Consider the following 57,671-nt stretch of genomic DNA (forward strand, 5'->3'; position numbering starts at 1 on the left):
TGGCCCTAGATAGGCAACACAGGGATCTCCTTGGTATTTGGCAGCAACGGCCTCAAAAACAGGTTTTACATATTGATAGGCTTCTTTAGAACCACCAGGCATAATACTAGGTCCTCTTCTGGCTCCTTTGGCACCACCAGAAACTCCGGCACCAAAAAAGTAAAAGCCCTTTTCTTTGAGGTAGGCTTCTCTGCGATCTGTATCTGTATAAAAAGAATTACCGCCATCAATCAAGATATCTCCTTCATCTAAATGCGGAATAAGTCCTTCAATCACTTTGTCTACAATCTTTCCGGCAGGTACTAATAGCATGATCTTTCGGGGGATTGAGAGCGCTTTTACAAAAGCAGCAACGTCTGCACTGGCATTTACTTTTTGAAGATCGCCTCCTTCTTTTTGCAATGCTTGTACTTTCTCTTCATCAAGGTCGTTCCCAAAGGCACTAAAACCATTATCTGCTACATTGAGTATAAAATTACGACCCATAACACCGAGTCCTATCAATCCAAAATCGTATTTCTTATTCATAATATCTTTGATTCTTCCTTAATCTCAAAAATAAATGAAAATATCTGTTTTTCACTTGATTTGCATGATAAACTCCTGTAGATTTGAAAATATCATTTGGTAATTCACACAAACAAAACGTATGGCTCAAACAGATCCTCAAATGCTCATTATATTTGGTGCTTCCGGCGACCTTACCGCCCGGAAACTCGCACCAGCTCTTTACAATTTGTATAAAAGCGGATATTTACCTGAGCATTTTGTAGTGCTAGGAGCTAGTAGATCTGATTTATCTGATACCGATTTTAGAAAACGAGTGGTGTTAGAAAGCACTTATTTGCAAGAAAAAACAAAAGATGAAACGGCAGAAGGGATTCAGAAATTTGCAGATCAAATCTTTTATCTGGATCTGGGAAAAAAATATGACACCAACTATTCACATCTGGCAAAACGGATTGCTGAACTCAACCAGCAATACCAAACGGGGGAGAATTATATTTTCTATTTGTCTACACCACCTAGTTTGTATGAGGCTATTGCCAAAAATATTCATGATCAAGGTTTAGCTTCCAATGAAAAAGGCTGGAAACGGCTCATTGTAGAAAAGCCTTTTGGATATAGTTTAGCAAGTGCGCAGCAGTTAAACAAGGGGCTACATCAATATTTTAAGGAATCTCAAATTTATAGAATTGACCATTATTTAGGAAAAGAAACGGTTCAGAATTTACTAGTGACCCGTTTCGCGAATAGTATTTTTGAGCCTTTGTGGAATCGTAACTATATTCACCATGTAGAGATTACCAATGCAGAGAGCGGAGGGGTTGAAAAACGAGGGGGTTATTATGAGAGATCTGGAGCCTTACGAGATATGTTTCAGAATCATTTGCTACAGATTGTTTCTTTGGTGGTGATGGAACCGCCTATTTCAAATGGAGCAGAAGAAATACGTAATGAAAAAGTAAAAGCGTTAAAGTCTTTACGAATTATGAAAGACCCAAGAGTACTTAGAGATCATACCATACGTGGTCAATATATCTCCTCGGTAGTAGATGGAAAAACGCTTCATGGGTATAGGGAAGAAGAAGGGGTAGATCCTTTATCTACCACAGAAACCTATGCGGCGGTGAAGTTTTTTGTAGATAATTGGCGCTGGGCAGATGTCCCCTTTTATGTGCGGACGGCAAAACGAATGCCTACGAAAGTAACAGAGGTAGTGATTCATTTTAAATCACCACATCACCATATTTTTAAAGATTCTGGCTTAGGCAGCAAGGAGAACAAACTTATTATTCGCATTCAACCAGATGAAGGTATTCTTATAAAGTTTGGTGTGAAAGTGCCTGGACAAGGTTTTGTAGTGGAACGTGCTAATATGGATTTTTACTATGCGAATTTGGCAGAAACCAAAGTAATGGAAGCTTATGAGCGTTTGCTGCTAGATGCTATGCAAGGAGATGCTACCCTTTACGCAAGAGCAGATGAGGTAGAAGCTGCATGGGAATTTGTAGACCCTATTTTGAACTACTGGCAGCAAGATGAAGAAGCCAAATTGTATGGATATTCAGCTGGAGTATGGGGTCCTGCGAACGCAGATGAGTTGATTGATGGAATAGGAATGTGGCGAAACCCTAGTGAAAATCTAGCAGATGATCCTGGGTTTTGTGTGCTTTGTTAACAGGCGGTGTAAGAACTGGTTTGAGACGCCCTTATTTTGATCGTTTTATTTTAAAAATCACTATTTTTAAATTACCTCTATACAAAACACCTTTCTTACCACATAAAGAGCCTCAACTCTTGTTAGATTGCTATTAAATGCCTCCTGCGGCTGGTTCATCTAAAAACCAATGTATTTCACCATGGGTAGGATCTACTAGGCTTGCAGGATATTGCTCTGAGCCTTCCTCTTTCTTTAAAATAGCTTTTACTTTATTGGCTTTATGGAATCCAGTCGCCAGAAAAGCAACTGCTTTGGCATTGTTGATGACTTGCCCAGTAATCGTAATTCGTTTTTGTCCACTTTTTGGATGACTAGCTACATCACAATATTCATACGAGTCCCATATATTGATTTCATGTGGAAAAATAGAAGCCGTATGGCCATCTTCTCCAATTCCTAAAATGATCAGATCAAATTGAGGAATGCCATTGGCGTTCGGAAGCTTTTCCTGTAGTAATTCTCCATACCTATATGCTTCCATTTGCGGTATATTCTCTCCTTCAATACGATGGATATTTTCTTCAGGAATATCAATTTTAGATAACAAATGATTTACGGTCATTTTATAATTACTATCTTCATCTGTGGGAGGTACACATCGCTCATCACCCCAATACAAATGCACTTTTTTCCAATTAATTTTGTCAGCAAAATCAGATGCAAGTACATCAAATATTACTTTAGGAGTGCTTCCACCAGACAAGGCTATATGTGTGTCTTTATCACCAAAGGTAAGTTCATATAAAAAAAAAGAAAACTGTTTGGCTACTTCTTCTAAGGTATGAGAAATGTGTTTGTGTATCATAAGTAATTAAATATTGATAATTTATTATAAGTACGTTTACTTACTTAGTTTAGGTTTTTTGAAAACTAAACTTTTTGGCACTCTTTATGTTATTTTATCTGACGTATCATTTTATTTATTATCCATTGATAGCTCTTCAAAATAGGTCTCTATTGATAGTTTATAGGATGTTATTTTTTTAAACTCCCTAGCCCGAGAAATAGCAAAAACTTCATACATCTAATCGAATTTACGGATATTTATTGATAAATCAATTCAAATATACGATTCTCACTTTTCTTTCAATAACGCTATTATAATGACTTTAATAATTCTTCTGCTTCCTTATAACCATACTTTTTTTGATCTAAAACCAACTGTAAATACTTTTTTGCATTTTCAGTATCCTGTAATTTTAAATAAGACATAGCCAGGTACCAAGGTGTTTTTTCTTTAAGGGGATCATTGGTTTTCAGATGTTTTTTAAGCAAAGGAATTGCTTGGTTTATTTCATTATTGGCAATTAATGCATTTGCCTGATAAAAAAGATAATAAGGTTCTTTGGTTTGGTTATACAAGGCTGTAAAACGAGTAGCAGCTTCCTCATAGTCTCTATTATCATACGTGCTAAATGCTTTGGTTTTTTGATCTAATACCTGTGCTCCCCTTGCTATGGGGTGTACTACATTTTTATAAGGGGTAAAACTATCAGCAAAAAGATTTTCAGAACTAACGGGTTGCATAATGGTAAAGAAATATGCCATTGCAAGCAACACCAATATAGATGCAGCAACATACCACAAGACCTTACTAGATTTTTTATAAGGTTGATGTATAGCTTCAAATTCATTTAGCATGCTGCGAAGATTTGCTTCGGCCTGTACTTCTGCTATTTTGTAAAAGTCTTCCAAAAAAGCGACCTCTTTTTTAAAATCGGCATTGCTTGCCAGCAAAGCATCAAAGGTGCTTTGCTCTTGCTCATTCAGCTTCTTTTTAAGGTGTTTTTGAATCAGCAAATCATATTCATGATCTTCCGGTTTTATGAGTTGCCTAAGTGATTGAAGGCAGTTGGCTTTTTGCACGCTTACAGTTTCTGTATTTTTATAACCATTGTGTTCCACAATTTCTTCAATTGTGAGACCTCTGTAATAAAATAACACTAACAGTTGTTGGCATTCTGTTGCTGATTTTTTGAAAAAGGAGTGAAGTAATTTTTGTTCTTCGGTAAGAGAAGCCATGCCGGAAGATTTCTCTTGGGTAGTATCTCCATCTAGTAATAGAGATTCTAAAGACCGCTGGCGGCTATTTTTTTTAAGGGTATCATAGATCATAAACTTCCCAATCCCAAAAAGATAGGTTTGCATACTGTTGCTGATGTTGTCAAGCTTTCCGTTGATGCCTTTCTTGTATAGGGCAATAAATGCTTCTTGATACACATCACTTAAGGCATGCTCATTTAATGCGTACTTACTGCCAAAATTAATAAAGGGAGTTCTGTACTTGTCGTAAAGAGTTTTTAGCCTGAGGCGATCATCCGAAATAAGATCTGCTAGCTCCTGTCTATCCATTCAGAAAAAAAATTATCTGGATTGTATTAATTTATTTTCATTTTCACTCCAATAAAGATAAACGTAATAATACAAATGACAATAAAAACAGAATACATTGCTTTTATAGAGGCTTTCTAAAGCCTGCTTGTAGTAGGAATAAAAGGTACAGATGTGTTTTCTTTGGGAAAGAGCAGTTTAATTAGGATGAAGAAACACTAAAATGGTTAACGGAGTCTGTACGTTTTGAGGAATAATTAATGTACAAGATTATGTAGAGATTTAGCTAACTAAAAAGCCATTCATAGAATAGAGAATGGCTTTTGGATTATGAATATACTTACCTGTTAATAATTACACGCGCATGACCAATTTCCGCAAGTCATAGTCTCATCTGGACCGGTAGTACACCCATTATCTGACATGCATCCTGGTCCATCAATTTCAGATGCTGCAGCAATCAATTGTCGTCCACCTAGAATTGACTTCGCTTGAAGATTTGAAATAAACTCTTTGTTTAAGGATAATTTTAGACTTTTCTTTTTCATTTTAAATAATATTTAAGGCTTACTCAAAAGTATTTAAGATGAATGGAAACCGCGGGTGGGTTTACCACCATATTTATGCGGGCTGCTCACTTTCTTTTATTTAAATGATTTTCACCCAGAACTTACTGTGCAATAAGCACCACATATAGTTTGTGTATTATTACAAACTGTTCCCAGCGCAGTAGCACACTCTCCAGAAGCACAGGTTCCTTCACAAGAGCCAATATGGTCTGTATTATGCATTATATTGCTTGTTGGACCCCCTCCCCTAATATCTAAATAGGAGATAGATTTCTTATTTAACCTTAGTGTTTTGATACTTTTCTTTTTCATAAGTAGAGGTTTTAAATTCATTAGTTTATAATCACGCCTGACAGATATCACATTGGGTAGCACCACAGGTTTGCCAACTAGGGCAAGTAATGTTAGTTACACAAAAGAGGCAAATAGTGCGTTGCAAGGTAAGTTCCTGAATGTCTGTTTCTGAATTACCCCCGTTAATATTTAAATTAGCTACTGATTTCTTATTTAGTTGAAGCGATTTGATACTTTTCTTTTTCATGAAAAAAATCTTTAATTTAAAGATACGAGATCACTTTCTAAATTGCTTGTGGGTTAACCACCAAATTTTTATGGCTTGCTTTTTGATTTTTTATTAGGTAAGCGGAATAAGCCTATAGCTTGTAATAGAGGTTATGGGTATGTTTTTGAAGTACTTCTATTGTTTCAAATTCTTAAAACGGTTGCTTCTCTATACATTTGAAGCTATCTTATAGTAGTAATTAATTCATCTACAGTGTTGAGGTTAGCTTCTATCTTTTTCATTTCTTCTTCATTATTTTTCCAGAATTCTGGAGTTAACCATGAATCAGATTTCCCCATCAATAAATAGGCTTCTTCCGGATGTTTATCGCTAATAATTACGAACGCCTTTCTCCATAATTCGGCAATTTCATATTGTTTTTCAACAGGAACCGTATGGTTGCGTTTAATCTGGATAAATGCTTTTTTGGTTTCCATAGAAGCAATTGAGAGTGCCTCTAACAATTGTAACCGCTCCTGCTTTTTTAATTCAGTTTTCTTTATAAAAAGCTCAGATAACTTTAGAAGCGGAGTGAAAATGGGAATTAATTTATCAATCATGAGAGATCAGTATATTTTTTGATAGAGTACTAAAGTATGACATATGAGCATCCTTTTAAACTTTAGTCTCATTGCAAGACTAAAATATTTTATACTAAGATATGCGCTAGTTATTACTTTCTTCTTTAATTTTCTCAATCATTTTTTCTGCATTTTTGTTTTCAGGGTTTAGCCGCAAAGATTTTTGATAGTTTTTGATGGCTAACTCATACTGTTGATTCATGTAATAGGCTTCTCCAAGACTATCGTATGGGTTAAAGGCTTCCGGAAACTCTGCCACAAGAAGGCTAAAGATTTTAATCGCATCTTCCAGTCGTTTTTCCCCAAGAAGTTCGTACCCCAATCTGTTTAACATCCCTTCTTCTTCAAAATCAAACTCAGAGAATCGCTCTTTTTTTAATTGTTGATAAAAGATAATGCCTTTTTCTGTGTTTGCAAGAACCGCTTTGCGCACCTCAAAATAAGGATTCATTTTAGGATAATTTTCCAGATCATCATATATTCTATTAGCGATTTGATTAATAAGTCTGCCAGAAGTTTTGCCGTTAGAATTGAAGAGCACCGTAAAACCGCTGTTATATTTAGGTAAAATTATTAGCCAGTTGGTGCTTCCATTGGTTCCACCATTATGCATAAAATCTTCCCCATCTAATTGCCAAAAATAACCGTATGCATCTCCTTCTTCTTCATCAAGAAATAATGGTTTTTTCATTTCTTTCACAACAGGGTTTTTGTCATCTAATACATACTGAATGTATTTTAATAGATCTGGTACGGTTGCTTTTAATCCATATCCTGCACCTGATAAAGAAAGAGGTAGAGACTGTACCAATGTCCCATTATCGGTATATGAATTAATAAGATTTATAGAATCTGAATGACTTAATTGTATGGTAGCATCTTCCATTGCTGCTTTGCTTAAGATGTGGTCTTTTAAAAGTGTATGATATGATTTTTGATATACCTTTTCAAGAGCCATTGCTAAAAATTCTGGGGCAATCACAGGAGAATAGTCATAGCGTTTCCCCGGTAGCGTATCTAATGAGAATTTTTGTAAGTCTTCCATCAACTTAGCGCTATCATAAGCCGCAATGGCATTTTTTTCTTCTTTGGTAGCCTTTAAAGAGAATAACTTGGTTAATACAGGCGAGAAATCTCGGGTAATACCACTTGTATGAGTAAGTAAATCTCTTATTTTAATAGGTTGCCCTTGATACTCTAAATTGGGATGTGACCCTTCTAAGTAGTCTCTAATGTCGGCTTCTAGATTTAATTTTCCTTCTAAAACCGCCTGTGCAGTAAGCATGCCCGTAAAAGTCTTGGTCACAGAGGCTATTTCAAAAAGCGTAGTATCATTTGGCGCTCTTTTTTGTCCTTTATCCATTTCTCCGTAATAGCGGGAGTAGGTTTTACCATCTTTATAGACCCCAATAGCTATAGCATTGATCTCTGGATTCTCTAGAAAAAAATCGGCATTTTTATCCAGAGAATATTCAATAGGATCTAAGGTTTGTGGCTCCAGCATTTCTTCTGTTACCTTTTCTTTACAGCCTATAATTAAAAAAAGTAAGAGAAAAATGTAGAATAGAGAACGTTTCATCTAGAATATTTAAGAGATTAAAAATTTAAAAAAAGAAATTGCTACAAGGTATAATATATATTTAATTCTGTAATTGGAGAAGCGTTTTTAAATAGGGTATATTTGTCAATACTTGTTTATCTAATTAGCAGAAAATTATTTTCTACATAAATTAGTAAGGTCACCGCTTTTGGAAGAAGAAAAAAAGGATAGTACGTTTAATACTAAAGAAGATCAGCTGGTATATGCCTGCTCTCAGGGTTATTATTTAGAAGTACAAGAATTGTTAGCATCCGGGGTTTCCCCAAATTGTCAAGGACTCTTAAAAACAACACCCCTAAATGCAGCGGCTACTCATAGGCAGTTTAGAATTATAGATTTGCTATTAACAAATGGAGCCGATATAAATTTTGAGTCTGATGAGGTTTTATCTTTTTCAAGAACTCCTTTGGCCATTGCCTGTAATAATGCAGACTTAGAGATGGTGGAATATCTTCTGGAAAGAGGAGCCGATATAGATTTGATGAGCGGAATTTATGGGAATCCTATTCATGCGGCTATAAAATCTAACAGTCTCACCTTATTAGCGTTTCTTATTGAAAAAGGCGCTTGGCTTGAGGCAAAGCATGGGGTGTATTTAGAAACCCCTATATGTGCCGCCGCTAGACTAAATCATCTGGAGGCGGTAGCGCTTTTAATTGCCAAAGGAGCAAAAACAAAGCCTTTGCGTAAAATGCCAAGAAAAGATATTTCTGGAAAAATGGTAAAATTTCTTAAAGCTAGAGGTTGTATATAATAAACTAAGACAAAACCTTGCAGTAAAGAAAAAAGATGAATTATGGTCTATAAACCAGTGCTTTTCCCACTGGGATTTTTATTCTTCTTTTTTGCTTTTCTCGCTCGCAGGTTTTTAATGAAGTTACCAATTCCTCTAGAAGGTTTAGTAGCAACAGTTGGGGCTTGTGCGACAGAAAGCGCACTTAGGTTTGCTGGAACTGGAGGAGTTGCGGGTACTTCTTCTATGCCCTCTGCTATAGTTCCTAGCTTTTCACCCTCAGGAACTACGCTTTCTATTTCTTCGGGGATGTTCTTTAATTTGGCAGCTTGTTTGGAAGGTTTTAAACCTTCAGTTCCTGATGAAAGATTTGCGAGTAAACGTAAATTTCCTTCCTGATTTACGACTATCTTGCTACTAGGAGCTTTTTTTAGTTGGTTTTGAGCGATAAAAAGCGTTCTTAATAGCGGCATCTTATTTCTAATTCCAGTAGGTAGCTTTTCAATCTTATTTACGGCGACATTAAGGGTAGTGAGCTCCTTTAATGCTGTGATGCCTTCTGGTAGTGCTTTTAATTGATTTCTAAAAGCGTTTAGCTCTTTTAATTCTTGTAGTTCTTTAATGCTTTCTGGAAGTGCGGTCAATTGATTTTTAGATACATTGAGTATAGCGAGATAGCTAAGTTTGGTAATACTTTCCGGAAAGGTTTTTAGTTGATTTCCAGCTAAATTAAGTTGTAGCAGATTAAATAAGTTTTCAAAGCTTTCCGGTAAATCTTCTATGGCATTAGAGCCTAGATTAAGCACTGTTAAACTGGTTAGATCACCAAAGTTTTTAGGGAGGTTTTTAATGTCATTATTTTCTAGATTTAAATGTATGAGCTGGTACAGATTTCCTAAGTTTTCTGGTAAGGTAACCAATTTATTTCTTGAGGCATCTAATGAGTTAAGTAGGAATAAATCTCCAATGCTTTCAGGAAGCGCTGCTATTAAATTTCCCGCTAGGTTTAAAGTGCGAAGCTGCTCTAATTCTCCGATACGTTCTGGGATCCCTCGCAATTCGTTATTCCCTAAATTCAATTCTATAAGATTAGGAATGGCAGTGATGGCGTCCATTAAAGTATTTAAATCGGCAGAAGTTAACCCTAAATTAGAAAGATCTAAACTATTAGAAGCTTCTGTACATTCTTCTATCCTTTGCTGTGCTTCTTGTATTTTGCCCATATCCTAGTTTTAAATTGATTGGCATTTATTGGGTAGCGTTGGTAAAATATGATTTGATTCACTTTTATAACCACCACACTATGTAGTATAATTCTGATGTAGAATCCCCTAGTTTTTAAAGGATATTTTAACATTAGAAAGCTCCAAAAAACTTAAAAAATTGATTTAATCCAATGACGATTAAGCCAATGCTTGATATAAGAACAATTAGAGATGCTTTTTTTCATTTCTAATCCCTTGCATAATAGGGGTGAGCAATCTCCTAATTTAGGTTCAATCTTTTGCTTATTGAGGTGGTTGATAAGTTACAACCTTACGATAGTGGATGAATAAATACCCTATCTATTTTGTTAATAGAAAGACTTTCTGATACCAATTAAAATAAAAATCATAACCGTGTAAACTAAAAAAAAAGGTAGAATAAATGCTTTTAAGCCCAATACAAGCATAGCGGCAATAATAAGTAATTGGAAACCTAAACCAAATGTAGAAACAACTGTCATCAACCAATTTGGGAATATTTTAGCTTTAGTTGCATTACTGTCTAAAGCATAAATGGTTTTATCAAAAGCACCATAAAATAGTTTATACAAACCAAAAAGAACATTTACGTTACTTTGTGTTTCGCCTTTTAAGGCAATGGGTGTTTTGTTTTCAAAAACACGACTAGTAGTATCTCCATTAAACTTATTTCTTAAAATAACATAGTAGTAATTGTAAAGAGTCCCTTGCAACTGCATGCCTAAGAATGCTACAATACATATCCAAATGGAGGCGTGGTTAATATACCATATAGAAATAAAGAATAAAGCATTTAGAATAATATCTGCTACAGAATCCAAATAACGACCCGTATACGAAGGTGTTTGTTTTACCCGAGCTAATTCACCATCTGCAGCATCTAAAATAGACTTAAAAATTAAAAAGAATGCTGCTAGCCAATAATGTCCTTGAATAATACAATAAATGGCGATGAGACCAGATACTATAAAACCAAAAGTAACGTGAATAGGTGTGAAAGCAGTATCCTTTAATGAGTTTGCAATAACTTTAGCTATGGGTCTTCCGTAGTCAGAAAGATCAAGAAATTTATATTCTTTTGGTAATTTGGACATATAATATCATAGAAAGCTGTATTGTGGAATATACCAAGTTAGCATTGTGTAAATATACGGCTAAAATAGTGGTTTATGAATTGGTATTTAGAAGAAATTACATCAAATAGTGAGTAGTCTATTTTTGATTTTTTCTGGTAACAAATTATTTTTTCAAATACACTACGATGTGTAAGCTTCCCCTTATTAGAACTGTTATTAGTTTAGGCATACGTCTTCCAAACGGACCGCATGGAGTGTGAGGAATCTGCGGGATTAAATTTGATGCTTTTGGTTCTAAAACCACTGCAAAACGCACCATATCAAGTTTAGCCGAGGTTGAGATGCCTTAGATACTATAATAAGCAATTAAGAAATTGTTTGTTAGAAAGCAAAAACGCCCGTTATTGGGCGTTTTCTTTCTTGTTTTTCTTTACTTTTTTCTTTTTGGGTAGCTTTCCTTTAATTCGGCTCTTGGCTTCGTCCAGATCAGAAATAAAGCAATTGTTATAGGCATATATTTTAGCAGTTTTTAAAGATGCCAACGCAGCTTTGTAATTTTGCTCGCATTCATGCACAATAGCTTGTTTTAAATACAACATGCCTTTATCAGACCCTTTTACGGTTAAAGCAAATTCAATTAATGTCTTAGCTTCTTCAAAGTCTTCATTCCAAATGAGTACTTTAAGGTAATGCTCATAAACCCCTAAAGCGTGAATATTACCTGAGAGTGCCTGCTCAAAGTAGCCTTTAGCAGCCTCATAATCCTGAAAAGTATCGGCATAAATCCTTCCCATTAGGGTAAGAGCTACCGGATTCTTTTCGTTATAGGAAAGCGCATAATTCAAAGCTTCTACGGCCTCTTCCATTTCATACGGGTAAGCTTCCAATGCTTTTATTAAATAGCTATCAATTATAGTTTCCATGTTTCTTTTTTTAAGTCAGATTTTAAGGTTTGTCTTATAGCCTTAAAATTGGTTGTTTTCTTTTCCTTTTTAAAATCCGTTCCTCTAAATATCCGCACCGGATTTCCACGTTGCAAATGTACGTGGTTTTCCCATTGATCTGCTTTATTTTTTTTAAACACCTCCCAATAATTCTGCGCTACTTTTTCTATGAGCCGCTGTTTTGCCAGTTTTTTGTTCTGGTGTTGCGATCTGTTGTCCATAGCCACAACAGTAAGTCCGTTAGGAATATAGGTGGCGCGAACCGCACTACTTACCTTATTAACATGCTGTCCTCCGGGTCCAGAACTCCGAATTGCTTGATAGGTAATGTCTGTCTCCTTAACGGTTTCTGGCTGTATATGTTCCATTTCAAACAGCCCAACAAACCAGTTCTTTCGTTTGTGATACTTTCTATAAGTACTGCTACCAATCCATTGCAAGGTGCCTGTCCATGTTTTAAGAAGGGCCTCAGCATCGCCTTTTAAAAGTAGGGTTACCGATTGCAAAGTACCGTTTTCAGGACCTTCTTCGCGGTGAAGGATTTCATAATCTAATGCGTGTTGCCGCACTTCGTTTAAAAATTGTTTTAATATTTGGGAAACCACCCAGCAGCATTCTGCTGGGCCTCTTCCTGCCGTGATTTGTATAATTTTGTTCATTTTTTAATTTTTATAGTCGTCTGTTTTTAGCGATGCTTCTTATTTCAGCAGACGAACTTTGTTTTTTTAGCTTTGCTAACAATAGTAGTTTCAATTACCTAGCCATCCGTACAATCTTAGGGGTAAAGGTGCCTAGTACTTCTACCAGCTCTTGCTGATTAGCCATGACCTTTTTAATGTCTTTATAGGCCATAGGCGCTTCATCTACACCACCACCAATTACGGTTACGTCTTTTGCTTCCAGTACTTTTTTGATGGCACTTTTAGTAAAGGTTTCTTTGCACTTTCGTCTTGAAAACAACCTGCCTGCACCATGAGAAGCGGATTGTAAGCTGGCTTCATTTCCGAGTCCTTTTACAATATATCCGGGCGCTGTCATAGAGCCAGGAATAATTCCTAATTCGCCTTTAGCCGCAGGGGTTGCTCCCTTACGATGTACAATACAGTCTTCTCCATTTACTTCTTGCTTCCAGGCAAAGTTGTGATGGTTTTCAATTTTCACCACCGCTCTGGTGCCAAGTAATTTGGCAAGGCGTGCATGAATATCATCATGGCATGCTTGTGCGTAATCGCCTGCTAGGTTCATCGCTAACCAGTACTCCATCCCGTCGTGGGTATTGAGGTCTAGCCAGGCAAGGTGTTGCACTTGTTTGGGTAACGGACATTGTTTGGTGGCTAAATAGGTGTAATGCTTTGCAATAGTAGCACCCATCCCCCTAGAACCACTATGGGATAAGATCCCTAGGTATTGCCCAGGAGGGAGTTTCCACGCTTTGTTTTCTTCCGTTAAAGAAACCACTCCAAATTCTACAAAATGATTTCCCCCACCAGAGGTACCCAATTGTTTATAAGCCTTATCTTTTAGTTTTTTTACCTGCGGAATGGTTTTAAACTCCTCGCGTTCAAAGATTTCATGATCGTGTTTTACCTTATGCGTTTCAGTCATTCCAAATTTAGTATGTTCAGATAACATATTAGCCAATTGATCTTTTTTGCCTTTTAGATACGACACTGGAAGCGGATACACCGTAAGGCACATTCTACATCCAATATCTACCCCAACTCCATAGGGGATTACCGCATTTTTAGTAGCCAGCACCCCACCAATTGGCAAGCCGTAGCCTGCATGTGCATCTGGCATTAGAGCACCTGCTACAGAAACCGGAAGCTTGAGCGAATCATATAACTGATATTTGGCAACCTCGTCAATTTCATTTGCACCATATATTTGAAATGGCGCTCTCACGGTTTTAAGTGCTTGTTTTTTCACTATTACTGGATCTAGAAGGCTTTCCGCGATATTACCCCATACACCGTCTTGTGCATAGTTTTCTGGATTCAATAAAACCTTTTTAGCCTCTTCAAGTATTTGTGTTTTCTTTTTCTTTTTTTGATACCTATTGATTTGACCAAGGGTAATATTGATGCTATTATTTTTTGGGAAGCCTAATTTAATCAGGTCTTTCCCACTGAGTTTATTTCCCATATTATTATTTTTTGAGTACATCTCATTTTTCGCATCAAAACCAATTCATGCCATAGTTTTAATAGCAACTATTGATCCTAATATTTTAGGGATGCGCCTTGATGGATGCACATTGTTTTTTAAGAAGACAGTTAGTAAATGATATAACTATCTTATCTAATTTTAATGGGTTTCGGAAAATTTACAAATATTTCCTTATGGAATAAAAAAGTCCGAAACATGTGGGCTTCGGACTTTTGCATATAAAAGATACTCTTTTTATTGATGGAAGAAGTCCCGAAGCATACCCTTGAGAAACCTTGTTTCTGTGAGGTAGTTTTTAGTGATCGTTTTAATGAACATTTTCTTCGGTTTTTAATAGTTGTGATGCGTTATTGCGGTGCAAATATGAAATCTTTTTTTGGAATAAACAAGAAAAAATATAATTAATTCATTGACAATCAGGTATTTGCATAAAATATAGTCAATAGAGTTCCTGTCCGTATTTAAACAGATAAAGCTAATTTTGCGTAAAGCCCAGTCTTGTTATGTATGGCGTTCAAACATGTTGTTTTTACATTTATAACTGAATGATCAAAATTTATTCCAAAAAAAAGCGTCCGAATTTATATTCGGACGCTTTTTATATAATTTGATACTTGTCTACAACACCATATTACAAGTCATCCGACTTTTTTTGATATGTAAAAGGTGCTTTGTCATAAGTATTTAAATTTTATTTTGTTCATGCAAAGATGGGATTTTTGTTTAAAATCGCCAAAAGTAGCTGATCAATTCAATGAAATTCCCACTAAAACGTTCCTCACCTTTTCTAAAATGCTTACAATTTCTTCCGTGGATCTTCTGGAATTTAAAACCTCGTGGCTTGCTAAATAAATTGCTTTGTTTTCTTCTATATAATGAAGTGTTTCTTCAATATTTTCTACAATTTTAGGACTTGAAAAAGCCGCAGCAGCCCAAAGTATTTTAGCTTCGCTAAATTCAAAAGCATCCAATCCGCAGCAAGCTGCTACACAATGTTCTTCAAGTCGCCTCCAGAACCGTCTGTTTCTTAAAAGAAAGGCATCAATATTTAGATACTTCACCATTTTCATAGCAGTATAATTTTTAACTTTTTCGTTTCCGCCTCCAAGGTGCATTCTTTTCCCAATCTCCAGCCATAATACTTCCATAGGGTACTACTTCATCAATCACCGTTCCCAATCCAAAAGTTTCCATTTGGTTTCTCACCGTTGTCGCATTTTTGTAGGCACTAGGCAACTCAGAAATATCAATTTCCTTAGAGAAGAACCTGATATCTAAACCGGCAGTTTCTTTGGCAAAAATGGCTTCGTTGGTAAAATCGGCTAAATTTCTTTTGTGCTGTGTTCTACTCATATTTCTTCCGGCACCATGTGGTGCAAACCCTAAATTAGTATCCGTCGTACCACCTTCCACAATCAAAATAGGTGCTGCCATATTTAAAGGGATCAATCTTGGTCCTGTAATATCTGGCATAAACTTGGCATCTAAAGGGGTGGCTCCTTTGGCGTGGTAAAACAAATCATCTTCTTTAAATACAAAATTATGTTCATTCCAGTATCTGTCTTTAACAGAGGAGGCAAAAGCCTTGGCAGTGGCATTATGGATAATCTCATGATTTACCTTAGTCCATTGACGGATAAGTTGTAATGCCTGCCAGTATTCTTGACCCTCATCAGTATCAAAAGGAATCCATGCATTCTGTTTTAAAGTTCTAGGAGAACGTTCTTTTCTAAATTGTTCTGCTAAGTACATACCTCTTTTGTATAATAATGCACCCACAGCCCTAGAACCGTGATGGGTAACCATCATGGTATTTCCTGTTTTTTTGGACATACCAACGAATAAGAAATGATTTCCATCTCCTTGAGTACCCAAATGTTCTCTTGCCATACTTAAAGAACGATCATTATTTAACATGGGGTTATTTCTAAATCTCTTTAAAAGCTCTTCTGGTAATTTGTATTGTTGTCCGCGCGGTCTCCCTCCTGGTCCAAAATGCGTATTTGCATGCGCTGCGTCTAACACCGTTTTAGGGTCTGCTTTACCAAAATCGGTTAACATGACAGAGCAACAGATATCTGCACTATGCATTCCCGGATGAATGGCATTTCTGGCAACGGCCACACCACCAACGGGAATAGTGCCTACCGGACCTGTTGGGCAGGCATCTGGCATAATGGCGCCATTCACTAAGGTAGGAGTTTGCATCAAGGTTTCCATGGTGGCTACCACGGTATTCACATTGCTTTCTTCCAATTCGTTTTCTGCTGCTATATTAATGGCAAAATTTTGAGGTGTAGTATGTAAATCTATGATAGGAGGTGCTTTAAATTGCGCCAAGTATTGATGCATAGCCGCTCCTTGTAATTGATTTGCATTGATATGCTCTATGGCTTCCTTGTACCACTTTCCAGGACGAAAGCCTAATTCAATTAATGTTTTTCCGGTAATAGTTGTTTTATTTTCCATGAGTTCTCTTTAATAAGCTCCGCCAAATCCCTTGCTTGACGGAGCACCGCTTCCAGACATGTTAAATAGCTGTCTTATGATTCTTTAAACAAAGGTTTTACATAGCTACGCAATTATTTTGCGTAGTAAAATTAAATGTTTAATTTTCTTGAAAATATTATAAATGGCGCTTAATAAGAATGCATTAATTCGTTATAAAACTATTGACAAATGTTTGCAAAACCAATATAGAAAATGGACGCTGGATGATTTGATTGAGGCCTGTTCTGAAGCCTTGTACGAATATGAAGGAAGGGATGCAAATGTCAGTAAACGCACGGTGCAGTTGGATATACAGATGATGCGAAGTGATAAATTAGGGTATAATGCCCCTATAGTAGTGTATGATAGGAAGTATTATACGTATGAAAATAAAGACTATTCCATTACTGATATTCCCTTAACCGAGAATGATATGAATGTATTGACGGAAACGGTAGAAATGCTCAAACAGTTTAAGGACTTCTCTTTGTTTTCTGAATTGGGCGGAATTATTCAACGTTTGGAAGATAAAGTATATACGGAAAAGACGCATCAAGCTCCTGTAATTCATCTAGATAAAAATGAATATCTCCAAGGGTTAGAATACTTGGATGTGCTGTATCAGGCAATCGTAAAAAAACTGGTATTAAAAATTACGTATAAGTCATTCCGTGCAAGAGAAGCTTCCGTATTAACTTTTCATCCTTTTATTTTAAAAGAATATAATAATCGCTGGTTTTTGATAGGAAAAACAGCTGTAGAAAAGCCTATTGTAAATCTTGCATTGGATAGAATTATCGCTATAGATTATGATTTGAAAACTGCTTATTTAAATGAATTTTTTGATGGCGATGAGTTTTATAAAAACACCATTGGCGTCACTGTATTAAATGATGAACAGTTGCAGGAAGTAATTTTTAAGATAGACATCCATAATGCGCCTTATGTTTTAACCAAACCTTTTCATGCTTCGCAGGAAGTGCTGGAAATGCTGGACGATGGAATTATTTTTAGGATTTATGTACACCTAAATTTTGAATTGGAGCGTTTGATTTTGGGTTATGGAGAAAGTATTGAAATAATTTCGCCTAGGAATTTAAGAAGGCGCATTAGAAAAAAATTAGAAAAAGCACTCCATATGTACAGAGTAGAATAAAATAGGTCTAATAAAAAATAGATGACCTCTGTATGAGATTACCCATTTTAGAATTAAAGTAAGCTTTCATACTTTAATGTGATAGTAGCATTATACCAATTATAGAAAATACCATTCTTGAGAAGGATATTTTAAACAACAAAGTCTGCTTTACTATTTGTTTTAACCTCTCGAACGCGATCAGGGTGATGCTCATTACCTTTGATTAATCTTACATCTGAGCTGGCAAGAGTGGTGATCCTGTGCTTTTCAGTAAGATTTTCAAAAGTAAATTCATCAGCGATAAAGTGCAATAACAACACATTTGTAAGCATTTTTATTTCAGATAAAAGATCTAAAACTTCAAATGTTACATTGGTAGGGGCTAAAACCGTCAATTTATAGGTTTCCTTAAGTACACTAACCAAATTGGTTGCAATTACTGCTTCTGCCAACTTTAAAAATTCTGGAGTGTTTTGCGCTACCTGTACAATATTTCCAGTTTCATTAAAAGATGGTGGAATCCATACACCTTGTTTTAGATGCACAATCCCCTGAGAAGCTTCGATCTCGGCTAATAAAACGTGCACGTTTTTGTTAAAGAACATCTTCCCGTCACGCATTTCGATGGTTATTTCTTTTTCTTCTTGTACCGTAATTTTGGTACTTTGCTCAATCTCTTTTAAACTAATTACAGTTGATTCTGGAAAACTAAATTGTTCATCACACCCTACACTTGGTGATGAGTAGACCTTATTATAGCCTACTAATAGCACAATAAATAAGAGTGTTATTATCTTGAGCGTATGGGTCAATCTTGTTTTCATAGAATTTTTGTCAATTCTTTATCTGGTGTAAAAAGAGAACGATCCTTAATTATTTACTAAATATTTATGAATACTAATCATTAGTAAGAGTATAAAACCTGTAATTCGTTGCGTTGGTTTTTCTTATTTATTTAAATTTTAACATAATTTTTTAAGTAGAAATGGTTTAAAAAAGCCAATCTTACTAAAATAGGCTTATATCAATTGGTAGAGAAGGTTTTCAATAAACTTCTTCTTTAGATAATTTAACGTGAGTTGGATATAAACTCTATAAAATATAATTTCAAAATTTTTACACTATTTTAATCTAACAATCTTATTTTTAGATTATTACTTTCATTTTCTTTGCTCGCACAGGGGCGAACGTAAAGAAAACAGCTAGTAGCTGTTTTTAGTGAAGCAGCCAGGCGGCGTGGGGAAAACAAAAGAATCCCGAAGGAAGTCGGGAGCGCTTTTAGTTTATGTCATTTCTATTTTCCCTGAAGGAATTCATGAATCTTCGATTTCCAGAGGTGTTTTTAGCCGAAAAGGCTAAAACCGCATTCGTTTTCCTAAATTTTAGTTCACTAAATTCTATTTTCTGTAAAGGAGTTCATGAATTTACATTTCTCCCCCGAAGGATAAAAAGTCTATTTATGTACAAAAACAGCTATTCAACATAACTCAAAAATGAGGCTTTATTACCAGAGTAGATTAGAAAAAGGAAAAAACAAAATGAGTACCATCAATATCATCAGAAATAAATTATTGGCAAGAATATTTGCCGTAATTCAAAGACAGAAACCTTATGTTAATTTAATGAAATATGCGGCATAAAGAAAATTTGAATAAATTAACTTTATTTACTTGTTTTAACCATAGAATACGAGGCTTCAAAAATTTTTAACGGAAAAGACCTACTACACTGCGGAAAAGAAAAAAATCCATAGAAAAAGTAGTTCTTTTTACATCGAACTCAGGTTAATTTAGTTTGTTTTGGGTAAGAAGTAAAGAATTGTAGCGGAAATAATGGAATCTGATCTGTTGTGGACTAAATTTTGTAAGTTTAATATTATTTTGCGAGTATTAAAATATTTCAACGTATCGAAATTTTTTTGAGTAATTGTATTTTAACGTATTGAAAACTAAGGCATTTGTTAAGAAGACTTAGCAAAATTTATTATTTATATACGTTTTAAAATGAGTGTTTAAATTTGTACATTACAATTTTATAACTTAAAAAATGTTATAATAAAGGAAATTTTTATAATTTTACCCCCGATATGACCTCAAATCGATTCAAAGTACTGCTTTTTGTAGTAGTGTTTTTTGCTACTACTACTTCCTACGGCCAGCTTCCTCCGCCAGATGGAGAAGATCCTATGCCTATTACTGAATGGTTGCTTGTGCTTGCTGCATCTGGAGCTGTTTATGGCTTTAGAAAGAAAATTAAGAAGTAGCTATTCTCGTAATTGATATAGACGGGCAACATATTTTCCAATCACGTCAAATTCTAAATTCACTACGCTTCCTTTTTTATAATTTTTAAAATTGGTATGTTCATACGTATAAGGAATAATAGCTACACTAAAACTATTTTTTGATGAGTTTACCACGGTAAGACTAGTGCCGTCTATGGTAATAGATCCCTTCTCTATAGTTACATTACCAGGCGTTGTCTCATATTCAAAACTGAAAAACCAACTGCCATTAGCTTCTTCTACTTTTTTACATATAGCGGTTTGATCTACATGCCCTTGAACGATATGACCATCTAGGCGCGCGTCAAGCTTCATTGCTCTTTCTAGATTGACGGTATCGTTTATCTTTAAAGAATTCAAATTAGTTTTATCTAAAGTTTCCTTAATTGCTGTAACAGTATACTGGTTTCCCTTCATAGATACAACGGTAAGGCATACTCCGTTATGGGCTATGCTTTGATCAATTTTAAGTTCTGGAGTTATAGTGCTTTCTATAGTTATATGAAGATTTCCCTTTTCCTTCTTTAGTTCTTTTACCAAACCAAAATCTTCAATGATACCTGTAAACATATAGTATGTATTAATTAGTTAATTTTGCATTTACTTATAGAATACAAATTTACTATTTAAATGAGAGGACACGAAAATATAGTATTGGGAATATCTGTTGGAGATATAAATGGAATAGGAATAGAAATAATTCTCAAAACTTTTGAGGATTCACGAATGCTTGATTTTTGCACGCCTGTAATTTTTGCTTCTACAAAGACCGTTTCCTTTCATAGAAAACAATATAATATTACCATTAATTATAATGGTGTAGAAGATATTTCTAAAATTATACAAGGAAAGATTAATATTGTGAATGTCTGGAAGGAGAATCCGCAAATTAAGTTTGGAGAAGAGACCAAAGAAGGAGGAAAATATGCGCTATTATCTTTAAAAGCTGCTGTAAAAGCCTTAAAGGAAGGAACTATTGATGCACTTGTTACTGCTCCTATTAATAAACACAACATACAATCAGAAGAATTTAAATTTCCTGGGCATACAGATTATCTTGCAAAAGAATTGAATGGGGAAGCTTTAATGTTTATGGTTACAGATACTTTGAAAGTAGGCTTATTAACAGATCATCTTCCTGTGAAAGAAGTAAGTGAGCATATTACAACAAAGTTGATTGAAGATAAAGCGCTAAAAATGTATCATTCATTAGTTCGTGATTTTAAGATTCGCAGGCCTAAAATTGCAGTTTTAGGAATTAACCCTCATAGTGGGGATAGCGGTCTTATTGGAAGAGAAGACGAAGATATTTTAAAGCCTTCATTGGAAAAACTACAAGAAGCAGGTAAACTTATTTATGGACCTTATGCGGCAGATAGCTTTTTTGGGTCAAATAATTACCTGAAGTTTGATGCTGTTCTTGCTTCTTATCATGATCAAGGTCTTATCCCTTTTAAGACGTTGTCTTTTGGACAAGGAGTTAATTTTACGGCAGGACTAGACAAAGTAAGAACTTCACCAGACCATGGAACTGCTTATGAGATTGCTGGTAAAGGGGTTGCAGATCATCACTCTTTTAGGGAAGCTGTTTTTATGGCAATTAAGATTTTCAAAAACAGACAAGAGTATGATATGATATCTGCTAATCCGCTAAAACAACAACAAGTAAAATCATAAACAAAAAAATGTTCATAACTTTAAGCAGATTGATAAAATTTTTTATCTTTGCACCCGCCTTTGTACGAGGGTACAGGCTATTAACTATGTGTTGAAATGAAGAAGTTAAAGGAGTTCGATATTCCTTTTGTTGGGTTAAAACAAGGAAAACACCAGTTTAATTATCATATTGATAACGAGTTCTTTGAAGGTTTTGATTATAACGAGTTTAATGAGGCAAATCTTACTATTAAGGTTTCTTTAGATAAAAAAAGTACATTTTTAGAGCTTTTTTTTGAGGCAGATGGATTTGTAAATGTTCCTTGCGATAGTACGAGTGAACCTTACAATCAACCCATAAAAGCTGTACTTGAACTAGTTGTAAAATTTGGTGAGGAATACAATAATGAAAAGGAAGATCTTTTAATTATACCTCATGGAGAATTTCAAATCAATGTGGCTCAATACATTTATGAGATGGTTATTTTGGCGGTTCCAGCTAAACGAATACATCCTGGTATTGAAGATGGGACATTAGATTCTGATATTCTTAAAAGACTGGAAGAACTCACACCCAAAGAAGAAAAAAAGAACGAAAACGAAACAGATCCCCGTTGGGATTCATTGAAAAAATTATTAACGGATAAAAAATAACGTAAGATGGCACATCCTAAAAGAAAAATATCAAAGACCAGGAGAGATAAGCGTAGAACGCATTACAAAGCTACTGCGCCTCAGATTGCCGTAGATCCTACCACTGGTGAAGCACATTTATACCATCGTGCACACTGGCATGAAGGTAAACTTTACTACAGAGGTCAGGTATTAGTTGACAACACAGAAAGCGCAGCTTAATCTATTTTAAGAGATTATAAAAAACTCTCACCGTCGTGAGAGTTTTTTATTGGAAAGTCTTAGAGCGGTTAAAAATGTTTTTTTGCATCGCTAACTGATGAAAATTTAGTAATTTCATCTGATTTTTTGAGTGATTTGAGCTCAAAAAAAGAAAATAAAACTTGATTATGGGTAAAGTAACAGCAGCCATTACCGCTGTGGGAGGGTATGTTCCCGATTTTGTACTGTCAAATAAAATCTTGGAAACCATGGTAGAGACAGATGATGAGTGGATCACTTCTCGCACCGGAATCAAAGAAAGACGAATTCTTAAAGAAGAAGGTAAAGGCACCTCGTTTCTTGCCATCAAAGCAGCTGAAAATCTTATTGAAAAAAGCGGTTTGGACCCCCTAGAAATAGACATGGTAATTCTAGCTACTGCAACCCCAGATTTAATGGTGGCTGCCACTGCGGCCTATGTAGCTACTGAAATAGGAGCAAAAAATGCATTTTCCTATGATCTTCAGGCAGCTTGTTCGGGATTTTTATTTGGAATGTCTACAGCGGCGGGATATATAGAAGCAGGGAGGTATAAAAAAATACTAGTCATAGGTGCAGATAAAATGTCTTCTATTATAGATTATACAGATAGAACCACATGTATTATTTTTGGAGATGGAGCAGGAGCTGCCCTTTTTGAACCTAACGAAGAAGGTTTAGGACTGCAAGATGAATTTTTAAGGACAGATGGTATTGGCAGAGAGTATTTGAAGATTGAAGCTGGAGGCTCTATACTACCCCCATCTCATGAAACTATAGATAACAATCAACATTATGTATATCAGGATGGAAAAACCGTTTTCAAATTTGCGGTTTCTAATATGGCTGAGGTATCAGAAAAAGTAATGAAGCGCAACAACCTTACGAATGAAGATGTAGATTGGTTGGTTCCGCATCAGGCTAACAAGAGAATCATTAATGCAACAGCACAAAGGATGGGCGTAGAAGATAAAAAAGTTATGACTAATATTCATAAATTTGGCAATACCACTGCGGCTACCCTACCTTTATTATTAAATGACTACGAAAAACAACTCAAAAAAGGAGATAATCTTATTTTTGCTGCCTTTGGAGGCGGATTTACTTGGGGTGCTATTTACCTTAAGTGGGCATACAATTCTTAACTCTAAACTATCAAAACCTTTATCATGGATTTAAAAGATATTCAAAACCTCATCAAATTTGTGGCAAAGTCCGGAGCAAGCGAAGTAAAGCTTGAAACAGATGATATTAAAATTACCATCAAAACCGGATCTGACGAACAAAAAACGGAAACTACGTTTGTACAACAAATTCCAATGACCACCGCAATTCCTCAGGGTCAACCTACCCATTTTCAAGGGAATGCACCAGCACCTTCTGAATCAACTACAAATGATAAATCTGATGATGAAGACAAATACATCACTGTAAAGTCTCCTATCATCGGTACTTTCTATAGAAAACCATCACCAGACAAGCCAGTTTTTGTAGAGGTAGGTGATACTATTAATCAAGGAGATGTTCTTTGTGTTATAGAAGCAATGAAATTATTTAATGAAATTGAATCTGAGGTTTCAGGTAAAATAGTAAAAGTTCTGATAGATGATTCTTCTCCGGTAGAATTTGATCAACCACTATTTTTAGTAGATCCTTCTTAAGTTCATCTCAAACATATTCTTGAGCTTTTGTAAATCAAAAGTGATTGTAATTTGAAATTTTAAAATTATGTTTAAAAAAATACTAATTGCAAATAGAGGAGAGATAGCACTTAGAGTTATCAGAACCTGCAGAGAAATGGGAATAAAAACTGTTGCAGTTTATTCTACGGCAGATGCCGAAAGTTTGCATGTAAGGTTTGCAGATGAGGCAGTATGTATTGGTCCTCCCGCTAGTAAAGATTCTTATTTAAAAATACCTAACATTATTGCCGCTGCGGAGATAACGAATGCAGATGCTATTCATCCAGGGTATGGCTTTTTGTCTGAAAACGCTAAATTTTCTAAAATATGTGCTGAGCACGGTATTAAATTTATAGGAGCTTCCTCAGATCATATAGATAAGATGGGGGATAAAGCTACCGCTAAAGCTACCATGAAAGAAGCTGGAGTACCTACAATTCCGGGCTCTGAAGGTTTGCTGGAATCCTTTGAACAAACCAAAAAGCTTGCAAAAAAAATGGGATATCCTATTATGTTAAAAGCTACTGCTGGTGGGGGTGGTAAAGGAATGCGTGCAGTTTGGAAAGAGGAAGATCTTCAGAAAGCATGGGATAGTGCAAGACAAGAATCTGCTGCTGCCTTTGGTAATGATGGTATGTATATGGAGAAGCTTATTGAAGAACCAAGACATATTGAAATACAGATTATTGGTGACCAGTTTGGTAAAGCCTGTCATTTATCAGAAAGAGATTGTTCTGTACAAAGACGTCATCAAAAACTAACAGAAGAAACACCTTCTCCATTTATGACGGATAAATTACGTGATAAAATGGGGGTCGCTGCAATAAAGGCAGCAGAGTATATAAGTTATGAAGGAGCTGGTACGGTAGAATTTTTAGTAGATAAGCATCGTAACTTCTACTTTATGGAAATGAATACCAGAATTCAAGTAGAACATCCCATCACGGAACAGGTGATAGATTATGACTTGATAAGAGAACAAATTCTGGTGGCTGCAGGTGTGCCAATTTCAGGTAAAAATTACACCCCAAAACTTCATTCAATAGAATGTAGAATAAATGCCGAAGATCCTTATAATGATTTTAGACCTTCACCAGGTAGAATTACCACACTTCACGCTCCGGGCGGACATGGAGTTAGGCTAGATACACACGTATACGGAGGCTATACGATTCCTCCAAATTATGATTCTATGATAGCAAAGTTAATTACCACTGCTCAAACAAGGGAAGAGGCTATCAATAAAATGAAACGAGCTTTAGATGAGTTTGTTATTGAAGGGATTAAAACAACGATTCCATTTCACAGGCAATTAATGGATCACCCGGATTATGTAGCGGGTAATTATACAACAAAATTTATGGAGGATTTTAAAATGAAACCTCTTGAAGAATAATAAATCTAATCCCGCTACTGCGGGATTATTTTTTTAATCACTTTTACCAGATCAATAACCCTTTTTGTATCTTGAAATTTCAATGTATTATTGAATTATCTAAAGATAAAAGAAGGGATAGTTTTTTCAATTAAGAGGATGCGTGTTTTGTATGGCAATAGAACTTTCTTACTGGGAGCTTAAACATTGGTTGAAAGCGGTAGATTTTACCATTGTTGGTAGTGGAATAACTGGTCTTAACTGTGCATTGGCATTACGTGAAAAATATCCAAAGGCAAACATTATTATACTTGAAAAAGGTTTATTTCCTCAGGGGGCAAGTACAAAAAATGCAGGTTTTGCCTGTTTTGGAAGTGTATCTGAATTGCTAGACGATTTAAATAGCCAATCTGAAGAAGAAATGGTAACGCTAGTTAGGAAAAGAAGTAAAGGCTTAGGTTTGCTTAGGAAAACATTGGGAGATACAGCCATTAACTATAAACATTATGGAGGTTATGAAATATTCCTTAGAAAACAAGAGGTTGTATATGAAAAATGCCTTCATCAAATAGAGAGAATTAATACGCTATTGAAGCCTTCTTTTAAGAATCCCGTTTTTAAGGTTATTGAGAATTCTTTTGGGTTTAAAAACACCCTTCCCCAGCTCATTAAAAATGATTATGAAGGACAATTGGATACGGGAAAAATGATGTTAGCATTGCTTAAAAAAGCAATCAGCTCCGATATTCGCATTGTGAATGGGATTACCTTTAAATCTTTCTCTGAAGAGTTTTCTCAGGTACATATTAAAACAGATCAATTTACGTTTAAAACACAAAAGCTTTTTATCGCAACCAATGGGTTTGCTTCAGAATTGGGGATAGAAAGCGTTAAACCGGCAAGAGCACAAGTATTAATTACAAATAAAATTAAGGATCTTTCAATCAAAGGAACATTTCATTTGGAAGAAGGCTATTATTACTTTAGAAATATAGACCAACGGATTTTGCTTGGAGGAGGTAGAAATTTGGACAAAGAAGGAGAGACTACGACAGCCCTTGGCCTAACAGATTTGATTCAGGAACAACTTGAAAAACTACTGGAAGAAGTAATTTTACCTGATACTACTTTTGAAGTGGCACATAGATGGAGTGGAATTATGGGTGTAGGTTCACAAAAAAAACCTATTTTGAAAATGATTTCACCACGTGTTTTTTGTGGAGTAAGACTGGGGGGTATGGGCGTTGCTATTGGAAGTTTGACAGGTAAAGAACTTGCAGCATTTGCAGATTAAAATGATTAGAAAGTTTACAAGATTTATATTTAAAGTATGCTTGTGGAGCATCCTAGTGCCCTTTATGGTAGTATTGATATACCGTTGGGTGCCTGTTTTTGTTACTCCCCTAATGTTAATAAGAGGAATAGAGAACAAAGAAAATGGAATTCTTAATTGGGAACATGACTGGGTGCCTTTGGATTCAATTTCTAATACGATTCAGTTAGCGGTTATTTGTAGTGAAGACCAGAAATTTATGGAGCATGATGGATTTGATATAAAGGCCATCAAAGAGGCTATTGAATACAATAAAAAAGGAGAAAAAATACGCGGCGCAAGTACCATCAGTCAGCAAACCGCTAAAAATGCTTTTCTATGGCCAGGCAGAAATTGGGTGCGAAAAGGTTTGGAAACCTACTTTACGTTCTTAATTGAATTATTATGGTCCAAAGAACGTATTCTTGAAGTATATTTAAATAGTGTTGAAATGGGTAAGGGTGTTTATGGAGTAGAAGCAGCCTCTGAATATTGGTTTCAAAAAAATGCAAAATCACTTAGTTTATATGAAGCAGCTGCTATTGCAGCAGTATTGCCAAACCCACAAGTTTATAAAGCCAATCCTGCGAGTTCCTATATTCAGAAACGCAAATTATGGATAGTTGGGCAAATTAAAAATTATGGACCTCTTAAGTTCCCTGAGAAGTCTCCCAATAAAGATTAAAATGCTGGAAGTAAAAAAGATTAAGAAATCCCTTTTAAAGCATTGTGCTGATGCGCTAGAATTACGCCATACTTCCATTTCACAAACCATGGAAGATATCGTCCAATCATTACAGAGTGAAACCAAAAGTTCTGCCGGCGACAAGCATGAAACAGGAAGGGCTATGTTACAATTAGAACGTGAGAAAACAGGAAAGCAATTATCTGAAATTGAAAGAGAAAAACAGCTGCTTTCAAAAGTTCAAATTGATAATCCTTCTAGTGTCATCAAATTAGGGAGTATAGTAATTACTTCTCAGGCAAATTATTTTATTGCTATAAGTGTTGGTAAAATTACACTTGAAAATAGAACGTATTTTGCGATTTCCGCTGCTGCGCCTGTAGCAAAATTACTTTTAGGCAAAGAGGAAGGAGCAGAAGTGGTATTTCAACACCTCAAAATAAAGGTTCAGAAGGTTTTTTAAGTACCTGATAAATTTAGATTTCCGTATTAATTTTTAGGAATCAGTGCTAAGTTGCAATCTCTTTTTAATAATAGCTTCATTAACCTGTAAGAAGTGAGTGGTATCTTTTTTTAGAAAAGTTTCGTTTTCAAAAAAGAGGGTGTTTCCTTGAAATTTAGATTCTATCAACCAAAAATTTCCTTTAAAATAACTAGTAATTATTTTGACTCTAAAAATTCCAGTGGCACCAATTTTAAGTTCATGAGGATAGATACAAATATCTTTTGTGTATAATTTAGGATCAAAAATAGAAGAGTCTAATACATTTACTTCATCAAAAAGTGATGCAACATAGGGGGTTGGTGGATTTTCATAAAGGATTTGTGGAGCTCCATTGGCTATAAGTTCTCCCTGTTTAAGAACTACCGCATGGTCTGCAAATGAAAGTGCATCTGTACTATCATGTGTAGCCACAAGGCAGGTTATATTTTTTTCTTTTAGATACGCAAATAGCTTTCTTCTTAAACTGTTTTTCTGAAAATTATCAATATGGCTAAAAGGTTCGTCTAGTAATAAAATTTCAGGCTCTCTGGCAAGAGCTCTTGCCAACGCAATTCGTTGTTGCTGTCCACCACTCAAGTATCGGACTTTTACATTTGAAAAGTCTACCATTTCTACGGTTTCCAATAATTCCAGACTTCGTTGCTTCTTTTCCTCTGGATAAAAGTTAGAAAGGTATTTACCCACATTTTCCTGTGCGGTAGTATAGGGCATTAAATCAAAGTCTTGTGCCACATATTTCATAAAATCTTCTCCTGGGACGATGTTGAAGTCTGGACCTAGTAATTGGGTTTCATTTCTAAGAATACTTCCTGTCAAAGGAGTATATAAACCGTAAATGAGCTTAAGCAAGGTGCTTTTACCACATCCGCTGGCACCTATAATAGACACATGATTTCCCTGTGGTATGTTAAGATGAATATTTTTAAGTACTACATCTTTATCATATCCAAAAGAAATATTATTAAGTGTAAGCATAAAGTGTTTAAAACAATTTTATACAAAGATAGGTCTTCATGGTATTATATGAATGTAAATTATAAAAGCTTACGTAGGCAAATGAAGGAACGTTTAATTAAAATTTTCCATTCAAAAAATACAATATGTAGTATATTTCTTCTATTATTAAACAGTTAATACGTATAAAATACAGTTATTACTTATCTTTTTGATTTGATAGGAATACGGGTTTAATTGCACTAAATTTAAATCTTACATTATGAAAAAATTAATAATTGGGGTCTGTTTGGTGATTGGAATGCTGTTTATAAGTTATGTAAGTGAGTATTCTGAAATGGAAAACTTTAAGGTGCAGTCTAAACTATTAGACTTAAAAAAGGATAAGGCAGATACAGTTAAGAGTAGCAAGATTGTTTCTAGTGAGGCTTCTGTATTTTGTTTAAAATTATGTTCATTGAAAATTCTTAAATAAAATAATGGTTAAGTATAGCATAAAAACAAAACAAGCACTTATGATATAGATTTATAGGCACTGGCAAAAGTATATTCACAATTCATGAACGTTATTACTAATCCTATGAAAAATGAAATGCTAATTTGGATTTTGGAGTTTAATTGAAAATTTTATACCCATAAAACTATAAAGGTTTCTTTAGGATAGACTACTCTGAAAAGGTTGAAAAACTTCAACCTTTTCAGAGTATATACTCATTGGGTCACACTAATCTCACTCCCTTTAATCCAGTGTTTTTTCTCATCTTCATAATACAAATAACCCGTACTGGCAGGTGCTGTATAGCTCCCTGCAATTTCTACTTTAAGGTCTAAAGGAATTTCAATGGTTTCTTTTGCTTTCATACTTCTCCAGTACAGCACCAAATGATTTCCAAAGATCTCATAATAGGCTACCTTTTGTTCATCTATTAATTTCTTAAGTTGCCATGGTTGTAAACTTAAACCAGAAGGAATCCCCACAATTCCCATAGTCATTGGTAAAGATGTTGCAGTTTGATTTTTAAGGCTTACCTGTAATCTTACATTATCACCTACAGAACTTCTTTTAGAATTTAAATGGGTCTGTAATCGTACTTTACAGTTATCATCTGATGCAGGTAAGTAGCTATCATAATTTACTTCAAGTGCATAGGGAAAGGTTACTTTGGTATTTGAAAATACAACACTAAAACGCTGGGTACCTTCTTTGATATAATTTTCCAAACCACTAATAGTAATCATTCCTTTCGTATTAATTTCTAGTTTTTTGGAAATATCATGACCATTAAGCTTCAATGATATTTTGTCACTACTGGCAATAAACTTAGCTTTTTGACTTTTGGTATATTCAATAAGTGCTTTGAGCCCCATACAGGTGGCTTGTGTAGCACCAAACCTACCATTTGTTCTAGCATTTAATATGTATTTGATACCTTTTTGTACAAACCGCTCATTATTTTTTTCCTTTAACAAAGCAAGAACGGTAAAGGCGGCAGTTTCAATTTGTGCACTACTGCCATAAGACCGTGTAATGGTATTTTTAAAAGGGAGTTCTGCAAATCCTCTTCTTTCAATAACTGCTTTAAGTTTTTCTATGAGCATATAGAAATCTTGCTTTTTACGAAGGTTAAATGCCGTACACGCTAGTAATGCCATTTTATAAGAATCGTTTGTTTTAAGAGCATCTTTTAATGCAGTAGCATATTCTAAATCTAGGTTTACCTCAATTTTTGCTTCACTTAAGGCATAGATAATATAGGCATTTGCTACATCTTGAGGCGAACTTGCAAAGCTGTCATAACCTTGCTTGCTTTTATAAAACCCACCTTTACCATCTCTTCTGCTCAGTAACCATTTTACGGTTCTTCTTAGCATCTTTTCATCCACATTGGGGTATACGTTCTTCATTTCTGTGAATTCTAATAAACCAAATGCTGTAAGCGTTTCATGTGCAGGAGTATTTCCAAACCATTCAAAACCATTTTCTGCGGTTTCAAAACCTATAAGTCTTTTATATCCCTTGTCTATATAATCTAATGCCTGCTTTTCAACATCGGGATTAGACTTACCTGCTTGTTGAAGATAGTTTAGAATCATTACATTAGGGTAGGTGCTAGAAGAAGTTTGTTCAAAACAGCCATAAGGTTGTCTCAGCATAGACGCAATACCATCCATCACATCACCCACCACATCTGTATAGATATTAAAAGAGGCATTAATAGATCCAGGCACGCTATTTTTCACTTCAAATGAATATGTTTCATTGGTAGTTCCTGCTATGGTGGTTTGTGTTGGAAAGTATGGACTTACCACTGTAACTTGATTAGAAACAAAGTCTTGATAATTTTCACTTTGTAATGAAATGGATAAGGTCTCGTTTTCCATTTTCTTTAGTGGAATAATTTCTAACGGAATATTCGCATAACCTTCTGCATCAATAGAAACATTTCCATAGTTTTTGTGAAGAATTTTGAAACCATCAGGAAGCGTTGCTTCAAACTGTACCTTTTCTGTTTTGGCACTATTATTATAAATTTTTAAATCTAGTTTTATCGTATCGTTTACAGATAGGTATGCAGGGATTTTTACATCTGTATACAACATTTTTTTAGTACTATAAGTAGTTTCGTCTCTTCCTGGAACTCCTAACGCATTAATTCCTTCGGTAATTATTTTAAAAGAAGAAATCGCATCAGAATTATAAAATTCAAAAGTAGCCTCCCCATTTTCATCGGTTTGAACAATGGGATTCCAATAAACGGTTTGTCTAAAATCTGTTCTGTCTTCGGTAAGTAATTCTGCGCTATTGTATACGGGAACGTAAAACTCTTTAACATTACTATAACTAAATTGATCTCTATAATTATAAATATATTCAATAGAATAATTTTTATACTGTTGGTTGTTAATTGATTTTACGGTGCTCCCATTTCTAAAATCTTCACTTTTTGTATTTAAAACAATTACGCCTCCGTTAGCTCTGTTTCCATATAAGGTAGTTGCTACATCTCCATTTAAAACATTTATAGATTCAATTTCATCAAGATTTACATTGGGAATACCTTCTTTCGCTTTTTTAGTATTTAAGGGGATACCATCTATAATGATTAATGGATTATTATTTAATCCGCTTAAGGAAGCATTTCCACGAATATTAATATTAGTAGTAGCTCCTGGAACACCTGTATTAGTAACAATTTGCACACCTGCTGTTTTGCCTTGCAGGATAGTGCCCAAATCTTTTGCTGAGATAACCCCTATATCATCAGCCATTATATTGGAAGCTGCAAAACCTAAAGCTTGACGTTCTCTTGCAACATTCATATCAAAAGCTACAATTTCATCTAACGCTTGAGCGTCTTCTTCTAATGGAACGGCTAGCTGTGCTTCTACCTCAAGATTTTCAACCACTGCTTCTTGTTTTATTTTTTTCTCAAGAGGATTTTGTAACATTTCTAAAATAGGCGCATTTTCTTTTCTTTTTTTATTTTCCGGGGTTTGCAAGGCCTTATCAAAACGCGTTGATTCCGGGTATTGCAGAGAGATTTTTACTTTTTGTTCATCATCTGTGTATGCCATCAACATAGCGTTTCTAAGATTTCTGCTTTTAAACATAAAGTTTCCGCTGGTGTCTGTATCAAAACGCAATACTTTAGAATTATTATTATCAAATAATATTAAATGTGCAAAAACAGGGATTCCTTTTTTATTGGTAATTTTTCCGCGGTAAGTACTTTCCAATTGTTTTGCAAAAGCAAATTTGGCAGTATTGGGTTCCATTTTGATATAGTTTCTCCATCCATGGGTAAGCATCACGAAATCTAGTGCTTTGTTTGCCTTTGGTTCTTTGGTGTCAAAATAGAATACAGGCTTATGAATCTTCCCTTTTAATTCTGACGAAAATAATAGTTGTGATACGATATGATCCTGCTTGTCATCTGCAAAAGTTAATAATTTATTATCGGCAATACTCACAGATAGGTTTGCCGGAATTGGTTTCTTAGAACTATCAGTAGTCTTTATTGTAACAATGGTTTTTTCTCGGGTTTGATAGGTTTTTTTATCAAGACTTACTTCTATGTTCATCAAGGATGCTTTGTTTGTAAAAAAGAGCCTTTCTGCTTGAATTTCTCCCAATGCTTTTAGGCTTATTTTAGCAACGCCGCCAGGAAAATCTTTTGTAGAAAAAGTATGTGAATTGTTGCCTTTTTTAAGAAAAAGTTCTTTAGTATATAATTTTTTTGAAGCCGATGAAATCTGGAGTGTGGCTTTAATGTTAGCAGTAGAAAAAACCTGCAGTTGTTTTTTGGTGTCATTTATAGTTATTAATGAAAAGTGGACACCGGCTTTTTTCGCTTCTGGAAGCTTAATACGGCTATCACTCATATAAGGTTTGAGGATACGTGCATAGTATACTGTATTTTTTTTAGGGGTTATTTTAACACCTCCCATACCGTCATGATAACTTTTAAAACTACTAATGAGTTCTCCTTTATCATCCATTATTACCCCTTCAATATCTGCTGGTTTACCAAATTCATTTACCGCCTTAAAAGCTATAAGGTTAGAGAATTCCTCAAGCATACTTCCACCTTCTGGCATAAATTGAAGGTCAATATTTTTTAAAACAACAGGTACTCCACGACTAATAGATTCTGTACTTCCTTTGTAGGGAAGTTGAGCCGTTAAAGTAACATCAGAAGACTTTAGGGTACTTGGTAAACTAAAAATTACGTTTGCCTTGCCTTTTTTATCCGTTTTTGTATTCCCCTCAATTATATTTTTTCCATCTGCGGCCACCACATAATTTAAAGCATGAGAGGTCAAAGGTTTGTTATTAATGGTTTCTGCTGAAAGCAAAGCGGTTACTTTTGAATTGGATCCGTAGGCTTCTTCCTGAAATTTTAAAGTAAGAAGTAGTGTGGGCTTTACTACTTTTTGCACCGTAATCTTTTTGGTAAAAACAGCTTCTTCACCATAATTTTGTAACCAATTGGTATATACTTTCAAAGTGTAAATACCTCCTGCCCATTCCATACTAATATCAAAATTACCGTAGCCTGTACCTAAGGTAACAGGTAACGTGAGTTTTTTTATGATGCTTCCTTTGGGCGAGATTAATTCGGCATAAAAAACATCACTGGAGTTAGTTGGTGATAAATCTGCATTGGTAATATAAGATTTAAACCAGATAGTTTCCCCTGGAAAATAAAAGGAACGATCTGTCTGGGTGTATATTTTCTCAAAAGATGTTTGCTGAGCGCATACTATTAATGTGCCTCCAAAGGCAAAGATCATTGTCAATATTACTTTTGAGAAAGATGCTAAGAAATTAAATATTCTTTTCATTAGATTTTAATTTTGAGAGTGAAACCTACTTCTGTAAAAAGTGGGTATTGAAACCATTTCGCATATCGCATGATTGATTTACAGGTAAAATTAGGCTGAATGTTCTAAAAGGAAAATCTATAATGAGTGAAGTAACCTTTTAAATGAGTAAAGTAGGGTTGTGATACAAAAAGCCGCTTTCTCATCAAGAAAACGGCTTTTCATTACTAGTGAAGGTTTTTTATCAATCTTTAAACTCTTTGAGCACTGCCTGATTTGGGAGTTCTTCATATCCCATATTAAAAAGTGTGAATCCAAAAATATCTACTTGTTCGTCAATAACCATTTCTGTAGGTTTACCAGCACCATGCCCAGCTTTGGTCTCAATTCTTATAAGCGTAGGGTTATCACCTTTCTGTTTTTCCTGAAGTTCTGCTGCAAATTTAAAACTGTGTGCAGGAACCACGCGATCATCATGATCACCAGTAGTCACTAGCGTTGCTGGATACATGGTTCCAGCAGTAACATTATGTACAGGAGAGTATCCTTTAAGATACTCAAACATTTCTTTGCTATCTTCCGAGGTTCCATAATCATAAGCCCATCCTGCGCCTGCTGTAAAGGTGTGATATCTTAGCATATCCATAACACCTACTGCTGGCAATGCTACCTTTATTAGGTCTGGACGTTGTGTCATTACCGCTCCTACCAAAAGTCCGCCGTTAGAACCACCTCTTATTGCCAGATATTCTGGTGACGTATATTTGTTCTCAATCAAGTATTCTCCTGCTGCGATGAAATCGTCAAAGACATTTTGTTTTTGCAATTTAGTACCTGCATCGTGCCATTTTTTACCATATTCTCCACCACCTCTCAAGTTAGGAACTGCATAAATACCACCTTGCTCCATCCAAACGGCATTAGAAATACTAAAAGAAGGAGTAAGGCTAATATTAAATCCTCCATAACCATATAGGATCGTTGGGTTCTTCCCGTTTAATTCAGTTCCTTTTTTATAGGTAATAATCATAGGCACCTTAGTACCATCTTTTGAGTTATAGAATACTTGTTTAGATTCGTAATCATCAGGATTAAAATCAATTTCTGGACTCCAGTACAATTGAGATTCACCTGTTTCAATATTGTATTTATAACTAGAGGTAGGGGTATTATAATTTGTAAAGAAATAATACAATTCTTTTTCTTCTTTCTTACTACCAAAGCCACCTGCTGAACCTACACCAGGGAGCGCTACTTCTCTTACTAATTTCCCATTATAATCATATTGTTTGATTTTGGAAATAGCATCTACCATATATCCAGCAAAAAAGTATCCTCCACCCGTATTTGGAGATAGTACATATTCAGTTTCAGGAATAAAATCTACCCAATTTTCAGGAGTAGGATTTGCTGCATCAACCGTAACAATTTTTTTATTAGGTGCTTCGAGATCAGTTACAATAAACAATTTACTACCTTCATTTTCAATAATGTAGGATTCTGAATTTTCAGTACCAATAATGGTTGTGAGTTTCGCTTCAGGATTGGTCATATCCTTGATAAACATTTTTCCTCCATAGGTAGAATTTCTGGCAGAGATAATTAAAAAACGTTCATCTTCTGTAACTCCCCCACCCACATATCTGTGTTTTTCTTCAGGAGTGCCACCAAAAATAAGGGTGTCATCTGCTTGGGGAGTACCCAATTTATGATAGTATAATTTGTGTTGATCTGTTTTGGCAGAAAGTTCACTACCATCTGGCTTATCATAGCTGGAATAGTAAAACCCTTCATTTCCTTTCCATGAAATACCGCTAAACTTTATGTCTACTAACGTATCTTCAACTGCTTTCTTGGTTAGCGCATCTATAATGATTACTTTTCTCCAGTCACTGCCTCCTTCTGAAATTGAATAAGCCGCAAGAGAACCATCTTTAGAGAAACTAAGCCCAGATAGCGAAGTGGTACCATCTTTGGAAAAGTCATTTGGATTTAGAAAAACTTCTTCTTCTCCTTCCCCTAATTTACGGTAAACAACGGATTGATTTTGTAATCCGGTATTTTTGAAATAATAGGTATAGTCACCTTCTTTAAATGGTGCACCAATTTTTTCATAGTTCCATAAAGCGGTCATACGGTTTTTGAGCTGTTTACGAAAAGGGATTTTCTCTAAATACCCAAAAGTGACTTCATTTTGAGTCTTTACCCAAGACTCTGTTTCTTCAGAACGATCATTTTCAAGCCATCTATAGGGATCTTTTACCATGGTACCAAAATAATCGGTAACGGTATCTACTTTTTTAGTTTCGGGGTAGTTCACACTGATTAAATTTTTCTTAGGTTCTTGATTACAGGCTATTAAAGAGCATAATGCCAAACAAGGAAGTATTAGTTTTTTCATTAGAGTTAGTAGTAATTGATTGGTATTCAAACTTAGAACAAAAAAAGCTCCCAACATTCTTGATGAGAGCTTTTAACAATATTTTTAGAAATTTTAACTTAAATAGCTATTGTTAAGCATGAGTAACTGAATTGTTGATAAGTTGATGTGCCAATAGATACTCTGCTATTTGTACGGCATTTGTAGCGGCGCCTTTTCTTAAATTATCTGCTACTACCCACATATTAAGTGTATTTGGTTGTGAAAAATCTCGTCTAATTCTTCCCACAAAAACATCATCTTTGCCTTCTGCATATATTGGCATAGGATAGCTATTTACATCTGGATTATCTTGTAAAGTAACCCCATCTGTATCCTTTAGAAGAGTTCGTACTTCAGCTAAATCAAAGTCATTTTCAAAAGCAACGTTTATGGACTCACTATGTCCTCCAACCACAGGAATTCTGATAGCAGTTGCGGTTACTGCAATAGTATTATCTTTTAAAATCTTTTGAGTTTCGCGTACCAGTTTCATTTCTTCTTTGGTATACCCGTTTTCTTCAAAAACATCGCATTGAGGAATGGCGTTACGATGGATAGGATAGGGATAGGCCATCTCTCCTTTTTCACCGTTATATTCATTTTCTAGCTGTTTTACAGCTTTAACACCTGTTCCTGTGATGGATTGATAGGTGGAAACTACTAAGCGATGAATCTTATATTTTAAATGAAGTGGTGCAAGCGCCATTACCATTTGTATGGTAGAACAATTTGGATTGGCAATGATCTTATCTTCCAATGTCAATTCTGAAGCATTTATCTCAGGAACTATTAGTTTTTTGGTAGGGTCCATTCGCCAGGCAGAAGAATTGTCTATTACAGTAGTTCCAGCATCGGCAAATTTAGGAGCCCATTCTAATGAGGTATTTCCACCTGCTGAAAATAGTGCGATATCTGGCTTTAAAGAAACGGCTTGAGCAAGACCAATTACTTTATAGGGTGTACCTTTAAAAAATACTTCTTTACCAATAGATCTTTCAGAAGCAACTGGAAGTAATTCACTGATTGGAAAATTTCTTTCTGCTAATACTTTTAGCATGATTTCGCCTACCATACCGGTGGCTCCTACAACGGCAACTCTCATAATTTAAAATTTAAAGTGACAAAAATAGGTAAATTCTCAATGTAGAAACAGCTATTTTTGTCATTTGTTTTAAATATAAACAAAATGTTAAAAAACGATAATGAAAAAATACCGCCCCTTTTGAGGGCGGTTTAATTGTTGTTAGAATATGTAATGCAGCGTGTTATTTTTGCTGTTGTTTTAAAAGATCTCTAATATCTGCAAGCAATTCTTCTTGAGTTGGACCTTTGGGTGCTGCTGGAGCTGCTTCTTCTTTTTTCTTGGTTTTTTCATAGGCTTTTAACACCATAAAAATACAAAGTCCAATAATTACAAAGTCAATAACCGTTTGCACAAAATTCCCGTAACTAATTGCTACGGCGGCTACTTCTTCTCCTGCGGCATTGGTACTTGCTTCTTGTATAACAAATTTAAGTTCTGTAAAATCAACATCACCCAGTAATACACCAATCGGAGGCATCAATACATCTTTGGTAAAAGAGGTAACAATTTTACCAAATGCGCCACCTACAATAACTGCAGTTGCAAGATTTACAATATCTCCTTTTAAAAGAAAAGATTTAAAGTCTTTTAAAAACCCCATTTTTAATTTTTTTTAGTTGTTAGTATTGCGAATTTAGTCAAAATTCCTAAAATGTTAACAAAAACTAAAAATTAGCTTAAGTATCGTTTAGGAAAACACGCTTCACACGTGTTGAGATTCCTGTGATTATTTCATAAGAAATGGTATTTGCAGTTGCAGCCAGCCTATCTGCAGAATGGTGTGGCCCAAACACAATAACTTCATCTCCTTCTTTACAATTAATATGAGTGATATCTACCATTAGCATATCCATACACACATTTCCAATGATAAATGCTTTTTGTCCTTTTATGGTTACAAATCCTTTTCTCTGTCCGTATTGACGACCAATTCCATCTGCATGACCTATAGGAAGGGTAGCAATTTTGGTAGCTGTTTTTGCTATAAATGATCTGTTATAACCCACACTACTCCCTTTTTTAATATGATGTATCTGTGAAATGCCTGTTTTAAGAGTAGCTATTGGTTTTAAAAACTGGTCAAATTCGGCATCATTACCATAGCCATATAAGCCTATGCCACTTCTCACCATATTTAAATGTGCTTCTGGATAATTAAGAATACCAGAAGTATTGGCAAGATGCAAAATGGGTGCTAATTCTGTCTGCTCAGAAAATTGATTGGCAATTGCTAAAAAAGAATTGATCTGTTTTCTGGTAAATACGGCTTCATTTTTATCTTCGGAGGCGGCCAGATGTGAGAAAAGAGATTTTATATAAATTTCTGGAGTTTGTTTTATGATTTTTGAAATATAAGAAAGCTGGGTTTCCTCAAATCCAAGACGGTTTAATCCGGTATTAAATTTGATATGAACTGGATAGTCCTGTTGCTTTTTTTGTCGAGCAATCTTTATAAACTCCTCAAAAATAAAAGCATTGTATAAACTAGGTTCTAAACATCTGTCAACAAGGACATCAAGATTTGCCGCCTGAGGATGCAAAACCAATATAGGGGTAGTAATACCTGCATCTCTTAGCGCTACACCTTCACTTACATAAGCCACTGCAAAATAGTCAACCCCACATTTTTCAAGAAATTGTGCAATTTTTTGTGAATCGTTTCCATAAGCAAAAGCTTTCACCACCGCCAGAAAATGGGTTTCTGGTGCTACTTTAGATTTTAGGAAATCAAAGTTATGCTTTAAGGCTGCAAGGTCAATTTCAAGAACCGTTTGTACTGCTTCTGGCATTATATAATTTAACTAGTCTTTGTTTTTAGATAAGTCTTCTGGTTCCTGCACATCCATTTTTCTAACTTTTTCTCTTAGCATTGCTTTGTAATAGGCAGCTCTGCTTAAGGGTTCATATTCTTCGGTTTCGCCTAACATAACCAATTTATCGTTATTAGATTTCCGAAAGCTATAATGTGCCAGATTCCCAGTTCTTGTGCAAACCGCATGTACTTTAGTTACATACTCTGCTGTAGCCATTAATGCGGGCATAGGGCCAAATGGGTTTCCTTTAAAATCCATATCTAAACCTGCCACAATCACTCTTTTACCTTTGTTGGCAAGATCGTTGCAGACAGATATAATTTCATCATCAAAAAACTGTGCTTCATCAATACCCACCACATCACAGCTATCTGCTAAGATTCGTATGTTGGCAGCTGCGGGAACCGGTGTAGATCGAATTTCATTACTATCATGAGAAACTACCATTTCATCATCATACCGAATATCAATTGCCGGCTTAAAAATCTCTACGCTCTGTCTTGCAAACTGGGCGCGTTTAAGGCGACGTATTAATTCTTCTGTTTTACCCGAAAACATGGAACCACAGATAACCTCTATCCAACCAAACTGTTCTTTATGATTTACGGTATTTTCGAGAAACATGTTATACTTTTCAACCTATTAAACGACATTATATCGTTTTGTTAACGCATTTTAAACAAACATAATTTAAATTAGTTACAAATTTAAGAAGCCTTTAAAATATTTTTCGCTAATGCAGAGAAACTTCGGATGTAGCTTTTTAATTTGGTATCTTTGATAAGCACATTTAAATGAATAGTTATAGGGTTATTACCTAAATTGAAATCACAGATGAAAAAGAAATTAGAATCAGAATTAATGAGTATTGCCCATAATATACTCAGATTAAAAGGAAAAGAAGATGTGATTGCTTTGCACCAAGAATCTAAAAAGTTATACGAAAAACTAACAATTCTTAGGTTTATAGAAGAACACTTTGGCGATCTAAAGCCTTTGGTGGGTAAAAGTGAAGTGGTTAATAAGTTTGAGGAGATGGCAACAAAGGTAATAGACCGTAATACGTTAGTTCCAGAAAATAATCCTCATGAAGAAGATATCATGATACCAGGTATGGATACTATAAAAGATATGGTAGCCGAAATGCCTATGCAAGAATCTTTAGATGATATTCTGGCAGATTTTAAGTCGGAACCCACTTTTGTAGAAAGAACTCCGCAAACAACTAATGGTGCGGTTAAAATAGTAGAAACCAAACCTAAATCAAATTCATTAAATCAAAAATTTGGCAAAAATTTGAATATTGGTTTGAATGATCGTATTGCTTTTGTGAAGTATTTGTTTAATAATAGCATGGAAGATTACAATAGAGTAATTTCTCAATTAAATACTATTGAAGACGAAAACGAGGCGTTACAATTTGTTTCAACCATGGTGAAACCAGATTATCAAAACTGGGAAGGTAAAGAAGCTTATGAAGAGCGATTTATGGAAATCTTGCAGCAGAAATTTTCTTAGTACTATTTAGTGTTCTAATGCAATGAAACTACAGCGTATTCTATACTGGATATCTACCGTACTGTTAACGGTGTTAATGGGTTTTTCTGCATCAATGTATTTCATTAATTATGAGGCTATTACAGAGGCTTTTATTAAAATGGGATATCCCACCTATATTATTTATCCGCTTGCGATTGCCAAAATTCTAGGATTAGCGGTACTATGGATTAATAAATGGAAAGCTTTGAAGGAGTGGGCTTATGCTGGATTTTTCTTTGATTTTGTATTAGCTTATTTTGCTCATGAAATGGTAGGTGAAAGTGGTGTGACAGCATTAGTGGCTACTATAATTTTATTAACTTCTTATTTTTTTGGGAAAAAAGTGCGACCTTAACCTATGGGAAAATTATACTTGGTTCCAACACCGGTTGGAAATCTTGAAGACATTACTTTTAGAGCCATAAAAGTTTTAAAGGAAGCAGATCTTATTCTTGCCGAAGATACCCGCACCAGTGGCAAATTGCTCAAGCATTATGATATTGATACACTCATGCAAAGTCATCATATGCACAATGAACATAAAACCGTCGCTAGTATCGTCAACAGAATTCAAGCTGGAAATACCGTTGCTTTGATTAGTGATGCCGGAACACCTGCGATTTCAGACCCAGGCTTTCTTCTTAGTCGTGCTTGTATTGAAGCAAATATTGAAGTAGATTGCCTACCTGGAGCCACTGCCTTTGTACCTGCTTTAGTAAATAGCGGATTGCCAAATGACCGATTTATCTTTGAAGGTTTTCTTCCAGTAAAAAAAGGAAGGCAAACCCGGTTTACAGAACTGGCAGAAGAAATTCGGACACTAGTATTTTACGAGTCACCACACAAACTCCTTAAAACGCTTACCGATATGGTTACTTATTTTGGAGAAGATCGTGCTGTATCAGTATCTCGTGAAATCTCTAAACTGCATGAAGAAACCGTAAGAGGTACTGCCAAAGAAATATTAGATTATTATACCAATAAACCGCCTAAGGGAGAGATTGTAATTGTAGTAGCCGGAAAAAGTAAAAAAGCATAACTTTTACAGTCGTGCAAAAGCTCCTCCACGAAATAAGAAATTGCGATTATTGTCAGGAGCATCTGCCATTACCACCTCGTCCTATTATTTCAGGTGCTAAAAATTCTAAAATAATTTTAGTAAGTCAGGCACCAGGAAAGAAAGCCCATGAGCAAAATCGCGCTTGGGATGATGCTAGTGGTAAAAGATTGAAAAAATGGTTGGGAGTAGATGAAGATACCTTTTATAATTCTGGTAATTTTGCTGTACTACCCATGGGTTTTTGTTATCCCGGTAAAGCAACCACAGGAGATTTACCGCCCCGTAAAGAATGCGCACCGCTCTGGCATTCTAAAGTCTGGGAAGCTTTTGAAAATGTGAAACTCACTATTTTTATTGGAAAATATGCACAAGATTATTACCTCAAAGATCAACGTAAAAAAAACTTAACTGAAACCATATTACATTATCAAGAATACCTTCCAGAGGTTTTTGTTCTTCCACACCCTTCTCCTGTTAACCGATTCTGGATCGCGAAAAACACTTGGTTTGAAGAACAGGTGGTTCCAGAATTGCAAAAACAGGTTTCCAATATTTTGAGGGACATATAAAAAACTCCGCTTAACTAGCGGAGCTCTATTTCAAAAAGGAAAAGAGGTTACTAGACATGCTTACCCACTTCCCATCCGGTTTTTCCAAGGTATTGTTGCCCGCTATCAATGGCTCCTTCTTCCAATGTAGTTCCCATACTGTCATTCCAGCGGTTCAAGTAGCCAAATAAAGAGATTACACCAAGCATTTCTACCACCTCTCCTTCGTCCCAGTATTTATACAATTCAGTTTTGATCTTCTCATCCACTTGATTTGGCACCATAGAAGCAGCTAAAGAAAAATCCAGTGCTGCACGTTCCGCATTAGAAAATGCTTGATGTGTTCTGTATTCCCAAATATTGTCTAATTGTTCCTGTGCTGCGCCATAACGTTCTGCAGCACGAATAGCATGTGCCTGGCAATAGCGGCATCCGGTAGCATTACTACTTACCCAAGCAATCATTCTTTTTAATGCAGAAGTAACCCTACCTTCATTGGCCATGACGGCTTTATTTAGATTGATAAACGCTTTTGAAATTGCTGGTCTGCGTTGCATGGTTAATACAGAATTGGGGCAAAATCCAAGAGTTTCATTAAAAAATTCGGCGAGCTCCCGTGTTTTTGGATCGTGATCTGGTGATAAAGGCGTTACTAATGGCATATGGTATAATTTTGTTTTAAAGCTAAAGTAAATATAATTACTTCGGAACAGTTTTATGAATAAAAATTAATGATTTACATGGGGGAAATAACCTATTTATAATACAAAAATGAAAACTGATAAAACTTATGAGATTACCATTTATTCTAATTGGTTTGCCAGGTACGGGAAAAACCACCCTATTAAATGAAGTTGTACAAAACCTAAACAGTAGAAATAGAAATAAAGGATTAGAACCTTTAAAATTGTGTTCGGTAGATGACTTAATAGCATCAAGAATGCAATTACAAGATCCTATTGTTAAAAAATTTGTAACAGCGTACCCTGAAGTAAAAATATTCAATGATGATAATAAGGTAGAGAATGCTACTTTTATTAGAGCACATGGAGAAGATTTATTTAGAGTTTTGGAAGAGTTTTTTTTACTGGATATTTTAGAAAATTCAAATCTAGAAAATCTTGCATTAGACCTTGGAGGAAAGTCTTTTTTAAAAGAAAAAGTACAAGATATGGCTTTAGATAAAGGCTTAGTGCCTGTTTTTTTATTTGCTGAAAATGATGAGCATATCCATCATCTGGGAAAAAATAAAGAATATACAAAGCGTGGAAACTACAAATTAGCAGGAGAACAAGGATGGGAAGAATTAGCAAAATTTCATAAAAAAGAGCGTTTGCCTGCAATGATAAGGGCATCAAGAATAGTTATTAATATTAGCGAACCTGCACTAATAGAAAAATCAAAAACTAAAACAAAAAACCCTGAGTTAACCGAGACCATTCCTTCGGTACTGGCAGATGAGTTATTGTTTAGAGTACATGAATTTTCTCAAAACAAAAAAAGAAGGTTTAACTCTTATAATAACCAAACCAAAAAGAGTAATCAAAAGAAAAAAATAAGTTAGTTGAACATGTTACATTATTAATAAACCTTGCAGTGTTTAAGAGTAAAAGCACTAAAAATAGTTTTTAGTATGATATGTTTTTATTCTATTTATGGAATTGATTTACAGAGGATTTTTTATCCACCAATAATTGTTCTGAGGTCTATTAGGCTGAAAAAGTATCACAGCATCTTAAACGTATCGTACCAATTATTCTGTAAAGAGTTTAATTAACCGGATTTCGATTTAAAAAGAACTACTTTTTCCACGGATTTTTTCTTTTCCGAAGTGTAGCAGACCTTTTCCGTTAAAAATTTTTGAAGCCCCGATCGTTCGGGGGAGAAAATTTAGGAAAATGAATGCGGTTTTAGCCTTTTCGGCTAAAAACACCTCTGGAAATCCAAGATTCATGAATTCCTTCAAGGAAAATAGAAATGACATGAACTAAAAGCGCTCCCGACTTCCTTCGGGATTCTTTTGTTTTCCCTGCGCCGCCTGGCTGCTTCACTAAAAACAGCTACTAGCTGTTTTCTTTACGTTCGCCCCTGTGCATGCAAAGAAAATGAAAGTAATAATCTAAAAATAAGATTGTTAGATTAAAATAGTGTAAAAATTTTGAAATTATATTTTATAGCGGTTATATCGAACTCACGTTAATTAGCTATTTACGAGACCTATCAAGTGTTATTCTATGGCAACTAAATTTGAAACAACTGTTAAACAGAGAAAAATGCTTTGGAAATAGTGAGCCCGTGTTGAATTGTTAACACAGAATTGGGTTAAAACCCAAGAGTTTCATTAAAAAATTCAGCGAGCTCCTGTGTTTTTGGATCGTGATCTGGTGATAAAGGCGTTACTAATGGCATATTTTATATTTTAATATTTTCTATCAGTTGTAAAGATAATTTCTTCTGCAAATTTTTCGGGTAAAATTTAGCAATATCATAATATTAAGTACATAAAATGCTCATTTTTTGAGAAACAGGTATTTCTACGCTAAAATCTATGACTTGTATTTAAGACCTTTAATAAGCAGTTTTTTACTGTAAATTTCTTTAACCTAACCTTTTAAAATATTAAATTTTATGAAATCAAGTATTAATTTAGTAAATGCATGGATTTTTTTGAATGAGGATGAACCCATGGTCAATGGAAAACGTTTAGGATATAACGATCCGGGAAGTAGCTATCAACGTATGATTAAGGAAAATGTTTATCAATCAGTAGATATTTTATACCTCTGTTTTGCCACCACTACCCCTACGGGTAAAAATACCATTCCTGTGGGAAATGGAACTTCTTATACTTTGCGAATGGGAGACGGAGGTCATCCTGGCGGACTTACCAATCAAGATTATATGAACTTTATCATTAGAGATGCGCGTAAAAACAATCCTAATATTAAAATTGCAATGACCTTGGTTTGGGGAAATCAAAATGTATTACTGGATATTTTTTCCAACCCTAATAAAACAGATCAACAAAATGCAGATAACTTTGCAGCCAATTTAATAACTTATTTAAAGGCGTATGATCTTGATGGATTTGATATTGATTGGGAATATCCTATTTGTAATTCAATTAGTCAGGCTCGCTTTCGGATGCTTTTTGAAGCCATTGGCAAACAGTTTAGACAACAAACCACTAAGCATTATTACCTAACCTTATCTCCAGCCTCTGTTGGAAATCTGGATGCACAAACTGTAAACACCTATTTTGACTTTGTAAACGTACAATTGTATTCTGGTTTTTCACCGGCAAGTGAATTCACACAAGCAGGAATTAATCAAGGCTTATTAGCATATGGGGCTAAATTTGAAAGCAATTATCAAACAGGGCAGAATGCTTTTAATGAAGCTGTGAAAGGCGGTTATACGGTAGTCACTAACTGGCGTCTTAATTCAGACAATTATGTATTTGAACAAGACCAGCAAAAAGCGTTGTATAAACTCGCAAAATAAACCTTTGTGAAATCTAAATATGAAGCCTTTTCTTTTTACAGGAAAGGCTTATTTTTAGTGTTTTTTACTTCTAATTAAACAGACTTCCTGAATATTTATGGAGATAAAAAACTTCATCATCATATAAAGTTCATAGTATGTACTCAAAACAATAAAAAGGATGTTCACTTTGTTCTGGAAAGAAAATTTCCCCTAAACGGTGGTATCCTCTGCTTTCATAAAACTTTTGATTGCCCTTATTCCTGCTAAAAGTATCTAGCCGAATCGATGTGCATTGGTGTTTTTTTGCCAAATCTTCTGCAAAATTCATTAATTGATGCGCATGGCCTTTTCTTTGATGAGTTGGATGTATAGCCAATCTGTGGATATATTTGTGTTTGGTAGTAGGCGTAAGCCATTTTACGGGTTTGTACACTTCATCAATTCGTTCCGATACCACAATACAGCCTATAATTATTGAATTGTTCACCAATACAAAGAGTTCATTATGTGAGACATCTGTTTCAAATGCCATGCGGGAAGGGTAATTTTCTGTCCATTGATTAATACCTTTAGATCTCATAAACAAATTACAAGCAGCCGTTATCCTTAGAATTTGATCAATTTCGTTCTCAGCTGCGGGTCTTATTTGCATCATTTATTCCGTCTTTTTTATGTACTTTTACGCCCGGTAAATGTAGAAAAACAGTTTCATCTATCAAATATCGGTCACTAATTAGTAAACCGTAATTAATGTTAAGAATAGCTACTTTTTACTACATTGATTAACCCTAAATAAGAACTTATGAAAAATATATTAGTTCCTGTTGCAGCTTCCAGAAATATTGAGAACACCTTGCAGTACGCAATTGATTTTGCCAAATTTACAGGAGGTAAAGTATTTGTGCTTGGTGATTATAATGTGGTTTCCAGAGCTGGAAGCATTTTAAAAGTAGAAGAGATTATACAGCGTGAAACCAAAGCATATGTAAATGCGTTTATAGAGAAAATAGACCAAAAAGGAGTAGAATTAGCAAATGTAGTTGCCAAAGGAACACTTCCTGAAGTGATAGAGAAAATAGCAGATGAACTGGCCATAGATTTGGTAATGGTTTCTTCTAATAGCCATATTAAAGATGAGGTATATTTAGATGCTATATCTGGGAGCATCATCAAACAAATGGAGATTCCTACGTTGATTGTTCCAGACACGTATAAATTTAAAGCACCTAAAACAATCTTAACAGCGTTTAGAAGTGGTGTAGTAAAACGCAAAGGAGTACTAGAACCCCTTCAAAAATTACAACAACATTTTGGTGCCGATGTAAATTTGTTATTTGTAAAAACACCTAAACATAACGATGAAGATATGCAGCTCAATGACGAGTTAAAATCTTTAAGCGAAACACTTACGGTTTCAGAAAATGCGACTACTTTTCAAGGTGTTTTAGAACATTTTCAAAGTAGTAAACCAGAAATGTTATGTGTTTTTAGAAGAAAACGCGGATTTTTCACCAAACTTTGGGAAAAAAATATAATTTTGAAACAAGAATTTCATTGCCCTATTCCAGTATTGGTTCTAAGGGGTAAGTTATAAAATAAAAAGGGGGCATTAGCTCAGCTGGCTAGAGCGCTACGCTGGCAGCGTAGAGGTCATCGGTTCGACTCCGATATGCTCCACAACCCTTCCGGAAACGGAAGGGTTTTTTGTTTATCTAGGTATAAAGAAGGCTATTTTTAATAGTGCGCTTAACAATTAGCGATAGAAATCATAAAAATTGTATTAGAATTTCAAAAAGCTTTTGTTATTACGTAATTTTAACCCAAGAACAAGTGAAAAGTGTATCGCAGACACTAATTCTATCAAAGCCCCTTATTCAGTTTAAGCAAACTAAAAAAAGATAGCTGAGGTTTAACCTTCATATCTAAGTTTATGTAGTTGCTTATTTTTATAGGATTTGTTCTATGTATTTTAAATCAATAATAGCAGAAAAACACATACAATGAGTTTACAGAATAAAGTTGCTTATATTACAGGAGGAACCAAAGGAATTGGTTATGGCGTTGCCAAAGCCTTATTAGATCAAGGAATGCGAGTTGCTATTAGCGGTAGAAAACTAGCAGATGCAGAAGCTGCTGCTAAGGATTTAAGTGAAGATAGCAGTAGGGTATTAGGTCTTGCCTCTGATGTTACGAAACTTGGTGATGAGCAAGAGGCGGTTTCAAAAATAATAGCTACTTGGGGCCAATTGGATGTAGTACTAGCCAATGCTGGCGTAGGTCACTTTGCCGCTGTAGATAAAATGGAAGACGCCCACTGGCATCAAATGATTGATACGAATTTAACAGGAGCATTTCACACACTAAAAGCCTCCGTAGAGGCCCTTAAAACTTCTAAAGGCTATTATATGACCCTAGCAAGTTTGGCAGGAACCAACTTCTTTGCCAAAGGTGCTGGATATAATGCCTCTAAGTTTGGTGTAGTAGGATTTACGCAAGCCACCATGTTAGATTTGCGCCCGTATGATATTAAAGTAACCACTATCATGCCAGGCTCTGTTGCCACCTATTTTAACAATCATGTACCAGAGGATGCAGATGCGTGGAAGATTCAGCCGGAAGACATTGGTAAGTTGGTGATAGATTTATTACAAATGCATCCAAGAACCTTACCCAGCAAAATAGAAGTAAGACCCACCCGCCCAGATTTAAAATAAGAGAAATGCCACAACTGCTCACTGCCGTTTCTGAAGACGCCAAGACCCTTACAGAGCTTACGATGCTCTCAAAAGGGCATTGGGGATATACTTTAGCGCAATTAAAAGAATGGGCAGATGAACTTACTATTACAGAACACTATCTAAAGAAGTTTAAAGTACACAAACTCATAGAAGAAGGAGAGATTGTGGGCTACTATTCTTGGGCTGGGCGCCCACCACTGGCCTTGCTAGATAATTTATTTATTCATCCAGATCATTTAAGCAAAGGGTATGGACGTATCTTACTAGAAGATTTTCTCTTACGCGTAAAAGCAGCAGGTTTTGAAAAAGTAAAGCTAGATGCAGACCCTAATGCCGCAGATTTTTATACCAAATTTGGATTTGTGAAAGTAGGGCAATTAGAAAGTTCCATTCCCGGAAGGTTTTTACCTGTTATGGAACGGAAGGTTTAGCATTCCTTACTCTGTGTTTTGAAAAATTGATTCTTAGATGTATGAGAAATTATCTAAAATTAATAATAAAAGACAATAGCAATTTTAAATATGAAAAGGACTGTACTAGCTTTAAAAAGTTTATAGAAAAGGCCTAGAACAGTTTTACAAATCATAACTACTCTCCTTAAAATTCCGTATCTTTAAGAAGCACTATCTAGCGCAAATTGGAAAATTATGGAAGGTCTGGAATCCATCAAAGAGTGGATGCTTCAACATCCTACTACTACTAGCATCATTAAGTATTTGCTATGGCTAGTAGTTATTTTATTGATAATTCAGGCCTTGCGAAAACTACTTAAAAAGAATATTCCAGATACCAATGCCCGTTACAAATCACAAAAGGCTTTAGAAATTGTAGGCTATGTTTTTATCATCATTTTATCACTCTCTTATTTTACGGGAAACATTCGTGATTTTACCCTTGCAATAGGTCTTTTTACCGCGGGCATTACTATTACCCTGCAAGAATTAATTCTGAGCCTTGCAGGATCTGTATATATCTTTCTTGTAAAGGTCTATAAACCCGGAGACCGAATTGAGATTAATGGTATCAAAGGAGATGTGATAGACATAGATAGTATTTATACCACTATGATGGAGATTGGCGAATGGGTAAGTAGTGATAATTACAGTGGGCGTATTGTAAAACTCAGTAACGCTTTTGTATTTAGAGGCCCTATTTATAATTATTCAAACGATTTTCCCTTTATCTGGGATGAGTTTGACTTGCCAGTGCGTTACGGTTCCGATATGGAGCTTGCCAAAAAAATTATTATTGAAATCGCACAACATACACTTTCAGAATATGTAACCCAGTCCATTACTACCTGGAAAGAGGTAGTAAAAAAGTATTATATTGAAAACGCACAGGTTGAACCTACACTGGCGGTTACTATGACAGATAATTGGGTGCAGTTTAACCTACGCTATATTACAGACTATAAAAAGCGCCGTTCTGTAAAACATCAATTAAATGAGCAAATTGGTATAGCCTTTCAAAATACCAATGGCAAAGTAATTCTTGCTTCCGCTACGGTAGAATTGGTGCGTATTCCCATGCTAAAAGTAGAAGATACTACTACTAAAGCTGCTAAAACCCCGTAGAAATACGCTGTTTTGGTTGGAAATGAGTTTCTATATTTGATTTAATCCAAAAATCAAATCTAATTTTAATAGATGAAGGGTATGCTAAAAAGAAGCTTTATTCCAAAGGCGCCTATTTTATCTATTGATTTTATCTAACCAAACCTTCTCTTATGAAAAGAATCTTTGTTTTATTGCTTTTATTGACGTCTACCACTGTTATTTGTCAAACTTCTGGCATTAAATTATTAAATAGCAAATCTGCTATAGATGATAGTACTGTAAAAACTAATATTAACAGAAACGGCAAACAAGACTCCGTTTATATTACGCCAGAAATTATTCGCTACAACTACAATGCAACTACTATAAAGAAACTTAAAGAACAATTGTCTGGTAAAAAAGACCAGCTTTATGCCAATTCAATAGATACGGTGGTGGCTAATAGATTTTCAGATACTATTATAGAAAATAAACTGACAAAAATAGAAGACACAAAAGCAACATTAAAAAGTCTAGAGAAAGAACAAGATTCGCTCTATCATATTTACACAAAAGACTATTTGCAATACAAGCAATTCTTCTTTTTGCAATTTGGACCCCGTCGCTCAGAGGCTTTGTTTGATTATATTTATGGTAATACAGGTGCCCGTTTTAAAGTATTGAATAATACAGGATTTACCTTTGGTGACAATACAGGCTCTTTATATTCAGAACTGGTGAGCGGTAATCTGGGCGTTTTTCGAGTAAGTTTGGGTACTATGATATCAAGTAGTTCATCTGATGATTCTGAAACCGCAAAACAGCAAGAAGCATATCAAAGGTTAGCTACCAACGGGGGAAATACAGTACTTACATTTGAGTATCCTTTGGTCTATGCTCATTCTAAAAACAACCAATACAATGTATTATCTCGTTTTATAGCCAAAGGCACCGCAGACTTTCCAGAATTTGGTACTACCACCGAAGACTTTGCGGGAAGTGCCTCTTTTGGAATAGATATCTATGCAGATGCTTCCTTAAGCAACAATGCACTGCGTTTTTTTATGAATTTTAATACCAATATGATTTTTGGTACCGATATTTATCAGGAGAATCTAGGAATTGATAGCGCCAGTTTTTCATTCGGTCAATTAAGTTTAGGGCTTGTAGTAGCCGAAAACATTAAATTATCTTTTATCATTACCAGTTTTAGCTCAGAAAAAAGCCTTGATAATGGAAATGTAATTCTTGGAGGGCAGATATTACATTAATCATAAAGTATTGATTATTTAATGAAACCGCATATAAATAGTTATTTATATTCTTATTACTTCGTAAATTTGATAAAGCACACTAGCTAAAGATGAAATCCTCACCAGAAAAAATATCTAATAAAAACGCTCCATCAACTCTGGTAAGCAATGCTAAGACTGAAGCCTCAGGAATTCAGTTATTTTCTGAAAAAAGACAGGAACATACCTCTTTTCAAAAATTACAGGCTGCTGCGAATGATAGTAAACGAGTAAAGCAATTAGCAGCTACCCAAAAGAGCGCAAATGAGTTTACAAATCAGCATAAGTTAACCTTACAACGTAAAGCTAATAATACCGGGATGCCCGATAATCTAAAATCAGGTATTGAAAACCTTTCTGGTTTGGCTATGGACGATGTGAAAGTGCATTACAACTCCCCCAAACCAGCCCAATTACAAGCACATGCCTATGCACAAGGCAATCAAATTCATTTGGCTAGCGGACAAGAAAAGCATTTGCCTCATGAGGCTTGGCATGTGGTACAGCAAAAACAAGGACGGGTACAGCCCACCAAACAACTTAAAGCAACGGTAGCTATTAATGATGACGAAGGTTTAGAAAAGGAAGCAGATATAATGGGTGCAAAAGCATTGCAACAGGTTTCTTACCAAGCTGTTTCTCCAAGCAATGTTTCTTCGGAGGTTGAATCATCAAAGACGATTCAAGGAAAATTTCTGGTTAAAAATCCAAAAAGCGCAACGGCTAATATGGATACAGCGGTACGACTATTTTACAATGCTATTAGTGCTATTAATGGAGAATTGTTTCAACTTATCAATAGCTCAGATAATATTCATGTGATTATAGATCCTGGCACCGCATTTGGGGTGGCGGGCTCTGGAGAAACCAAACTAGAACGCAGAACCAGTGATGATGATGCTCCAGAAACTTTTGCAGACACACTAGGAGAGATTGTAGATAAAAATGCCGTTACAGATGATATGCGTACGCAACCCTTAATTCTTCGTATTAAAATAAATCAAAAAGGATTGGGCGGACTCACAAATGGTAGTGTTGCACAGCTAGCAGAAACACTGGCGCATGAATACAGCCTGCATGCAGAAGCACAATTAGCGGCCATAAAAGCTTTACGAAATCCTGCACTTAGTAATCGAGAAGCACTCCGAGCTATTGTTGCTTCCTCTAATGATCATGGTGGTTTTAACAATGCAGAAGCACAACATGCAGAACTTACAAACGAATCAGGAGACCGTTTTGATTCTGCACGTGCTGTTATAAATGAAATGAAACGAAATCTTACCCGCACAGATGCTCAAAAACTGGAGAAAGCTTTTCAAGATGATATTAAAGATTGGCATTAGTGGTACTAACCTTTGACCATACTCTCTTTCAAATTTTTTTAAGTAAGTTTGAGTATCAAATTTATTCGTTCTCTTTATGAGAAAATTACGCTTCTTTTTAGTAGCAATTGCGAGTGTGATAAAGCTTTTTGCCCAAGATCCTGTTGTAAATACACCGTAATGCTTAAAGATGTACAAACCGCACGCTATACCTACAAAATAATGATTAATGATCAATATAGCGATACACCTTTAGATTTTGATAAAGAGCCTTAGAGACCACAAATTACGGTTGGACAGCATTGAAAAGTGCCGTATTAACCTCTACAGATTCAAAAGAATTGATACTAGGATATTTTTATCATTTTTGTTATCCTATAAATAAAAATCAAGAGCAGCTTAAAATAAGTGTAAGGAGACATCATATTGCGACTAACAAAACGGAGGTTATGTACACCGCATGTCCATTGTTATTGGAACCTATGGAAATAATTATTGATACCTTTACAGAAGGAAAACGTATCTGTGAAATGTTTATCTTTCAAAAAAAATATGAAGACAATGAAATAGGTCACAAAGGCCAAATGAATCTTAGGTGTTTAATAAAACGAGAATTTTTATAAACTAGTACAACATGAAAAATACCATAAAGCTAGCAATATTAATGTTATTTTCTATAGCAGTTAGCTGTAAAAAAACAGAAAGCGAAGACCCAAATAACAAGCAAAAAAATACAGATTCCATCACACAAAAGAAAGAATCAGTTCTTTATAACTATGTAAATTGTAAAACAGGATTGCAATATAGAATTGCGCCTGAAGGAAAAATTATAGGAAGGTTTCCGTACAACACACAATTAGAAATATTAAAAAAGACGGGAATTACCGGATTTATTGAAGAAGAAGTTGATTTTTTTCCAGGAGAATGGACGGGCGTTCGGTATAGAAATGATACGGTTTACGTAATAGATGCTTGTTTGACCAATTCATATGATGTAAGCTTGATAAAAGCTTCTAATGAATATTATCTGGAACCTGAAGACGTTGTTGGAAAAGAATTGTATTTATACCAAAAAGACACTATTGTAATAGCTGCAAATACAAATATTACAGTAGAAGCAGTTACCCAAAAAGAATTTGAGAGCCTCTATGAGACTTTATACGAATGGCAGGAGATAGATAGAATTACCAAGAAGAATGGAGTTATTTCCATCACATGTGCCAATCAAAAGACGATTAGGTTTAAAGACAAACAAAATGCATCTAATCAGGAAAATCAAATTTATACGTATCAAGGTAAATTGGGAGGTGCAAGGTCACATTTGGTAAGTGCAAAGAATGCTGCAGGAGACTCTTATTATTTGGTAGATATGGTTAACTGCGATCAACAAAAGTTAAGTGGATTTCCACTATTTAATACAGACTTTTCATTTTTATTTTCTATTAATAAAAATAATTCTAATTATTCTGAGATAGGGATACATACGCTTGAAAGGAATGAATGGAATCTTCATGGTGCTTTTAAAGTGCCTTTTAAGATAAGCCGAAGTGTGTTTGATATAAAGAATAATCTATATATAGAAAACTACGTAGAATGGAATGATGGGACCTATCAAAAAAGATCGTGGCAATACTTTAAAATAATGATAAAAGGTATCTCTACTCAATAGTATTGATATACACTTAATGTATTCTTTATCAAATTAGCTTTAACACTTTTGCTCTTAGACCCTCTAGCAATCTCTAATATTCTTAATGCACTGAAGCACTTATACCTTAAAATTCCCACATATTACTAATTTATAGGTATATGCATTACATACATCATATCTTTATATTTATCAGTGAGAGTTAGTTGAGTTTAGCATTAGTAAGTGTATAGCATTTCCTAAGAATTAAGTTTAGCACATAAGGAATGTTTTTTAAATAATTTAGGAGAGTGGTTTTTTCTAATCAACAAAAAGTAGCAACAACTTGGGAAGTCGCTACTTTTTTTATTTAAAATAAAATGACATTTTTAGCATATAGAGAATCCAGTAATATGTAGTATTTAAGCCTTGCGTATTTGCTATTTAATGAGTGTAACTTGTCATGTTATAATTCTGGTAAATACCATAGTATGAGTGATATTTCACTTTTTATAGGGTGTATTTGAAAACATCACATTAACTTTGTTCATTATACTAGAATAAGAAAAGTATAAAAGCAATTCTGCTTTGTATAGAGAATCGCTTATAAGAAGGGGTTTCCGTTTTTAGAAAAACTGGTTTGTTAGCTATACAAAAAGGTATTTATACAAAAAAAGCAATCTAAAGCGAAAATAAATTTCGGATCAAATTATAAAATCATTGTTTATATGTCATTAAAAAATGTGAGATTAGAAGTAATGCAATTCTTGGAGAAAGACGTAGAGTCTTTAATCAAAAAATACCTCATACCCATTGATAGTATATGGCAACCTACAGATTTTCTTCCAGACTCTCAAAGCGAAGAATTTTTTGATGAAGTAACTGAAATTAGAGAACTCGCCAAAGAACTCCCTTATGATTTTTGGGTGGTATTGGTAGGTGATATGATTACCGAAGAAGCATTACCCACTTATGAATCTTGGTTGATGGATGTAGAAGGGATAGATCAAGTAGGCAATAATGGATGGTCTAAATGGATAAGACATTGGACTGGTGAAGAAAATCGTCATGGAGATGTACTTAGTAAATACCTCTATCTTTCAGGTCGTGTAAACATGCGAGAAATAGAAATTACTACACAACACTTAATTGCAGACGGATTTGATATAGGTACTGGCAGAGACCCTTATAAAAACTTTGTGTATACCAGTTTTCAAGAACTTGCTACTTATATCTCGCATAATAGAGTTGCCAAGCTTGCTAAAGAAAAAGGCAATAAGCAATTAGGTAAAATGTGTAAGATTATTTCTGGTGATGAAATGAGGCATCACAACGCCTATTCTGAATTTGTAGAACGTATTTTTGCCGTAGATCCTAGTCAGATGATGCTAGCCTTTCACGATATGATGAGGCAAAAAATAACCATGCCGGCTCATTTTTTAAGAGAATCTGGAGATAAAATTGGTACTGCATTTGAAGAATTCTCCAATACAGCCCAGCGAATAGGAGTTTACACTTCTATGGATTATGTAGACATTCTTGATAAACTAATAAAACGTTGGGAGATAGACAAGGTGACTGGTCTTACCGATGAAGCGGAAAAAGCTTGCGATTATCTTTTGAGGCTACCAGATAGAATGAGGCGTCTTGCAGACAGAATTCGTATTCCAGAAAATTCATTCCAGTTTAAATGGGTAGAACCCGCAAAACTTTAGCGTTTTATTTATAAGTTTCTCTATGCTAAGAATCTTCATAAACGTAATTTCTAAACAGAGGAGTACGTTTGTAGGTAGATTACAGTTTATTTTTACCTAACAACAGATTTTCAATTGTTTTTTGGGGTATGCTTTCCTCTCTGGAAATATTTCTGTGACCTTTGTAGAGTAGCTCCATAGTATTACAAAACATTTTCATGTCTAGGTTAATATAAAAAGGAAGCGCCTTTGTAATAAGAATCAAAATAGCCCTGTTTCTAAGTAAAACCGTATATTTAGGCAATCAATAACCTACAAACTTATGGAACAGATTAAAGTGATATTCTTTTTATTAGGCTCCATTTTTGCCCAAGAAAACAGCCGAATCGCTAGTGCTATTACACAAATACAAGTAGACGTTGTCCAAAAAACTATTCAGATAGAACAACAACATGTTTTTACTGCTTCAGAAAGTACAGCAGCTTTTGATAGAACCAAGGCGCAATTAAAAGATATTATAGAAAACACAAAATTAAGTGAAGAACTCAAAAATTTTCAATTGAAGTCGCTGGTATTCTCTAAAGAAGCCGATAAACTCAATGCCACTATTCTATTAACTTATAAGAGCAAGGAAGATCTTAGGGCTATGGGGCTCTTCACTACAAAAGAAGGTGAATTAAGTCATATTAATATTCCAGACTGGAAAATTAGTACGAAAGAAGGAATGCTTAAAGAAAAGTACTGGTACTTTCCAGTAGACAGACCTTTTACATTCACCATTGATATGAATGAAAAGATGAATGCTAGTTATAAAGACAAATTGCAAAGCTTGCTTCCGGTGTGGGAAAAGATGAAGGCTGAGAACTAATTTTCCTTTAAAATAAGATTTAATAATACTTTAGCTAAATTATGTAGTATCTTTCATAAGGTTGTCTTATCTTCAAGAAATAATAGCATGTATACAGAACAACAAGCTGGAACATGATTTATTATAGATTGGTTAAGTGAAAAAATAGAGAAATTATGAGAAGAAAAAACCCTACATATAATAGTACCATTTGGGAAGAATTAGCAGCATTGGCAAAACGTGTTTTTGGAACTGAAGAGGAAGAGCCAGCACTAATTCCTGTAAAAGTAAATGAAAATTATAATCGACATTTGCGTTGATACTATAGGTACCACTATTAGAATTTTA

At 35.0% G+C, this 57,671-nt stretch carries 57 protein-coding genes, 1 tRNA gene and 1 pseudogene (1 of these 59 only partly in view); 33 read left to right on the forward strand and 26 right to left on the reverse strand.

The annotated features are described in order from the left end of the window. Window positions 1–528, reverse strand: the beginning of a protein-coding gene (gene gndA, locus WBG07_RS04730) for an NADP-dependent phosphogluconate dehydrogenase (protein WP_340199366.1). 882 nt of this gene lie to the left of the window's left edge; only the first 528 of its 1,410 coding nucleotides appear in the window; its start codon is at window positions 526–528; its stop codon lies beyond the left edge, outside the window. A 121-nt stretch (window positions 529–649) separates the two neighbouring features. Here gndA and zwf point away from each other — a divergent pair, with 121 nt between their 5' ends. Further along, complete coding sequence (gene zwf, locus WBG07_RS04735; RefSeq protein ID WP_340199367.1) at window positions 650–2,182, forward strand: glucose-6-phosphate dehydrogenase; 1,533 nt, start codon at window positions 650–652, stop codon at window positions 2,180–2,182. Between the two features lie 133 nt (window positions 2,183–2,315). Here zwf and pgl read toward each other — a convergent pair whose 3' ends face one another. From pgl to WBG07_RS04765, 6 genes are all read right to left on the reverse strand, one after another. Further along, window positions 2,316–3,029, reverse strand: a complete 714-nt coding sequence (gene pgl / locus WBG07_RS04740) for a 6-phosphogluconolactonase (protein ID WP_340199368.1) — start codon at window positions 3,027–3,029, stop codon at window positions 2,316–2,318. 293 nt (window positions 3,030–3,322) lie between these two features. Further along, window positions 3,323–4,576: a sigma-70 family RNA polymerase sigma factor gene (locus tag WBG07_RS04745; RefSeq protein ID WP_340199369.1), complete on the reverse strand. Its 1,254-nt coding sequence runs from the start codon at window positions 4,574–4,576 to the stop codon at window positions 3,323–3,325. Between the two features lie 638 nt (window positions 4,577–5,214). Next, window positions 5,215–5,436 (reverse strand): hypothetical protein, encoded by a 222-nt coding sequence (locus WBG07_RS04750; protein ID WP_340199370.1) that lies wholly within the window; start codon window positions 5,434–5,436, stop codon window positions 5,215–5,217. Window positions 5,437–5,467: 31 nt separating this feature from the next. Next, window positions 5,468–5,665 (reverse strand): hypothetical protein, encoded by a 198-nt coding sequence (locus tag WBG07_RS04755; protein ID WP_340199371.1) that lies wholly within the window; start codon window positions 5,663–5,665, stop codon window positions 5,468–5,470. A 203-nt stretch (window positions 5,666–5,868) separates the two neighbouring features. Further along, entirely contained in the window at window positions 5,869–6,246 is a 378-nt protein-coding gene (locus WBG07_RS04760; RefSeq protein ID WP_340199372.1) for a hypothetical protein, read from the reverse strand. Window positions 6,247–6,352: 106 nt separating this feature from the next. After that, window positions 6,353–7,846 carry a serine hydrolase gene (locus WBG07_RS04765; RefSeq protein ID WP_340199373.1) on the reverse strand — a complete coding sequence of 498 codons (1,494 nt, stop codon included), beginning with the start codon at window positions 7,844–7,846 and terminating at the stop codon, window positions 6,353–6,355. A gap of 169 nt (window positions 7,847–8,015) precedes the next feature. Here WBG07_RS04765 and WBG07_RS04770 point away from each other — a divergent pair, with 169 nt between their 5' ends. Beyond that, on the forward strand, window positions 8,016–8,621 hold the full coding sequence (locus WBG07_RS04770; RefSeq protein ID WP_340199374.1) for an ankyrin repeat domain-containing protein: 606 nt from the start codon (window positions 8,016–8,018) through the stop codon (window positions 8,619–8,621). A 47-nt stretch (window positions 8,622–8,668) separates the two neighbouring features. Here WBG07_RS04770 and WBG07_RS04775 read toward each other — a convergent pair whose 3' ends face one another. From WBG07_RS04775 to WBG07_RS04805, 7 genes are all read right to left on the reverse strand, one after another. After that, window positions 8,669–9,823, reverse strand: a complete 1,155-nt coding sequence (locus WBG07_RS04775) for a leucine-rich repeat domain-containing protein (RefSeq protein WP_340199375.1) — start codon at window positions 9,821–9,823, stop codon at window positions 8,669–8,671. Window positions 9,824–10,173: 350 nt separating this feature from the next. Continuing rightward, the gene (locus tag WBG07_RS04780; RefSeq protein WP_340199376.1) at window positions 10,174–10,938 is read right to left on the reverse strand and encodes a CDP-alcohol phosphatidyltransferase family protein; all 765 of its coding nucleotides are present in this window, start codon (window positions 10,936–10,938) and stop codon (window positions 10,174–10,176) included. A 383-nt stretch (window positions 10,939–11,321) separates the two neighbouring features. After that, the gene (locus WBG07_RS04785) at window positions 11,322–11,843 is read right to left on the reverse strand and encodes a tetratricopeptide repeat protein (RefSeq protein ID WP_340199377.1); all 522 of its coding nucleotides are present in this window, start codon (window positions 11,841–11,843) and stop codon (window positions 11,322–11,324) included. Further along, complete coding sequence (gene prfH, locus WBG07_RS04790) at window positions 11,831–12,523, reverse strand: peptide chain release factor H (RefSeq protein ID WP_340199378.1); 693 nt, start codon at window positions 12,521–12,523, stop codon at window positions 11,831–11,833. Before prfH ends, WBG07_RS04785 begins: the two co-directional genes overlap by 13 nt. A 94-nt stretch (window positions 12,524–12,617) precedes the next feature. Then, window positions 12,618–14,009: an RtcB family protein gene (locus tag WBG07_RS04795; RefSeq protein ID WP_340199379.1), complete on the reverse strand. Its 1,392-nt coding sequence runs from the start codon at window positions 14,007–14,009 to the stop codon at window positions 12,618–12,620. A 770-nt stretch (window positions 14,010–14,779) separates the two neighbouring features. Beyond that, on the reverse strand, window positions 14,780–15,181 hold the full coding sequence (locus WBG07_RS04800; RefSeq protein ID WP_340199380.1) for a DUF6331 family protein: 402 nt from the start codon (window positions 15,179–15,181) through the stop codon (window positions 14,780–14,782). Next, the gene (locus WBG07_RS04805) at window positions 15,117–16,502 is read right to left on the reverse strand and encodes an RtcB family protein (RefSeq protein ID WP_340199381.1); all 1,386 of its coding nucleotides are present in this window, start codon (window positions 16,500–16,502) and stop codon (window positions 15,117–15,119) included. The genes WBG07_RS04800 and WBG07_RS04805 overlap by 65 nt, the downstream gene beginning before the upstream one ends. 163 nt (window positions 16,503–16,665) lie before the next feature. On the opposite strand from WBG07_RS04805, the gene WBG07_RS04810 reads away from it, so the two are divergent. Next, window positions 16,666–17,679, forward strand: coding sequence for a helix-turn-helix transcriptional regulator (locus WBG07_RS04810; protein ID WP_340199382.1), 1,014 nt, complete (start codon window positions 16,666–16,668; stop codon window positions 17,677–17,679). A gap of 131 nt (window positions 17,680–17,810) precedes the next feature. Here WBG07_RS04810 and WBG07_RS04815 read toward each other — a convergent pair whose 3' ends face one another. Further along, window positions 17,811–18,485 carry a fasciclin domain-containing protein gene (locus WBG07_RS04815; RefSeq protein ID WP_340199383.1) on the reverse strand — a complete coding sequence of 225 codons (675 nt, stop codon included), beginning with the start codon at window positions 18,483–18,485 and terminating at the stop codon, window positions 17,811–17,813. A 669-nt stretch (window positions 18,486–19,154) separates the two neighbouring features. On the opposite strand from WBG07_RS04815, the gene WBG07_RS04820 reads away from it, so the two are divergent. After that, a complete protein-coding gene (locus tag WBG07_RS04820) occupies window positions 19,155–19,301 on the forward strand; it encodes a hypothetical protein (protein WP_340199384.1) in 147 nt (48 codons plus the stop codon). 446 nt (window positions 19,302–19,747) lie between these two features. Further along, on the forward strand, window positions 19,748–19,924 hold the full coding sequence (locus WBG07_RS04825) for a hypothetical protein (RefSeq protein WP_340199385.1): 177 nt from the start codon (window positions 19,748–19,750) through the stop codon (window positions 19,922–19,924). Here the strand turns inward: WBG07_RS04825 and WBG07_RS04830 are convergent, their stop codons facing one another. Continuing rightward, the gene (locus WBG07_RS04830) at window positions 19,925–20,515 is read right to left on the reverse strand and encodes a riboflavin synthase (protein ID WP_340199386.1); all 591 of its coding nucleotides are present in this window, start codon (window positions 20,513–20,515) and stop codon (window positions 19,925–19,927) included. A 60-nt stretch (window positions 20,516–20,575) separates the two neighbouring features. On the opposite strand from WBG07_RS04830, the gene pdxA reads away from it, so the two are divergent. The 9 genes from pdxA (at window position 20,576) to WBG07_RS04875 (ending at window position 27,991) form a co-directional block, all read left to right on the forward strand. Continuing rightward, on the forward strand, window positions 20,576–21,622 hold the full coding sequence (pdxA, locus tag WBG07_RS04835) for a 4-hydroxythreonine-4-phosphate dehydrogenase PdxA (protein ID WP_340199387.1): 1,047 nt from the start codon (window positions 20,576–20,578) through the stop codon (window positions 21,620–21,622). Between the two features lie 96 nt (window positions 21,623–21,718). Beyond that, entirely contained in the window at window positions 21,719–22,255 is a 537-nt protein-coding gene (locus WBG07_RS04840) for a YceD family protein (RefSeq protein ID WP_340199388.1), read from the forward strand. A gap of 6 nt (window positions 22,256–22,261) precedes the next feature. Then, window positions 22,262–22,456: a 50S ribosomal protein L32 gene (gene rpmF, locus WBG07_RS04845; RefSeq protein ID WP_340199389.1), complete on the forward strand. Its 195-nt coding sequence runs from the start codon at window positions 22,262–22,264 to the stop codon at window positions 22,454–22,456. Between the two features lie 167 nt (window positions 22,457–22,623). Then, the gene (locus WBG07_RS04850) at window positions 22,624–23,619 is read left to right on the forward strand and encodes a beta-ketoacyl-ACP synthase III (protein ID WP_340199390.1); all 996 of its coding nucleotides are present in this window, start codon (window positions 22,624–22,626) and stop codon (window positions 23,617–23,619) included. Between the two features lie 24 nt (window positions 23,620–23,643). Beyond that, window positions 23,644–24,135: an acetyl-CoA carboxylase biotin carboxyl carrier protein gene (gene accB, locus WBG07_RS04855; RefSeq protein WP_340199391.1), complete on the forward strand. Its 492-nt coding sequence runs from the start codon at window positions 23,644–23,646 to the stop codon at window positions 24,133–24,135. A gap of 67 nt (window positions 24,136–24,202) precedes the next feature. After that, complete coding sequence (gene accC, locus WBG07_RS04860) at window positions 24,203–25,552, forward strand: acetyl-CoA carboxylase biotin carboxylase subunit (protein WP_340199392.1); 1,350 nt, start codon at window positions 24,203–24,205, stop codon at window positions 25,550–25,552. Window positions 25,553–25,709: 157 nt separating this feature from the next. Then, window positions 25,710–26,825 carry an NAD(P)/FAD-dependent oxidoreductase gene (locus WBG07_RS04865; RefSeq protein WP_340199428.1) on the forward strand — a complete coding sequence of 372 codons (1,116 nt, stop codon included), beginning with the start codon at window positions 25,710–25,712 and terminating at the stop codon, window positions 26,823–26,825. Window position 26,826: 1 nt separating this feature from the next. Further along, the gene (gene mtgA / locus WBG07_RS04870; RefSeq protein WP_340199393.1) at window positions 26,827–27,528 is read left to right on the forward strand and encodes a monofunctional biosynthetic peptidoglycan transglycosylase; all 702 of its coding nucleotides are present in this window, start codon (window positions 26,827–26,829) and stop codon (window positions 27,526–27,528) included. Between the two features lies 1 nt (window position 27,529). Next, window positions 27,530–27,991, forward strand: coding sequence for a 3-oxoacyl-ACP synthase (locus WBG07_RS04875; RefSeq protein ID WP_340199394.1), 462 nt, complete (start codon window positions 27,530–27,532; stop codon window positions 27,989–27,991). Window positions 27,992–28,024: 33 nt separating this feature from the next. Here WBG07_RS04875 and WBG07_RS04880 read toward each other — a convergent pair whose 3' ends face one another. Then, window positions 28,025–29,008 (reverse strand): ABC transporter ATP-binding protein, encoded by a 984-nt coding sequence (locus WBG07_RS04880; RefSeq protein WP_340199395.1) that lies wholly within the window; start codon window positions 29,006–29,008, stop codon window positions 28,025–28,027. Between the two features lie 241 nt (window positions 29,009–29,249). Here WBG07_RS04880 and WBG07_RS04885 point away from each other — a divergent pair, with 241 nt between their 5' ends. Further along, window positions 29,250–29,462 carry a hypothetical protein gene (locus WBG07_RS04885; RefSeq protein WP_340199396.1) on the forward strand — a complete coding sequence of 71 codons (213 nt, stop codon included), beginning with the start codon at window positions 29,250–29,252 and terminating at the stop codon, window positions 29,460–29,462. Window positions 29,463–29,698: 236 nt separating this feature from the next. Here the strand turns inward: WBG07_RS04885 and WBG07_RS04890 are convergent, their stop codons facing one another. The 6 genes from WBG07_RS04890 to WBG07_RS04915 all read right to left on the reverse strand — a co-directional run bounded on the left by WBG07_RS04890 (window position 29,699) and on the right by WBG07_RS04915 (window position 40,256). Then, the gene (locus WBG07_RS04890) at window positions 29,699–34,333 is read right to left on the reverse strand and encodes a TonB-dependent receptor plug domain-containing protein (protein WP_340199397.1); all 4,635 of its coding nucleotides are present in this window, start codon (window positions 34,331–34,333) and stop codon (window positions 29,699–29,701) included. Window positions 34,334–34,556: 223 nt separating this feature from the next. Then, a complete protein-coding gene (locus tag WBG07_RS04895; protein ID WP_340199398.1) occupies window positions 34,557–36,713 on the reverse strand; it encodes a prolyl oligopeptidase family serine peptidase in 2,157 nt (718 codons plus the stop codon). A gap of 112 nt (window positions 36,714–36,825) precedes the next feature. Further along, entirely contained in the window at window positions 36,826–37,836 is a 1,011-nt protein-coding gene (locus WBG07_RS04900) for an aspartate-semialdehyde dehydrogenase (RefSeq protein ID WP_340199399.1), read from the reverse strand. Between the two features lie 163 nt (window positions 37,837–37,999). Beyond that, window positions 38,000–38,419: a large-conductance mechanosensitive channel protein MscL gene (gene mscL, locus WBG07_RS04905; protein ID WP_340199400.1), complete on the reverse strand. Its 420-nt coding sequence runs from the start codon at window positions 38,417–38,419 to the stop codon at window positions 38,000–38,002. 76 nt (window positions 38,420–38,495) lie between these two features. Next, window positions 38,496–39,608: an alanine racemase gene (gene alr / locus WBG07_RS04910; protein WP_340199401.1), complete on the reverse strand. Its 1,113-nt coding sequence runs from the start codon at window positions 39,606–39,608 to the stop codon at window positions 38,496–38,498. Between the two features lie 12 nt (window positions 39,609–39,620). Then, window positions 39,621–40,256 (reverse strand): thymidine kinase, encoded by a 636-nt coding sequence (locus WBG07_RS04915; protein WP_340199402.1) that lies wholly within the window; start codon window positions 40,254–40,256, stop codon window positions 39,621–39,623. 210 nt (window positions 40,257–40,466) lie between these two features. On the opposite strand from WBG07_RS04915, the gene WBG07_RS04920 reads away from it, so the two are divergent. The 4 genes from WBG07_RS04920 to WBG07_RS04935 are packed head-to-tail and all read left to right on the forward strand — an operon-like array spanning window position 40,467 to window position 42,800. Then, entirely contained in the window at window positions 40,467–41,150 is a 684-nt protein-coding gene (locus tag WBG07_RS04920) for a hypothetical protein (RefSeq protein ID WP_340199403.1), read from the forward strand. 22 nt (window positions 41,151–41,172) lie between these two features. Continuing rightward, window positions 41,173–41,526, forward strand: a complete 354-nt coding sequence (locus WBG07_RS04925) for a DoxX family protein (protein ID WP_340199404.1) — start codon at window positions 41,173–41,175, stop codon at window positions 41,524–41,526. Window positions 41,527–41,529: 3 nt separating this feature from the next. Continuing rightward, window positions 41,530–42,210, forward strand: coding sequence for a 16S rRNA (cytidine(1402)-2'-O)-methyltransferase (gene rsmI / locus WBG07_RS04930; RefSeq protein ID WP_340199405.1), 681 nt, complete (start codon window positions 41,530–41,532; stop codon window positions 42,208–42,210). Window positions 42,211–42,221: 11 nt separating this feature from the next. Further along, the gene (locus tag WBG07_RS04935) at window positions 42,222–42,800 is read left to right on the forward strand and encodes a uracil-DNA glycosylase family protein (protein ID WP_340199406.1); all 579 of its coding nucleotides are present in this window, start codon (window positions 42,222–42,224) and stop codon (window positions 42,798–42,800) included. A gap of 50 nt (window positions 42,801–42,850) precedes the next feature. Here the strand turns inward: WBG07_RS04935 and WBG07_RS04940 are convergent, their stop codons facing one another. After that, window positions 42,851–43,441, reverse strand: coding sequence for a carboxymuconolactone decarboxylase family protein (locus WBG07_RS04940; protein WP_340199407.1), 591 nt, complete (start codon window positions 43,439–43,441; stop codon window positions 42,851–42,853). Window positions 43,442–43,569: 128 nt separating this feature from the next. On the opposite strand from WBG07_RS04940, the gene WBG07_RS04945 reads away from it, so the two are divergent. Next, window positions 43,570–44,343: a shikimate kinase gene (locus WBG07_RS04945; protein ID WP_340199408.1), complete on the forward strand. Its 774-nt coding sequence runs from the start codon at window positions 43,570–43,572 to the stop codon at window positions 44,341–44,343. Between the two features lie 698 nt (window positions 44,344–45,041). Here the strand turns inward: WBG07_RS04945 and WBG07_RS04950 are convergent. Further along, a pseudogene (locus tag WBG07_RS04950) lies at window positions 45,042–45,188 on the reverse strand (carboxymuconolactone decarboxylase family protein); the annotation flags it as partial. Window positions 45,189–45,407: 219 nt separating this feature from the next. Between WBG07_RS04950 and WBG07_RS04955 the strand changes: the two are divergent. Then, entirely contained in the window at window positions 45,408–46,283 is an 876-nt protein-coding gene (locus WBG07_RS04955) for a glycoside hydrolase family 18 protein (RefSeq protein ID WP_340199409.1), read from the forward strand. Window positions 46,284–46,413: 130 nt separating this feature from the next. Here the strand turns inward: WBG07_RS04955 and WBG07_RS04960 are convergent, their stop codons facing one another. Then, on the reverse strand, window positions 46,414–46,920 hold the full coding sequence (locus tag WBG07_RS04960; RefSeq protein ID WP_340199410.1) for a GNAT family N-acetyltransferase: 507 nt from the start codon (window positions 46,918–46,920) through the stop codon (window positions 46,414–46,416). 147 nt (window positions 46,921–47,067) lie between these two features. On the opposite strand from WBG07_RS04960, the gene WBG07_RS04965 reads away from it, so the two are divergent. The 12 genes from WBG07_RS04965 to WBG07_RS05020 all read left to right on the forward strand — a co-directional run bounded on the left by WBG07_RS04965 (window position 47,068) and on the right by WBG07_RS05020 (window position 57,643). After that, window positions 47,068–47,859, forward strand: a complete 792-nt coding sequence (locus WBG07_RS04965; protein ID WP_340199411.1) for a universal stress protein — start codon at window positions 47,068–47,070, stop codon at window positions 47,857–47,859. A 9-nt stretch (window positions 47,860–47,868) separates the two neighbouring features. Further along, window positions 47,869–47,942 (forward strand) — tRNA-Ala (locus WBG07_RS04970). A 323-nt stretch (window positions 47,943–48,265) separates the two neighbouring features. Next, window positions 48,266–48,979, forward strand: coding sequence for an SDR family oxidoreductase (locus tag WBG07_RS04975; protein ID WP_340199412.1), 714 nt, complete (start codon window positions 48,266–48,268; stop codon window positions 48,977–48,979). Between the two features lie 5 nt (window positions 48,980–48,984). Beyond that, complete coding sequence (locus WBG07_RS04980) at window positions 48,985–49,434, forward strand: GNAT family N-acetyltransferase (RefSeq protein ID WP_340199413.1); 450 nt, start codon at window positions 48,985–48,987, stop codon at window positions 49,432–49,434. Window positions 49,435–49,650: 216 nt separating this feature from the next. Next, window positions 49,651–50,580: a mechanosensitive ion channel family protein gene (locus WBG07_RS04985; RefSeq protein WP_340199414.1), complete on the forward strand. Its 930-nt coding sequence runs from the start codon at window positions 49,651–49,653 to the stop codon at window positions 50,578–50,580. Between the two features lie 152 nt (window positions 50,581–50,732). Beyond that, window positions 50,733–51,812, forward strand: a complete 1,080-nt coding sequence (locus WBG07_RS04990) for a hypothetical protein (RefSeq protein ID WP_340199415.1) — start codon at window positions 50,733–50,735, stop codon at window positions 51,810–51,812. A gap of 92 nt (window positions 51,813–51,904) precedes the next feature. Further along, the gene (locus WBG07_RS04995) at window positions 51,905–53,176 is read left to right on the forward strand and encodes an eCIS core domain-containing protein (RefSeq protein WP_340199416.1); all 1,272 of its coding nucleotides are present in this window, start codon (window positions 51,905–51,907) and stop codon (window positions 53,174–53,176) included. A gap of 281 nt (window positions 53,177–53,457) precedes the next feature. Beyond that, window positions 53,458–53,778, forward strand: coding sequence for a hypothetical protein (locus tag WBG07_RS05000; RefSeq protein WP_340199417.1), 321 nt, complete (start codon window positions 53,458–53,460; stop codon window positions 53,776–53,778). Between the two features lie 11 nt (window positions 53,779–53,789). Further along, window positions 53,790–54,824, forward strand: a complete 1,035-nt coding sequence (locus tag WBG07_RS05005; protein ID WP_340199418.1) for a hypothetical protein — start codon at window positions 53,790–53,792, stop codon at window positions 54,822–54,824. Between the two features lie 686 nt (window positions 54,825–55,510). Then, complete coding sequence (locus WBG07_RS05010; protein WP_340199419.1) at window positions 55,511–56,497, forward strand: acyl-ACP desaturase; 987 nt, start codon at window positions 55,511–55,513, stop codon at window positions 56,495–56,497. A 301-nt stretch (window positions 56,498–56,798) separates the two neighbouring features. Beyond that, window positions 56,799–57,344, forward strand: coding sequence for a hypothetical protein (locus WBG07_RS05015; protein ID WP_340199420.1), 546 nt, complete (start codon window positions 56,799–56,801; stop codon window positions 57,342–57,344). Between the two features lie 155 nt (window positions 57,345–57,499). Next, window positions 57,500–57,643, forward strand: a complete 144-nt coding sequence (locus tag WBG07_RS05020) for a hypothetical protein (RefSeq protein ID WP_340199421.1) — start codon at window positions 57,500–57,502, stop codon at window positions 57,641–57,643. Window positions 57,644–57,671 lie beyond the last annotated feature (28 nt).

Source organism: Ascidiimonas meishanensis (assembly GCF_037782385.1).
In the GTDB taxonomy this organism is placed as follows: Bacteria; Bacteroidota; Bacteroidia; order Flavobacteriales; family Flavobacteriaceae; genus Ascidiimonas; species Ascidiimonas meishanensis.

What these genes read in the sequence shown, in the direction of transcription:
- accC (WP_340199392.1), top strand. Translation starts at nt 24,203, where the DNA reads ATGTTTAAAAAAATACTAATTGCAAATAGAGGAGAGATAGCACTTAGA.
- WBG07_RS04850 (WP_340199390.1), top strand. Translation starts at nt 22,624, where the DNA reads ATGGGTAAAGTAACAGCAGCCATTACCGCTGTGGGAGGGTATGTTCCC.
- WBG07_RS04750 (WP_340199370.1), bottom strand. Translation starts at nt 5,436, where the DNA reads ATGAAAAAGAAAAGTATCAAAACACTAAGGTTAAATAAGAAATCTATC.
- WBG07_RS04785 (WP_340199377.1), bottom strand. Translation starts at nt 11,843, where the DNA reads ATGGAAACTATAATTGATAGCTATTTAATAAAAGCATTGGAAGCTTAC.
- mtgA (WP_340199393.1), top strand. Translation starts at nt 26,827, where the DNA reads ATGATTAGAAAGTTTACAAGATTTATATTTAAAGTATGCTTGTGGAGC.
- WBG07_RS04890 (WP_340199397.1), bottom strand. Translation starts at nt 34,333, where the DNA reads ATGAAAAGAATATTTAATTTCTTAGCATCTTTCTCAAAAGTAATATTG.
- WBG07_RS04980 (WP_340199413.1), top strand. Translation starts at nt 48,985, where the DNA reads ATGCCACAACTGCTCACTGCCGTTTCTGAAGACGCCAAGACCCTTACA.
- mscL (WP_340199400.1), bottom strand. Translation starts at nt 38,419, where the DNA reads ATGGGGTTTTTAAAAGACTTTAAATCTTTTCTTTTAAAAGGAGATATT.
- WBG07_RS04925 (WP_340199404.1), top strand. Translation starts at nt 41,173, where the DNA reads ATGAAACTACAGCGTATTCTATACTGGATATCTACCGTACTGTTAACG.
- WBG07_RS05015 (WP_340199420.1), top strand. Translation starts at nt 56,799, where the DNA reads ATGGAACAGATTAAAGTGATATTCTTTTTATTAGGCTCCATTTTTGCC.
- rsmI (WP_340199405.1), top strand. Translation starts at nt 41,530, where the DNA reads ATGGGAAAATTATACTTGGTTCCAACACCGGTTGGAAATCTTGAAGAC.
- WBG07_RS04960 (WP_340199410.1), bottom strand. Translation starts at nt 46,920, where the DNA reads ATGATGCAAATAAGACCCGCAGCTGAGAACGAAATTGATCAAATTCTA.
- WBG07_RS04920 (WP_340199403.1), top strand. Translation starts at nt 40,467, where the DNA reads ATGAAAAAGAAATTAGAATCAGAATTAATGAGTATTGCCCATAATATA.
- WBG07_RS04895 (WP_340199398.1), bottom strand. Translation starts at nt 36,713, where the DNA reads ATGAAAAAACTAATACTTCCTTGTTTGGCATTATGCTCTTTAATAGCC.
- WBG07_RS05005 (WP_340199418.1), top strand. Translation starts at nt 53,790, where the DNA reads ATGAAAAATACCATAAAGCTAGCAATATTAATGTTATTTTCTATAGCA.
- WBG07_RS04810 (WP_340199382.1), top strand. Translation starts at nt 16,666, where the DNA reads ATGGCGCTTAATAAGAATGCATTAATTCGTTATAAAACTATTGACAAA.
- WBG07_RS04975 (WP_340199412.1), top strand. Translation starts at nt 48,266, where the DNA reads ATGAGTTTACAGAATAAAGTTGCTTATATTACAGGAGGAACCAAAGGA.
- WBG07_RS04775 (WP_340199375.1), bottom strand. Translation starts at nt 9,823, where the DNA reads ATGGGCAAAATACAAGAAGCACAGCAAAGGATAGAAGAATGTACAGAA.
- prfH (WP_340199378.1), bottom strand. Translation starts at nt 12,523, where the DNA reads ATGAACAAAATTATACAAATCACGGCAGGAAGAGGCCCAGCAGAATGC.
- WBG07_RS04825 (WP_340199385.1), top strand. Translation starts at nt 19,748, where the DNA reads ATGACCTCAAATCGATTCAAAGTACTGCTTTTTGTAGTAGTGTTTTTT.
- rpmF (WP_340199389.1), top strand. Translation starts at nt 22,262, where the DNA reads ATGGCACATCCTAAAAGAAAAATATCAAAGACCAGGAGAGATAAGCGT.
- pdxA (WP_340199387.1), top strand. Translation starts at nt 20,576, where the DNA reads ATGAGAGGACACGAAAATATAGTATTGGGAATATCTGTTGGAGATATA.
- WBG07_RS04875 (WP_340199394.1), top strand. Translation starts at nt 27,530, where the DNA reads ATGCTGGAAGTAAAAAAGATTAAGAAATCCCTTTTAAAGCATTGTGCT.
- WBG07_RS04880 (WP_340199395.1), bottom strand. Translation starts at nt 29,008, where the DNA reads ATGCTTACACTTAATAATATTTCTTTTGGATATGATAAAGATGTAGTA.
- WBG07_RS04915 (WP_340199402.1), bottom strand. Translation starts at nt 40,256, where the DNA reads ATGTTTCTCGAAAATACCGTAAATCATAAAGAACAGTTTGGTTGGATA.
- WBG07_RS04900 (WP_340199399.1), bottom strand. Translation starts at nt 37,836, where the DNA reads ATGAGAGTTGCCGTTGTAGGAGCCACCGGTATGGTAGGCGAAATCATG.
- WBG07_RS04765 (WP_340199373.1), bottom strand. Translation starts at nt 7,846, where the DNA reads ATGAAACGTTCTCTATTCTACATTTTTCTCTTACTTTTTTTAATTATA.
- accB (WP_340199391.1), top strand. Translation starts at nt 23,644, where the DNA reads ATGGATTTAAAAGATATTCAAAACCTCATCAAATTTGTGGCAAAGTCC.
- alr (WP_340199401.1), bottom strand. Translation starts at nt 39,608, where the DNA reads ATGCCAGAAGCAGTACAAACGGTTCTTGAAATTGACCTTGCAGCCTTA.
- WBG07_RS04805 (WP_340199381.1), bottom strand. Translation starts at nt 16,502, where the DNA reads ATGGAAAATAAAACAACTATTACCGGAAAAACATTAATTGAATTAGGC.
- WBG07_RS04990 (WP_340199415.1), top strand. Translation starts at nt 50,733, where the DNA reads ATGAAAAGAATCTTTGTTTTATTGCTTTTATTGACGTCTACCACTGTT.
- WBG07_RS04940 (WP_340199407.1), bottom strand. Translation starts at nt 43,441, where the DNA reads ATGCCATTAGTAACGCCTTTATCACCAGATCACGATCCAAAAACACGG.
- WBG07_RS04815 (WP_340199383.1), bottom strand. Translation starts at nt 18,485, where the DNA reads ATGAAAACAAGATTGACCCATACGCTCAAGATAATAACACTCTTATTT.
- WBG07_RS04945 (WP_340199408.1), top strand. Translation starts at nt 43,570, where the DNA reads ATGAGATTACCATTTATTCTAATTGGTTTGCCAGGTACGGGAAAAACC.
- WBG07_RS04820 (WP_340199384.1), top strand. Translation starts at nt 19,155, where the DNA reads ATGAGGCTTTATTACCAGAGTAGATTAGAAAAAGGAAAAAACAAAATG.
- zwf (WP_340199367.1), top strand. Translation starts at nt 650, where the DNA reads ATGGCTCAAACAGATCCTCAAATGCTCATTATATTTGGTGCTTCCGGC.
- WBG07_RS05020 (WP_340199421.1), top strand. Translation starts at nt 57,500, where the DNA reads ATGAGAAGAAAAAACCCTACATATAATAGTACCATTTGGGAAGAATTA.
- WBG07_RS04955 (WP_340199409.1), top strand. Translation starts at nt 45,408, where the DNA reads ATGAAATCAAGTATTAATTTAGTAAATGCATGGATTTTTTTGAATGAG.
- WBG07_RS04840 (WP_340199388.1), top strand. Translation starts at nt 21,719, where the DNA reads ATGAAGAAGTTAAAGGAGTTCGATATTCCTTTTGTTGGGTTAAAACAA.
- WBG07_RS04780 (WP_340199376.1), bottom strand. Translation starts at nt 10,938, where the DNA reads ATGTCCAAATTACCAAAAGAATATAAATTTCTTGATCTTTCTGACTAC.
- WBG07_RS05010 (WP_340199419.1), top strand. Translation starts at nt 55,511, where the DNA reads ATGTCATTAAAAAATGTGAGATTAGAAGTAATGCAATTCTTGGAGAAA.
- WBG07_RS04830 (WP_340199386.1), bottom strand. Translation starts at nt 20,515, where the DNA reads ATGTTTACAGGTATCATTGAAGATTTTGGTTTGGTAAAAGAACTAAAG.
- pgl (WP_340199368.1), bottom strand. Translation starts at nt 3,029, where the DNA reads ATGATACACAAACACATTTCTCATACCTTAGAAGAAGTAGCCAAACAG.
- WBG07_RS04965 (WP_340199411.1), top strand. Translation starts at nt 47,068, where the DNA reads ATGAAAAATATATTAGTTCCTGTTGCAGCTTCCAGAAATATTGAGAAC.
- WBG07_RS04795 (WP_340199379.1), bottom strand. Translation starts at nt 14,009, where the DNA reads ATGGGAAATAAACTCAGTGGGAAAGACCTGATTAAATTAGGCTTCCCA.
- WBG07_RS04800 (WP_340199380.1), bottom strand. Translation starts at nt 15,181, where the DNA reads ATGGAAGTATTATGGCTGGAGATTGGGAAAAGAATGCACCTTGGAGGC.
- WBG07_RS04985 (WP_340199414.1), top strand. Translation starts at nt 49,651, where the DNA reads ATGGAAGGTCTGGAATCCATCAAAGAGTGGATGCTTCAACATCCTACT.
- WBG07_RS04745 (WP_340199369.1), bottom strand. Translation starts at nt 4,576, where the DNA reads ATGGATAGACAGGAGCTAGCAGATCTTATTTCGGATGATCGCCTCAGG.
- WBG07_RS04885 (WP_340199396.1), top strand. Translation starts at nt 29,250, where the DNA reads ATGAAAAAATTAATAATTGGGGTCTGTTTGGTGATTGGAATGCTGTTT.
- WBG07_RS04760 (WP_340199372.1), bottom strand. Translation starts at nt 6,246, where the DNA reads ATGATTGATAAATTAATTCCCATTTTCACTCCGCTTCTAAAGTTATCT.
- WBG07_RS04995 (WP_340199416.1), top strand. Translation starts at nt 51,905, where the DNA reads ATGAAATCCTCACCAGAAAAAATATCTAATAAAAACGCTCCATCAACT.
- WBG07_RS04755 (WP_340199371.1), bottom strand. Translation starts at nt 5,665, where the DNA reads ATGAAAAAGAAAAGTATCAAATCGCTTCAACTAAATAAGAAATCAGTA.